At 59.7% G+C, this 57061-nt stretch carries 52 protein-coding genes and 1 pseudogene (1 of these 53 cut by a window edge); 22 read left to right on the forward strand and 31 right to left on the reverse strand.

All coding sequences use genetic code 11. The annotated features are described in order from the left end of the window. Positions 1-128: 128 nt before the first annotated feature. Positions 129-317, forward strand: a pseudogene (locus tag ACI3KQ_RS01445) (MBL fold metallo-hydrolase); the annotation flags it as partial. 10 nt (positions 318-327) lie between these two features. On the opposite strand, the gene ACI3KQ_RS01450 reads toward ACI3KQ_RS01445, so the two are convergent. From ACI3KQ_RS01450 to ACI3KQ_RS01465, 4 genes are all read right to left on the reverse strand, one after another. After that, complete coding sequence (locus tag ACI3KQ_RS01450) at positions 328-1161, reverse strand: diguanylate cyclase (RefSeq protein WP_404954083.1); 834 nt, start codon at positions 1159-1161, stop codon at positions 328-330. A gap of 126 nt (positions 1162-1287) precedes the next feature. Beyond that, a complete protein-coding gene (locus tag ACI3KQ_RS01455) occupies positions 1288-1710 on the reverse strand; it encodes a hypothetical protein (protein WP_404954085.1) in 423 nt (140 codons plus the stop codon). Between the two features lie 28 nt (positions 1711-1738). Beyond that, the gene (locus tag ACI3KQ_RS01460) at positions 1739-3232 is read right to left on the reverse strand and encodes a hypothetical protein (protein WP_404954087.1); all 1494 of its coding nucleotides are present in this window, start codon (positions 3230-3232) and stop codon (positions 1739-1741) included. Continuing rightward, entirely contained in the window at positions 3229-3738 is a 510-nt protein-coding gene (locus tag ACI3KQ_RS01465; protein WP_404954089.1) for a hypothetical protein, read from the reverse strand. The genes ACI3KQ_RS01460 and ACI3KQ_RS01465 overlap by 4 nt, the downstream gene beginning before the upstream one ends. A 195-nt stretch (positions 3739-3933) precedes the next feature. Here ACI3KQ_RS01465 and ACI3KQ_RS01470 point away from each other — a divergent pair, with 195 nt between their 5' ends. The 3 genes from ACI3KQ_RS01470 to ACI3KQ_RS01480 are packed head-to-tail and all read left to right on the forward strand — an operon-like array spanning position 3934 to position 6704. Further along, the gene (locus tag ACI3KQ_RS01470) at positions 3934-5967 is read left to right on the forward strand and encodes a TonB-dependent receptor (RefSeq protein ID WP_404954091.1); all 2034 of its coding nucleotides are present in this window, start codon (positions 3934-3936) and stop codon (positions 5965-5967) included. A 17-nt stretch (positions 5968-5984) separates the two neighbouring features. After that, a complete protein-coding gene (locus ACI3KQ_RS01475) occupies positions 5985-6233 on the forward strand; it encodes a hypothetical protein (RefSeq protein ID WP_404954093.1) in 249 nt (82 codons plus the stop codon). A gap of 6 nt (positions 6234-6239) precedes the next feature. Further along, the gene (locus ACI3KQ_RS01480; RefSeq protein ID WP_404954095.1) at positions 6240-6704 is read left to right on the forward strand and encodes a hypothetical protein; all 465 of its coding nucleotides are present in this window, start codon (positions 6240-6242) and stop codon (positions 6702-6704) included. Here ACI3KQ_RS01480 and ACI3KQ_RS01485 read toward each other — a convergent pair whose 3' ends face one another. The 6 genes from ACI3KQ_RS01485 to ACI3KQ_RS01510 all read right to left on the reverse strand — a co-directional run bounded on the left by ACI3KQ_RS01485 (position 6705) and on the right by ACI3KQ_RS01510 (position 11799). Beyond that, positions 6705-7292 carry a recombinase family protein gene (locus ACI3KQ_RS01485; protein WP_404954097.1) on the reverse strand — a complete coding sequence of 196 codons (588 nt, stop codon included), beginning with the start codon at positions 7290-7292 and terminating at the stop codon, positions 6705-6707. Between the two features lie 291 nt (positions 7293-7583). Next, a complete protein-coding gene (locus ACI3KQ_RS01490) occupies positions 7584-8984 on the reverse strand; it encodes an SRPBCC family protein (RefSeq protein WP_404954099.1) in 1401 nt (466 codons plus the stop codon). Between the two features lie 67 nt (positions 8985-9051). Next, positions 9052-9843 carry a glucose 1-dehydrogenase gene (locus tag ACI3KQ_RS01495; RefSeq protein WP_404954101.1) on the reverse strand — a complete coding sequence of 264 codons (792 nt, stop codon included), beginning with the start codon at positions 9841-9843 and terminating at the stop codon, positions 9052-9054. Positions 9844-9929: 86 nt separating this feature from the next. Next, positions 9930-10445, reverse strand: coding sequence for a VOC family protein (locus ACI3KQ_RS01500; protein WP_404954103.1), 516 nt, complete (start codon positions 10443-10445; stop codon positions 9930-9932). A 14-nt stretch (positions 10446-10459) separates the two neighbouring features. Further along, complete coding sequence (locus tag ACI3KQ_RS01505) at positions 10460-10999, reverse strand: VOC family protein (RefSeq protein WP_404954105.1); 540 nt, start codon at positions 10997-10999, stop codon at positions 10460-10462. 20 nt (positions 11000-11019) lie between these two features. Continuing rightward, a complete protein-coding gene (locus ACI3KQ_RS01510; RefSeq protein WP_404954107.1) occupies positions 11020-11799 on the reverse strand; it encodes an SDR family oxidoreductase in 780 nt (259 codons plus the stop codon). Positions 11800-12168: 369 nt separating this feature from the next. On the opposite strand from ACI3KQ_RS01510, the gene ACI3KQ_RS01515 reads away from it, so the two are divergent. The 4 genes from ACI3KQ_RS01515 (at position 12169) to ACI3KQ_RS01530 (ending at position 14744) form a co-directional block, all read left to right on the forward strand. Next, entirely contained in the window at positions 12169-12555 is a 387-nt protein-coding gene (locus tag ACI3KQ_RS01515) for a MarR family winged helix-turn-helix transcriptional regulator (RefSeq protein ID WP_404954504.1), read from the forward strand. Positions 12556-12928: 373 nt separating this feature from the next. Beyond that, positions 12929-13561 carry a tyrosine-type recombinase/integrase gene (locus ACI3KQ_RS01520; RefSeq protein WP_404954109.1) on the forward strand — a complete coding sequence of 211 codons (633 nt, stop codon included), beginning with the start codon at positions 12929-12931 and terminating at the stop codon, positions 13559-13561. 408 nt (positions 13562-13969) lie between these two features. After that, a complete protein-coding gene (locus ACI3KQ_RS01525; RefSeq protein ID WP_404954111.1) occupies positions 13970-14599 on the forward strand; it encodes a hypothetical protein in 630 nt (209 codons plus the stop codon). Beyond that, entirely contained in the window at positions 14574-14744 is a 171-nt protein-coding gene (locus ACI3KQ_RS01530) for a transposase (protein ID WP_404954113.1), read from the forward strand. Before ACI3KQ_RS01525 ends, ACI3KQ_RS01530 begins: the two co-directional genes overlap by 26 nt. A gap of 475 nt (positions 14745-15219) precedes the next feature. On the opposite strand, the gene ACI3KQ_RS01535 is transcribed toward ACI3KQ_RS01530, so the two are convergent. The 8 genes from ACI3KQ_RS01535 to ACI3KQ_RS01570 all read right to left on the reverse strand — a co-directional run bounded on the left by ACI3KQ_RS01535 (position 15220) and on the right by ACI3KQ_RS01570 (position 24256). Next, the gene (locus ACI3KQ_RS01535; RefSeq protein WP_404954115.1) at positions 15220-15696 is read right to left on the reverse strand and encodes a VOC family protein; all 477 of its coding nucleotides are present in this window, start codon (positions 15694-15696) and stop codon (positions 15220-15222) included. Between the two features lie 70 nt (positions 15697-15766). After that, positions 15767-16288 carry a VOC family protein gene (locus ACI3KQ_RS01540; protein ID WP_404954117.1) on the reverse strand — a complete coding sequence of 174 codons (522 nt, stop codon included), beginning with the start codon at positions 16286-16288 and terminating at the stop codon, positions 15767-15769. Positions 16289-16336: 48 nt separating this feature from the next. Next, a complete protein-coding gene (locus tag ACI3KQ_RS01545) occupies positions 16337-17857 on the reverse strand; it encodes an FAD-dependent oxidoreductase (protein WP_404954119.1) in 1521 nt (506 codons plus the stop codon). Beyond that, positions 17823-18182 (reverse strand): EthD domain-containing protein, encoded by a 360-nt coding sequence (locus ACI3KQ_RS01550; protein WP_404954121.1) that lies wholly within the window; start codon positions 18180-18182, stop codon positions 17823-17825. The genes ACI3KQ_RS01545 and ACI3KQ_RS01550 overlap by 35 nt, the downstream gene beginning before the upstream one ends. A gap of 2 nt (positions 18183-18184) precedes the next feature. Then, positions 18185-20542 carry a membrane-bound PQQ-dependent dehydrogenase, glucose/quinate/shikimate family gene (locus ACI3KQ_RS01555; RefSeq protein ID WP_404954123.1) on the reverse strand — a complete coding sequence of 786 codons (2358 nt, stop codon included), beginning with the start codon at positions 20540-20542 and terminating at the stop codon, positions 18185-18187. 39 nt (positions 20543-20581) lie between these two features. Beyond that, positions 20582-22933 (reverse strand): TonB-dependent receptor, encoded by a 2352-nt coding sequence (locus tag ACI3KQ_RS01560; protein ID WP_404954125.1) that lies wholly within the window; start codon positions 22931-22933, stop codon positions 20582-20584. Between the two features lie 207 nt (positions 22934-23140). Next, the gene (locus ACI3KQ_RS01565; RefSeq protein ID WP_404954127.1) at positions 23141-23983 is read right to left on the reverse strand and encodes a TetR/AcrR family transcriptional regulator; all 843 of its coding nucleotides are present in this window, start codon (positions 23981-23983) and stop codon (positions 23141-23143) included. A 123-nt stretch (positions 23984-24106) separates the two neighbouring features. Beyond that, on the reverse strand, positions 24107-24256 hold the full coding sequence (locus tag ACI3KQ_RS01570; protein WP_404954129.1) for a hypothetical protein: 150 nt from the start codon (positions 24254-24256) through the stop codon (positions 24107-24109). Between the two features lie 534 nt (positions 24257-24790). Between ACI3KQ_RS01570 and ACI3KQ_RS01575 the strand changes: the two genes are divergently transcribed. Continuing rightward, entirely contained in the window at positions 24791-25042 is a 252-nt protein-coding gene (locus tag ACI3KQ_RS01575) for a helix-turn-helix domain-containing protein (protein ID WP_404954131.1), read from the forward strand. Further along, positions 25042-26370, forward strand: a complete 1329-nt coding sequence (locus ACI3KQ_RS01580) for a type II toxin-antitoxin system HipA family toxin (protein ID WP_404954133.1) — start codon at positions 25042-25044, stop codon at positions 26368-26370. The genes ACI3KQ_RS01575 and ACI3KQ_RS01580 overlap by 1 nt, the downstream gene beginning before the upstream one ends. A gap of 224 nt (positions 26371-26594) precedes the next feature. Here ACI3KQ_RS01580 and ACI3KQ_RS01585 read toward each other — a convergent pair whose 3' ends face one another. From ACI3KQ_RS01585 to ACI3KQ_RS01610, 6 genes are all read right to left on the reverse strand, one after another. Then, complete coding sequence (locus ACI3KQ_RS01585) at positions 26595-26780, reverse strand: helix-turn-helix domain-containing protein (protein WP_404954135.1); 186 nt, start codon at positions 26778-26780, stop codon at positions 26595-26597. Continuing rightward, positions 26777-27007 carry a DUF2274 domain-containing protein gene (locus ACI3KQ_RS01590; protein WP_404954137.1) on the reverse strand — a complete coding sequence of 77 codons (231 nt, stop codon included), beginning with the start codon at positions 27005-27007 and terminating at the stop codon, positions 26777-26779. Before ACI3KQ_RS01590 ends, ACI3KQ_RS01585 begins: the two co-directional genes overlap by 4 nt. A gap of 1 nt (position 27008) precedes the next feature. Next, on the reverse strand, positions 27009-28193 hold the full coding sequence (locus ACI3KQ_RS01595) for a TrbI/VirB10 family protein (RefSeq protein ID WP_404954139.1): 1185 nt from the start codon (positions 28191-28193) through the stop codon (positions 27009-27011). Then, positions 28190-29029, reverse strand: a complete 840-nt coding sequence (gene trbG / locus ACI3KQ_RS01600; RefSeq protein WP_404954141.1) for a P-type conjugative transfer protein TrbG — start codon at positions 29027-29029, stop codon at positions 28190-28192. The genes ACI3KQ_RS01595 and trbG overlap by 4 nt, the downstream gene beginning before the upstream one ends. Further along, positions 29026-29676, reverse strand: coding sequence for a hypothetical protein (locus ACI3KQ_RS01605; RefSeq protein WP_404954143.1), 651 nt, complete (start codon positions 29674-29676; stop codon positions 29026-29028). The genes trbG and ACI3KQ_RS01605 overlap by 4 nt, the downstream gene beginning before the upstream one ends. Before the next feature lie 92 nt (positions 29677-29768). Further along, entirely contained in the window at positions 29769-30431 is a 663-nt protein-coding gene (locus ACI3KQ_RS01610; protein WP_404954145.1) for an SOS response-associated peptidase family protein, read from the reverse strand. Between the two features lie 213 nt (positions 30432-30644). Here ACI3KQ_RS01610 and ACI3KQ_RS01615 point away from each other — a divergent pair, with 213 nt between their 5' ends. The 7 genes from ACI3KQ_RS01615 (at position 30645) to ACI3KQ_RS01645 (ending at position 39471) form a co-directional block, all read left to right on the forward strand. Further along, positions 30645-31013 carry an SOS response-associated peptidase family protein gene (locus ACI3KQ_RS01615; RefSeq protein ID WP_404954147.1) on the forward strand — a complete coding sequence of 123 codons (369 nt, stop codon included), beginning with the start codon at positions 30645-30647 and terminating at the stop codon, positions 31011-31013. Positions 31014-31168: 155 nt separating this feature from the next. Beyond that, entirely contained in the window at positions 31169-32233 is a 1065-nt protein-coding gene (locus tag ACI3KQ_RS01620) for a hypothetical protein (protein WP_217673792.1), read from the forward strand. Then, complete coding sequence (locus ACI3KQ_RS01625) at positions 32233-34860, forward strand: sigma factor-like helix-turn-helix DNA-binding protein (protein WP_404954150.1); 2628 nt, start codon at positions 32233-32235, stop codon at positions 34858-34860. Before ACI3KQ_RS01620 ends, ACI3KQ_RS01625 begins: the two co-directional genes overlap by 1 nt. A 19-nt stretch (positions 34861-34879) precedes the next feature. Continuing rightward, positions 34880-36838, forward strand: coding sequence for a DEAD/DEAH box helicase family protein (locus tag ACI3KQ_RS01630; RefSeq protein WP_404954152.1), 1959 nt, complete (start codon positions 34880-34882; stop codon positions 36836-36838). Then, positions 36828-37025 carry a CxC ATPase DNA modification system associated small protein gene (locus ACI3KQ_RS01635; protein ID WP_217673794.1) on the forward strand — a complete coding sequence of 66 codons (198 nt, stop codon included), beginning with the start codon at positions 36828-36830 and terminating at the stop codon, positions 37023-37025. Before ACI3KQ_RS01630 ends, ACI3KQ_RS01635 begins: the two co-directional genes overlap by 11 nt. Further along, complete coding sequence (locus ACI3KQ_RS01640) at positions 37015-38991, forward strand: hypothetical protein (protein ID WP_404954154.1); 1977 nt, start codon at positions 37015-37017, stop codon at positions 38989-38991. The genes ACI3KQ_RS01635 and ACI3KQ_RS01640 overlap by 11 nt, the downstream gene beginning before the upstream one ends. Positions 38992-38994: 3 nt before the next feature. Continuing rightward, positions 38995-39471: a hypothetical protein gene (locus tag ACI3KQ_RS01645; RefSeq protein WP_404954156.1), complete on the forward strand. Its 477-nt coding sequence runs from the start codon at positions 38995-38997 to the stop codon at positions 39469-39471. Here the strand turns inward: ACI3KQ_RS01645 and ACI3KQ_RS01650 are convergent. The 5 genes from ACI3KQ_RS01650 to dndB are packed head-to-tail and all read right to left on the reverse strand — an operon-like array spanning position 39432 to position 45852. Continuing rightward, positions 39432-40910 carry a DNA phosphorothioation-associated putative methyltransferase gene (locus ACI3KQ_RS01650; RefSeq protein ID WP_404954158.1) on the reverse strand — a complete coding sequence of 493 codons (1479 nt, stop codon included), beginning with the start codon at positions 40908-40910 and terminating at the stop codon, positions 39432-39434. The two genes, ACI3KQ_RS01645 and ACI3KQ_RS01650, sit on opposite strands and share 40 nt — an antisense overlap. A 3-nt stretch (positions 40911-40913) precedes the next feature. Further along, positions 40914-41297, reverse strand: a complete 384-nt coding sequence (gene dndE / locus ACI3KQ_RS01655) for a DNA sulfur modification protein DndE (protein WP_217673798.1) — start codon at positions 41295-41297, stop codon at positions 40914-40916. Further along, on the reverse strand, positions 41287-43293 hold the full coding sequence (gene dndD / locus ACI3KQ_RS01660; RefSeq protein WP_404954160.1) for a DNA sulfur modification protein DndD: 2007 nt from the start codon (positions 43291-43293) through the stop codon (positions 41287-41289). Before dndD ends, dndE begins: the two co-directional genes overlap by 11 nt. After that, positions 43290-44759, reverse strand: a complete 1470-nt coding sequence (gene dndC / locus ACI3KQ_RS01665) for a DNA phosphorothioation system sulfurtransferase DndC (RefSeq protein ID WP_404954163.1) — start codon at positions 44757-44759, stop codon at positions 43290-43292. Before dndC ends, dndD begins: the two co-directional genes overlap by 4 nt. After that, on the reverse strand, positions 44752-45852 hold the full coding sequence (dndB, locus tag ACI3KQ_RS01670; RefSeq protein ID WP_404954165.1) for a DNA sulfur modification protein DndB: 1101 nt from the start codon (positions 45850-45852) through the stop codon (positions 44752-44754). The genes dndC and dndB overlap by 8 nt, the downstream gene beginning before the upstream one ends. Positions 45853-45895: 43 nt before the next feature. Between dndB and ACI3KQ_RS01675 the strand changes: the two genes are divergently transcribed. From ACI3KQ_RS01675 to ACI3KQ_RS01690, 4 genes are all read left to right on the forward strand, one after another. After that, positions 45896-47065 (forward strand): aminotransferase class V-fold PLP-dependent enzyme, encoded by a 1170-nt coding sequence (locus ACI3KQ_RS01675; RefSeq protein WP_404954167.1) that lies wholly within the window; start codon positions 45896-45898, stop codon positions 47063-47065. Positions 47066-47306: 241 nt separating this feature from the next. Continuing rightward, entirely contained in the window at positions 47307-47840 is a 534-nt protein-coding gene (locus tag ACI3KQ_RS01680) for a hypothetical protein (RefSeq protein WP_404954168.1), read from the forward strand. Continuing rightward, the gene (locus ACI3KQ_RS01685) at positions 47840-49180 is read left to right on the forward strand and encodes a DGQHR domain-containing protein (protein WP_404954170.1); all 1341 of its coding nucleotides are present in this window, start codon (positions 47840-47842) and stop codon (positions 49178-49180) included. Before ACI3KQ_RS01680 ends, ACI3KQ_RS01685 begins: the two co-directional genes overlap by 1 nt. Before the next feature lie 656 nt (positions 49181-49836). After that, entirely contained in the window at positions 49837-52317 is a 2481-nt protein-coding gene (locus ACI3KQ_RS01690) for a glycoside hydrolase family 2 TIM barrel-domain containing protein (protein ID WP_404954172.1), read from the forward strand. Positions 52318-52592: 275 nt separating this feature from the next. On the opposite strand, the gene ACI3KQ_RS01695 is transcribed toward ACI3KQ_RS01690, so the two are convergent. After that, entirely contained in the window at positions 52593-53897 is a 1305-nt protein-coding gene (locus tag ACI3KQ_RS01695) for an NtaA/DmoA family FMN-dependent monooxygenase (protein ID WP_404954174.1), read from the reverse strand. Between the two features lie 185 nt (positions 53898-54082). Continuing rightward, positions 54083-56545 carry a TonB-dependent receptor gene (locus ACI3KQ_RS01700; RefSeq protein WP_404954176.1) on the reverse strand — a complete coding sequence of 821 codons (2463 nt, stop codon included), beginning with the start codon at positions 56543-56545 and terminating at the stop codon, positions 54083-54085. 468 nt (positions 56546-57013) lie between these two features. On the opposite strand from ACI3KQ_RS01700, the gene ACI3KQ_RS01705 reads away from it, so the two are divergent. Continuing rightward, positions 57014-57061, forward strand: the start of a protein-coding gene (locus tag ACI3KQ_RS01705; protein WP_404954178.1) for a TetR/AcrR family transcriptional regulator. It continues 636 nt past the right edge of the window; only the first 48 of its 684 coding nucleotides appear in the window; it begins with the start codon at positions 57014-57016; the stop codon falls past the right edge of the window.

The following is a 57061-nucleotide window of genomic DNA, read 5'->3' on the forward strand; positions in this document are numbered from 1 at the left end:
CCTCCTGCCTTTCGAAACCTGTTTCGAATGTTCTTACATCATCGGCCACTACGATACCCCTCAGACGAGGGGCGAAACATAGACAAATCAGCGCTTACGAAAATGTGGGGAGGTTTTTGCGCTTACGGATCACCGAGGACGAGTTCGTGGCGATGCGCGACGCGCGGGACGCGACACTGACCGCGCCCCGGCTCCTGTTGCCGTCGATCCAGGTCAATGTGCGGGCCGGTCGATTTCCTCGGGCCGAGCCGAACGGCATCCGCTACCTGCGTATTCCAGTGACGGATATCAGCGGCACGCTGGACATACCGCAATAGCAGCGGCCCTTTACACCGCGACTGCAAGTTGTCGGGGCAAGGCCATGTGAAGCCGGTTTCGTCCACCGCGCTTGGCCTCGTAAAGAGCGCCGTCCGCCCTGGCGAGGAAATCGAGGCAGGTTTCGCCCGGCTCATACTGCGCCGCGCCGATGCTCGCCGTGACAGACAGGCTTGTTCCGTCCGGCAAAGTGAGGATGCGTTCGTTGAGGGAACCGATCATCCGGTTGCCAAGCGCCGCTGCTGCTTCGACCGTGCTATCGGGGGCGACCACCACGAATTCTTCGCCGCCATAACGCACGACAGTGTCCACCGTTCGGATCTGTCCGGCGATCAATGCGCAGACATGGCGGATCACCTGATCGCCGATCGGGTGTCCGTAGGTGTCGTTGATGTGCTTGAAATGGTCGAGGTCGATGACGAGTGTCGAGAGGGGCTGGCCCGAGCGCCGCGATCGGCTCGTCTCCTCGTCGAGCTTGGCATCGAGATAGCGGCGGTTGAACACGCCGGTCAGCGGATCGCGCATGACGTCGCGCTCGAGCGCGGCGATGCGGACGATATCGTTGGTGGTGAGGTGAGACAGGCGCGCCACGATCAAAACGAAGGCGCCGCCAGCCATGAGAATAGCCGAAACGATGAGTTCGGCCGCCGTCACAGGCGCGCCGAGCAGAAGAAACGCGAAGCCGGCATATCCCGCCAGGAAAAGCATTATCATAGCGCGAAGGTAGCGCCACGCCGTTCGCAGGCTGCCCTCTCCCAGCTTGCCAAGGATCGCCGAAATCGACGGCAGCGCGGCAGCGAGAAGCGCCATACCTATCAATATCATAAAGGGGGAAAGCCAGGCCATCAATGGCACCTAGCGCAATAAGGTAAATTGATTCCTCTAACGGGTCATTACTCACCCCAAGTCTTTGCCTCTTTCGGAAAGCACATGAATCCTGACGGGGCTGCGCGTCAGGGCAACGCAGCCGCGTCAAAAGAGGATTTCTGATGTGTGGCACGCTTCCTTGAGATCAAGCAGCCCATCGCGGAGGATTGTGCCGTTGCGCTTGGCGCGCAGTATCAGCCCCTTTGACCGGTCGCCCTTGTCGATGACCTGAACCTCATTACCGCTGGCCATGACAATCGTCAGATCGCGCCTAAAATCCGCGATCTGCGCGCGGAAGCCGGTGCTGGAGGTGGCGGTCTTGAAGGCGACGCTGCAACCGGCGGCATCGACATCGAGAACAGCCCTCGGCGTGCGGCCTTCCTCAGTCGTGCCTGCAACCGTAAGATCGCCAGAGCGTGCGATCCGGGCAATAGCTGCGATACGATCACCGTTGCTTGCGACCGCCGATGCCGGAGGCTCACCATGTGCAGCGCCAGCCAGAAGGGAGGCGACGAGGCTGGCGATCATCACAACGGGCTTCCCTGGTGTGTGCCGGTCATGGCCTGGCCGCCGCTTCCGCCTGTATGCGGGCCAGCAACGCCTGCGCGCGCTCGGTATTGCCGCCGTGCGGGTTGGCAGCGATGGGGAGAATTGCGGCAGCAGCCTCCGCATAGCGATGGCGGGATGCCAGCGCTGTCGCCGCGTCAATCGCTATATCGCCCACCAGCGGCGCAAGCTCGTGCGCGGTCTTCAGCTGCTCGACCACCGCATCCGATTGTCCTGTGGCTGTGTTGGGGGTGGTGAGTGCGAGCCTGTAGAGCGCCGTGTAATAGCTGGGATCGGCCGCGACGGCCTTTGCGAACCATCCGTGCGCGGCCGCATAGAGTTCGATGCGCTTGGCATCATCCCAGCGGCCTGTGAAAAAGTCGGCCTGGCCGCGATAATAGAATAGTTCCGCATCGGATGCCCCTGCGGCGATCAGACGATCCAGGATCGCAACACCGGCGGAGCGGTCACCAGAACCGACCTCGGCGCGCGCCAATATGCGCTGGGCATAGCTATCGCCGGGATAGTGCGCCGCAACCGACCGGATCGCTGCCAGCGTCTGGGCCTCAACTGCCGGATCGGGAATGCCAAGGTTGAGGGCAAGCTGGCGCAGCAGTAGGTCATCGGCGGATGCGGGCAACGCGCTGACCGTGATGGTGGAAGCTGGCCCCTGATCGCGTCCCATTGCGCCGAACCCAATTCCGCCGTCCCTGTAGCGCTTGAGATCGGCATCGAACGCGGCGTGATCCTTACCAAAGGCGCTTTGGAATGCTGCCGGTTCGGCGATGCCTCGATGCAGATCGGCAAGGTATCGGGTCAGCGCCTCGCGCCGCTCGGGTGCAGAGAAGAGATAATGCACGATCAGCCAACTCTCCGCGTAAAATTGCGGAACCTGCGCGGCAGACAATCCAGCGCGACCCGACGTGAAGATACGCTTGACGGGCAGCCACGTGCCTTGGAGCAGACAGGCCGCCCTGCTTGGGTTCGGGCGGCCTATCTCGATCCGATCGCTGAGAAAGCGGACGGTCATCACATATTCGGCGAAGCCCTCGCTATACCAGGTCGGATAAGCCGCCGGATAATAGCGGTTCATGAAGTGATGGGCATATTCGTGCAGCAGCACTTCCTCGCCGCCAAGGCCGGGACGATCGCCCCGGACCGCCAGCGCCGCAGTGCCGCCGACCCGCGCCATATAGACGCCCAGGGCATTTTCGGGGAGGCGCACGACCTGGCGCAGCTTGCCGGCGGAGCCGACCAGATAGACCTTGAGCGGCGCTGGCGACGGCGGCGCTGTGGTCCCCGTCAGCGTCCTGAGCAGCCGATCATAGTTTTCGAGCAGCTCCGTGGATTCACGTAGGCCAGCCTCGCTGCCGTCGCTGGTGACCATGAAATTGGCCGATCGCGCTTCCATCCAGCGAGCTTGGGCAATGGATGGAGCGAGCGTCCCAAGAACCAGACACAGCAGTCCGCACCGGCGGATCATCGCCTTGATCGCCCTGTTCATGCCAACGGCGCCTTCGCCGCCCAGCAGCCCGCCATGTCGGATCGCAGACGCTCGGCCCAGTCGGCGAGCGGGGTCCGGACATTTGCCTTGATCCGAATAGTGCCGGCATGGCCGCTCTCATAACGCCCAGGCGCTTCGAGCGTGTACATTGTGCCATCCATCGTGACGATAATGTTGTCGGCGCCTCCTGGAGGGGCGAACTGCATCGTCCCCATATCCCGCATCGCCTCGATCACCGGGCGCATTGCCGGACAACTCCGGCTGTCTGCCCAACTGACTTTGAGGCTGTCGCCTTGCCGATCGCGTTCCTCACGACGCATCCAGTAATCGAGTTGTTTCCTGCCGCGATCGTCGCGAATGGTGCCGATGGCGATTTCCGTGTGGGTTTCGCCAAGCGCCGGTTCGATACGCACCGTCGCCCATTTGCCGAACGGCGTGCCAGTGGCAGGCGCCGGTTGACCGATTGCGGTCGATGCCGCCTGCGCCAATAGAAAAAGCGCCGTCATCCCCATCACCCCCATTCCTTCCATGTCACTGATCTCCGGCCAGGAGATATTACAACATCGGCTTTGACACACCTCATTCTTGTTTATGAGAATCATTCGCACTACTGACCGGATTAACACAGGTTGGTCAGGTCCGGGGGAAATATGAGGTTTCAAAGTGGTTTACGCATTTCGTGCGCGCTTGTGGCGTTGACGTTGGGCACGGCCGCCAGAGCGGATGAGTCCGGGGAAGACCAACAGCGTACCGACATTATCGTGACAGGCATGCGCGATGGATATGTGCCGCAGGACAGCTCCGCCGCGAAGGTGGCGCTGCCGCTCCGGGATATCCCCCAGTCGATCGCGGTGGTGCCCGCCGAGGTGCTGCGCGACCAGCGCGCCCTGTCGCTCCAGGATGCCGTCCGAAACGTACCCGGCGTCACCCTCGCGTCGGGCGACGGACAGCGCGACGAATTCCGGATACGCGGCTTCACCGCCATCGCCGACCAGTTCGTGGACGGCTTCCGGGATGACGCCCTCTATTATCGCGACCTGTCGAACGTCGATCGGGTCGAAGTCATCAAGGGACCGGCGGCGGTGCTTTATGGCCGGGGATCATCGGGCGGCCTCGTCAATCGCGTGACCAAGAAACCCGATGGCGACATCACCGCCTTCGTCCTCTCGGCAGGCTCCTTCGACAGTTACCGGGGCGAGCTGGATATCGGTCGGCTCGATCAGAGGTCGCATGTCGGGTTCCGGCTGACCGGCGCCATCGAGGACAATGGCAGCTTTCGCGAGCAACAGTTCCTCAAGCGCTTTGCGCTGGCCCCGTCGCTGCTGATCGGCAGCGGACAGGATACGACGATCCTGCTCCAGGCCGATTACATCAATGACCGGCGCTTGATGGATCTCGGCATACCGGCCCTGAATGGCCGCCCGGTCGATGTGCCGCGTTCCACCTACTATGGTGCTGCCAACGCCCGTGACGCCGACCTGGCGCATTCGGAGGTGCTGTCGCAGCGGGTGGCCGTGACCCACCGCTTTTCCGACACGCTCAGCCTGCGCAACGGGTTCAACCACTATCGCTACACGCTGGACCGGCAGAGCACGATCCCTTCGGCGGTGAATGCGGCCGCGCAGACGGTCACGCTGGCACACAGCCGCTTCGATCGCGACGAGGAAGGCTGGTCGAACCAGACTGAACTTACCCAGAAGCTCAACCTGCTCGGGACCGCGCACACCATCCTCTATGGCTTCGAGATCGCGCATCAAAGCAAGGGGAGCAAGCGCTTCGCAGGCCGGACCGTCGCGGTGACGTCGATCTTCGATCCTGTCCTGCCGGTGGTCGATAATGACAGCTTCAACACATTCACCGATAATAGCGTCACCCGCCTCGATACGCGCGGCCTCTATGCGCAGGATCTGATCGACTTCGGGCATGGCATCAAGGCGATGCTGGGCCTGCGGCATGACTGGTTCATCCAGAAGACCGACCGGCGTCTGCCCGGCCAGACCGATCTGGCCCGAACAGACCGCAACTGGAGCCCGCGCGCGGGTTTGCTGTTCCAGCCCGACGCGGCACAATCCTACTATGTGTCATGGAGCCGCAGTTTCCAGCCTTCGGCCGAGACCTTCGCGCTGGCGGCCACCAACACCGATATCGAGCCGGAACAGACCACCAACAAGGAAGTCGGCGCGAAATACGTGCTGTTCGGGGGCCAGCTGTCGGTGCAGGCGGCCGCCTTCATCCTCCGGCGCACGGGGATCAAAGGCACCGATCCCGTCACGCAGCGCATCGTGCCGATCGGCACGCAGCGCACGCGGGGCGTCGAGCTGTCCGCCGCGCTGGACCTGCCGGAAAATGTCCGCGTCATCGCGGGCTATACCCACCTCGATACGCGCGTCACGGACTCGGCGACCCCAAGCCTGATCGGCAAGCGCGCCACGCTCACACCGCTTAATTCGGCGAGCCTCTTCTTCACCAAGACGATCGCCACGCGCTACGGCCTGGGCGGCGGCGTCAACTATGTCGGCGATCGCTGGGCCGATCCCGTCAATACCACGGTGCTGCCATCCTATGTGACGTTCGACGCGCTGGCCTGGGCGCAGTTCGGTCCTGTCCGCCTTCAGCTCAACGCCTATAATCTGACCAACAAGCGCTACATCATCGCAGGCCACGGCACCTCGCCAATCCTGAACCTCCCGGGAGCGCCGCGCTCGGTTATCGGCACGGCCCGCTTCAGCTTCTGACAGATTGCAGAGAGAGCATGGCCTTTTCCAATGATCGCCGCTTCAACTGGGGGTGCCTCGTCTCCGCGATCCTCGGTGTCATCGTGCTTCCCACGCTGTTCGGCGGACTGATGATCGGCGGAGGCGGATGCGAAGGCAGGCCGTCTCCCTGCGAAGGCGATTTCACGCATGTCTGGATCATCATGGGCCTGGCGATAGCCGGATTGGCCATAGTGGTCTGGCTCCTTAACAAGCTGATCGCATTGATTTCTCGGGCGAGGCGCTAAGCGGTTATGATGATAGCGACACTGCTAATGCTGGCCCAGGCCACTTCCCTGCCGCCCGAAACATGGAAAGAGCGTAACCATCCCGACATGCCTTCGCTTCCGGCATGTGCCCTCGGCGCTGGTGTGCCAGTGATCGAAAGGATGGCCGACCTTCCGCCGACTGTGGCGGCCGAGCTGGTCCGCTTCTTTGCACCCGATATTATCTCCGAGGCCGATGGCCCGTTCAACAGCACCGACGTTATCGGTGGGAATGTTCCGACCCGGAGATTCATCCGCGCCTATCATGTCGGTAGCGACTGGATCGTCTGGTATGAGCTTGGCGGCGGTCGGGTAGCTGGCCCGCGCACGATCGCGCTGCACGATCGGAACGCGCGGAAGACGATGATGGTCGCGCCGGGAACAACGTTCGCCGGCGATCTCTGTGCAGCGTCCAAGGCAATCGTGAGCGGGGTGAGAACGGCTGCTCCGTAATCAGATGCCGGTCTTGGGTGCTGACCAACCAGCGCGGTTCAGCGTGTCCGCTAGGGTCGACCGGGGCACGTTGAACGTGCGGCTGATTGACGATTTGCTGGCACCGCCAGCAAGGGCGGCGGTAATCTGCTCAAGCTTCTCCGCATCGATCGTCGGCGGGCGGCCACCGTATCGGCCGCGTCGTCTGGCCGCCGCGAGACCCGCCATGATGCGTTCGCGCGTCAGCGCCCGCTCATACTGGGCCAGCGCGCCGAACAGCGAAAACAGCAGCTCGCCATGTGGCGTCCCGGTATCCATCTGTTCGGTAAGAGACCGGAACGAGACGCCACGCGCCCTGAGATCGGTCAGGATCGAAAGCAAATGCGGCAGGGATCGGCCGAGCCGATCCAGCTTCCAGACGACGAGCGTATCGCCGGCTGCAAGATATTCGAGGCAGGCCCGCAAGCTCGCCCGGTCCTCGCGAGCGCCGGATGCCTTGTCGGAATAGAGATGCCGGCTATCGACGCCGGCTGCAACCAGCGCGTCGCGCTGGAGATCGACCGATTGCCGGTCGTCGGTGGAAGATACGCGCATGTAGCCAATGAGCATGTCGGAAAACCCCTGATAGCTTGTTGTCGGACAGCCCTCCTTTCCGGCAGAGTTTGTCGGACGCTATGGGATTTAGGATGCGCAGCGGATCGCTGGGTTTTCCGGGGGCCGCCTGTTCGCGGCCGAATCTGTCGTCGGTCGCATCAGGGGGTGGCGCTTATCGTGTGATTTCCGACATCCAGCGCGGTAGTGTCGGCGCGCCTCGCCAAATAACTTGCGCTTGTTCAGTTGATTACTGGCTTCCCACCGCATCATATATCTCAAATGATGCGGTAGTGTAACACTATCACCTCAATTCATCGGTTTCATCTCAAGATAAGTCATCAGCGTCTGATGAAGAAAACGTAGCCGTACTTCCTGATAACGACTGAACATTACATTCTTTACGCCGCCAGCCTTGAGGCCTTCTTGTTGAAGGCCAAGGTTCTGACAATCCTGATCGTAGATAAGTCCATGCCAAGGCTGAAACGCTCCGCTGTCCGCATAGGTGTCGTTAGGACCAAGATCGATCTGATCTACGTATGGGAAATCAGACCCGTCCTTGGGCTTCGGCCGGAAGATCATGAAATCGAAGCGGGTATGATCGGGGCTGTCGCCGACCGGCACGAAGCGGTAAGCGAATGGATAGGGTAGCCCTTTGAACAGAATGAAGTTCGGAAACACGGAATATTGAATTGGGTCACAGGCCTCTGCATCGGTCAGATGGCTGAAATCCTCACCGAAAATCCTGCCCAATTCCGTACGGTTCATGTCAGCAAGGAAGCCGCGCGCCGTTTTGCCCTCGGGTAGTGGCGGGACGTTATTGGTATCGCCGGTCACTGCACCGAACGTGGCTTTCCAAATTTCGGCCTCGGTGATCGGGGTGGGGTACTGATCGCTCGGGATGCCCGTCGGCTCGCAGAAGCGACTGACATTTCCGTTTTCGCCCCACACGTCATATTGCGTGCTGGCATCGCCGCCAAAGGGCAAAGCCTGTGAATGGAGTTCGGCGACATGGAAAGCTTCAATGAAGGCCTCCATGCAACATTTCCAGTTGGCATTCAGCACCTTGGTAACGCGGGTCGCCAGATAAACATCATCGCGCGACCAATCGGCGAACTCATCGATCAATGGGCCGAGATACTCTTCCAGCGAGGGCGCGTCAGGATCGCGATTGACAAACACGAAGCCGCCCCAAATGCCTACACGCGCCTCGGGCAAGGCGAGCTCAGAATCCGCGACCGGATCAAAATCCCACCGAGCCGGCAAATTTTGCAAGGAACCGTCAAGGTTCCAGGTCATGCCATGATAGGGGCAACGAATTCGGTTCAGACTGGTGTCGGACGCGCACAGCTTCATGCCACGGTGGAGGCAGCCGTTATAGAAGGCTTTGATGACATCAGGCGCGCTGCGCATGATGATCAGGGCCGCGCCGGGCGAATCATAGAGTACGCAATCGCCAACCTCCCCGACTTCCTCGACACGGCAGGCGACCTGCCATGTGCGCGACCACATCCGTTCTTTTTCGCGATCGAAGAAGTCTTGGCTTGTGTAACGCTCACGAGGAACGCGCGGAATCTCGATATGCGCGGGATGCGTTTGGCGAAGTCTCGCCGGCGCCGCAACCGGGTCTGACGCTATCACCTCCTGATAGGTAGGGGCAGGGCTGTCTCGATATGTGGGAGTGCCATTCGAGTCGAAGTAATCAGCCATAGTTTAATCTCCTGTACCCAACTCACCCAGACCCGTCCGCCTGATCAGCAAATCTGCGGGATCTCAATCAGCCGTTGGGGATCGCACCAGTCAGCAGATAGCCGCCCTCGACTGGGAGCGCATGGCCGGTGACCAGCGAAGCCGCATCCGAACTCAGCCACAGGATGGCGGCCGCCAATTCTTCGGGTCGTCCAAGACGTTTTTCCAGATTGGCGACCTGCTCAATCATCGAGCGTTCAGCTCCGACCATACTCATCTTCAACGCCAGCATGGGTGTATCTGTCACACCGGGACAAACGGCATTGATACGGATATTGCGGGCGGTATACCCTAGGGCGGCACTGCGCGTCATAGCTAGGACAGCCGCTTTCGTGCCATCATAAACGGCACTATCCGCTCGTGAGCGGAGCGCGTTCATCGATGCAACATTCACGATCGATCCGCCACCCTGGCCCAGCATCGCTGAAATCTCGCGCTTCATGCACAGAAATACACCCATGAAGTTGATGTCCATCACGCGCCGGGCCGTCTCGTCCTTCACATCGGCGAGCGCGGTATCTTCCAGTTCCACTGCTGCATTGTTACAGGCGAAATCAATGCGTCCATATGCAGACATGCAAGTATCGATCAGTGCATCTACATCGTCTGGCGACGTGACGTCTGAGCGCACGAAAATGGCTTCGCCGCCTGCCGTCTTAATAGCGTGCGTCGTCTCTTCGCCACCCTCGGTTTGAATGTCGGTGACGATTACGTTCGCACCGGAGGAAGCATAGGCCAAGGCGGTTGCGCGGCCAATGCCGCCTGCTGCCCCTGTCACCAAGGCTGTCTTGCCCGCGAAATTATATGTCAGGTCGGTCATATTCTGAAACCCTGCACATTTGCGGCAATGACCTAAAGAGTCAGGCCGGACTGAATTATCACGTTGTCGTTAGAGGCGGCCGGCGATCACGCGTGGTGGAAAATGCGCTGTTTGCCGTCCCACTGCGCTGCGGCTTTCTTTACCGCGTCGAACATGCTGCTGACGCCTTCTGAGAGGCAGGCGACTTCCATGACGACGTCCTGCTCACCTTCAAACAGGAAATACGCCAGTTTGTCCTCGCCGATTTGCCCACCCTGAATGCGCTTGCCACCGCGTCCGACAAGATCGTCGGCAGTCTGGTTGAAATCGGAACTGAACACGCAAAGATGCTGTACACCTGAGCGTCCCTGCTCCAGCCAATCGGAAAAGATAGACGGGCCGTTTGGCTCGATGAGTTCGATACAGGTGTCGCCCGAATAGGACACCGCTGCGGAATAGGTAACGACCCGGTCCTCACCGAGATAGTCCGAGGAGTCGAAAGTGATGTCACGCAGCAGCATGAACGGGCCGACACCCAGCGTTTCCGTCCACCAGGAAATTGAGGCTTCCAAATCGCGGGTGACATAGGCCACCTGATTAATGCCCGTTGCAGCGGTAAACATAATCGGAGCCCTGCTTATACCAGAGAGAAATCCCGTACGGGATCGGTGCCATCGAAATTCACCGACGCGCTCTTAACCCGATGATAGACGGACAGGAGCGGTAGGGACGGTTCGTACAACTCAACAAAATGCCCAAATTGCTTGGTCGCATCCATCATCGCAAATCCTGCCCCTGGCTGAACTTCTCCATAGAAGCCCTCGGAAAACCCAGCTGCCTCGAACTCCTTCATTGCGGTGGGCAGATCATCCACGATCAGCGCTATGTGATGAAAGCCGGGACCGCCATCGGGGTAGAGATCGGAGAAGACCGACGGTTCGGAGCTATGGACCTGCACCATTTCGATCATGACGTCGCCCCATTGGCCATAGGCGGAGGTATGATCGAAGACGCCGGGCTTGCCGCGATAGCGCGCCAAACTCATCGGGATATGCTCCATCACGAAATAGGGGCCAGAGCCGAAAGCCTCGGCATGTTGCCGGGCAGCCTCGCGAGCGTCCGGTACATAGAAAGCGACCTGCCGGATCGGGTAGCGCATGAAAGTCTTGGTCGACATAAAAGGCTCCCGCAAGTTATTCAGGCTGTCAGATGGGCAATGGCCTCGGGAGGCATCACCGCGAACAGCTCACTTTCGGACGGATTGCGGCGCAGGGTCAGACCGCCATTCACCTGCAGATTCTGGCCCGTCATGAAACATTCGTCGCTCGCGAGCCAAACTGCAGCATTCGCGATGTCGTCAGCAGTGCCAATCCTGCCCAGCGGATATTCCTTGAGAAATGCTTCCAGCACCGGGCCATGCATGAGAGAATCGCCAGCCATGGGGGTTGCTGTAACACCGGGAGAAATCGAATTGGCGCGGATACCTTGCTTGCCAAACTCATTGGCGACGGTGCGCAAGACATGGTCGATTCCCGCCTTGGTACCCATATAGGCCGCGTGGTGATCCAGCATGATTGTCGCCGTGGCAGACGAAATCTGAATGATCGATCCGCCATTCTTCATGGCGCGAACAAGTGACTGGAAGAAAAAGAAAGGTCCCTTGAACTGGATCGCCGTGATCTTGTCGAGGTCATCTTCCGAATTATCGAGAAACGGCCGCAAAAGACCCCATCCGGTCGCATTTACACCAATATCGACCTTACCGAACTTTTCGATCGTAAAGTCTGCGATGCCCTCGACCTGTTCCTTGCTGGTAATATCGCATTCAAACGCGACGCCGCCGATTTCGTCGGCAAAACCCTTGAACCTATCGATGTTGCGGCCTCCGACAACAACCGTCGCGCCCTGCTGGGCAAAGACGCGGGCTATCACCTGCCCCATGTTGCCGTCAGCGGCGCCGCCCAGCACGATCGCCACTTTTCCTTCCAGACGCATCGCGTTCCTCTCCATTTTCTCTCTCCGATGAGTATAGCAGCATTGCGTGCGCGGTCAATATATTAAGTAGGCATAATAAATGGCTGCGTGGAATATGTGCACGCTGATGAAGCGTCGGCGGCGCTGACCGGGTGGCTCCGTAGGAAAGAAGATTGCCTTTCCCAGCGGGTAGCGTCATTTCGGGGCAAGGTCCGAACGGCGCTTTGCTATCGACCTTGCGACAAAGACAGTGGGATTATGGACGTACCGAAAAGAAGCAGATCTCGCCCACCGGAGCGTAGTGATTTCGAGCACTCGCGGTCGAATCCAGTCACGTTCGATTCGAAGGAGACGACGCCATATCTGATTGCAATGGTCGCGAGATTTCAGACGCATCTTTACAGCGTTCGGACGGCAGGCACCGGAGTGAGTCTGGCGGGAGCATTTCTGTTACTGGAATTGAGCCAGGAAGAACCTCTTTCGCACTCCGATTTGAGTTCGAGGTTGTCGATCGCGCATGCGACCGTCGGCCAGACGTTGAAACGTCTCGAGCATGGAGGCTTCGTTGAACGAAGCATCAGTAGCGGTGACAGGCGCAAGGTAAAAGTCAGACTCACGGATAAGGGACGAGAAGTCTGCGGATCACTCCGCACGGAAGGCGAAGTCCTCGCCGAAAGTATCCGCGTTGTACTCGGCGACAGAAAAGAAAGAGAACTCCGGGACTCTTTGCTGAAACTCGCATCCTATTTTAAGGTATAACGCAGGCGGCATAAGCGATGTGCCGTCTATCTGACGCATTCGGAAGCGTGGAGCCGCAATCAGGCAAAAGCGGCCCAAGTGCCGTGTTCCGGGCAACCGGTGTAGCTTGCCGGACGGATCGGCGTCCCCCGCATCGGCGTCGTGGTCGCGATTAAAGTGATAGGCGACGCCTCACTCCGATCCACGGAAGACTGACCGCTCCGTCGAGCACGACAATCAGGTGAAATCCGCTAGGTCTGCTTCCGACGTAACCTGTCGTTCGCCCGTCAGTGTGGAATGACGTATAGTGGTCGGCAGGAGCCCCAAGGCCACTCCGCCACTCCTCGTCGGCAAGCGTTCGTCAGTTGGCCAATATGGCCATTGGAGAACGATCATGGAGATGCCTGAAACAGAAGTCACCGCCACCAAGCGCCAAGTCTGGAATGCCGGAAGAACCGTGGGCGCAAAGCGCGCCCTGAAACCAAAGCAAATCTGGGAGATTCGATTCTACCTCAATCAGCGACGCCGCTTGCGGGATCGCGCGCTGTTCGACCTTGCGATCGACAGCAAGCTCCGTGGCTGTGATCTTGTGCGAATGAAAATCGGCGACCTAGTCAGCGGCGGACAAATCAGGACGCGCGCGATCGTGATGCAACAGAAAACAGGTCGGCCTGTTCAGTTCGAACTGCTGCCGGACGCCCGGAACAGCCTACTGGTATGGCTCGAAGGCCGGGGCGGCACGGTGGACGATTATGTCTTTCCGAGCCGGGTGGACCACAATGGGCATCTCAGCACTCGCCAGTATGCCCGGCTCGTCGATGAATGGGTGACGGGGGTCGGCTTGATGCGAAGCGACTATGGCACCCACTCACTTCGCCGGACGAAGGCATCAATCATCTATAGGGCGACCGGCAATCTGCGTGCCGTCCAGATTCTTCTCGGTCATAGCAAGATCGAGAATACGGTGCGCTATCTCGGGATCGACGTGGAAGACGCGCTCACCCTTGCGGAGAACACTGAAATTTGAACTCATCGGCTCCTCGTCGTCGGCGAGGAGCCGAAATCGGACCGTGGGACTTACCTGCCGCTCATCAGCAATGTGCCGAACGGCATGTTATGCCAACAGCTGACATTCGGCGATCACCAAGGCGACCTACGGGAAAAGGCAAAAACTGACCGATTGCACAATGTCCGATCACTGGCAAGTAGGTGCTGGGCTGCCCGTCAGCTGACGGGCGCCACGGTGACTTGCAGAACGCTAAGCCGCCGCTCCGCAGTCGACCAATTGCAGACGAGATGATAACGTTGGGACTGGCTCGAAAGCTGACATCTCCGATGATGACAAATAATATCAGGGAGACCGAGAGATCGCAGCGATGTCTTTACTACGCTGCAATGACTACCCCGTCGTCCCGTGAAACCGTTTGGAGATGAAATGACCGGTGTCGATGGGCCTTGGGGTAAACGAAAAGGAGATGATGGGAATCGCCAGCATCTGACTCAAGCGGGAGTCGCCTTGGACGGTAGCTTGATTGCCACTGGAACCATGCATCATCCGATTGACGAGAATGGCTATTTCCCATCACCTGACGCGCACCTGTTAAGGATTTCTCGCGTGAGAGGATGCCGAATAGTGCGATGTGCAGCGTCGCGCGAACCATCTGGCTTCCACACTGTCAAAGAATTGGGATCGGAACTCCACCTACCCCGTTGGCTTGCAGACCTTATCAACCGCGCTCTCAATCACGGTGTTAAACAGCCGATCCATGTCAGTGCAATGCATCAGGACGGGGGGCTTTCCGACTCAACGAGCACGATTAAGACCCGCATACAGCCATTGACGCATTGGGTAGTACACATCGACGAAGATAAGGGTGTCATCAATGTCACTCTTGCCGCGACGCTGCATGCTACGTTACTTGAAGAATGGAATACGTCTACGGCTAACTACTGGTCGCCAAAACAGCAGGAGAAACTGGAAGTTAATTTCAGCGCTGATGCCATTGACCGCTCTGGCAGTCGAAGCTTTTGCCTCCCCGATGGAGAACTTGAAATGCGGCCGTGACTTTGCCGCTTGGCTCGGCCTTGTCCCACGCCAATTCTCCTCGGCGGCAAAGAGTGGCTTGGGCGCATATCGAGGGCTGGGCAGGCCGATATCGCAAGCTGCTGATTATCGGTGCCAAGTCGCGCTTGAACTGGCTCGGTCGTAGATCGACTCCGGAAGGCGCGTGGGTGGCGCGCATGATATCGCGCAAACCGAGGATGCTCGTGGCGATCGCTTTGGCCAACAAGATGGTGCGGACAATTTGGGCGTCGATGACCCGCCATGGGGATTATCGAGATTCGGCGCTGGTGCCAGCAGCATGATCGACACGCTGCATAATCTACCTGATGTCGGATAAAGGGGGTGCGAGAAGGCGATGACCCGAATGGGCAAAATAATCGAACAGATCTGGATCAGGAAAACCAGGTGAGTGACGAGAGCATTACAGCTCGACGGTTAGATTTAGACTTGATCCGCAGATCACCATACCCGCCAGCGGCTTCTGGAAAATGCCGCAGATACAGGTCTCACAGAAGACCGCACTCGATCACACGCTCCGAGGATATGAAACCTCTTGCATCACGGGCGGCAACCACAGAAGTCGTTCAGCCCAGGTTCGTTGACTGACGATGGTCGCTCGCTCACTTTAATGCTTTCAGTTCCATCGGATGATCCTCTCCCATCAGTTCCATCACCTCGATAAGGTTGCCATCCGGGTCTCTGCCATAAACGGCCTTCAGACTGCCGAGATTTTGCGGCGGTGCATGGAATGTACCGCCCGCCGCGCACATCCTTCCATAGACGTCGTCTATATCGGCGACATCGAGACAGATATGGCGCCATCCGGGCATGTTGGCCTCAGAACGTGGCATCGTGTCCTGGGGTAGCGGACTGCTGTATTGGAACAGTTCCAGAATCAGGTTGCCCGCGCTCAGCATGATCGCTTCGGCGCCGCTGGCCGAAAGGCCCACGACATTGTCGAAAAGGTCGGACCCCTCCTGGCCCGGTCGCCATCCGCCCTGAAGCACTTCGGTAAAGCCAAGGCCATCGCGGTAGAAGCGGATCGCACGTTCAAGGTCCGGGGTGACAAGTGCGACGTGATGAACTCCGCGGATCATATTAAGCCTCCTGCCTTATCATCGGCGATCAGGTTGTAGATGCAATTGAGCCACGTCGTCCCGGCCGATCTCATAGCGCCAAGTGGCGGATCGGATCGTCACCGCGCCAACCCTTTGCGGCATCGGCCACCATCGCGAACAGGTCGATCAACGAACGGACGGGCGGAAGCAGTTCCAGCATGCATCCTATCTCATCCCGCAAATCCATGTAGTAAACATCGGAGCCCTCGAAGGACCTGAACTGGCTGGCGGCACTCACTCCGCGCAAATTCAGTGATGCCACATCCTCTTCCAGCGTATCGGTCATCCGCAACACATGATGGAAACCCATGTTTCCGCGCGGCACGCTGTCCGTATATGCCGAAGGCCCTTCGCTGGTCTGCTCGATCAGTTCGATCTGCATCGGCCCGGCCTGCGCGATTGCGCCTCTGAACGAGAGAGGGACCGGCCGACCGCGATAGATTGCTTCGGGATGGTCGCTATCAGCCCAGAAGAAAGGACCGACGCCCATTCCGATCCAGTGCCGCATCGCCTTGTCCAGATCGGGGACCACCCAGCAGTTCTGGATGAGGTCGAAATTTCCTGAAGTCATGAGTGATGCTCCCAGTCCGTCTGTGTCCTGTCGGTCCAGTCGCTGCCGCTAAAGCCGACTGGTTTGCCGCGCGACGGCAGCGCCCGCCCGTCGGCCGAAGAAGGTGGCGGTGCCGACGAGCAATCCGCTAGCGTAGGCCGCGCCCTCGATAGCGATCGATGGCGCCATCTGCCCTGCGGCGAAAAGCCCCGGAACCGCGCTGCCGTCCGGGCGCAGCACCTGGCCGTCCACGTCCGTGTCCAGTCCGCCCAGGCTCAGCCCCGCATAATAAGCGGAATCGACGGAACAATCGATCGCCCCAAACGGCACTTCAAGGATCGGGTCCAGCCATTTCGGCTGTTTGTGGAACTCCTCGTCCTTACCATTCGCCGCATAGTGGTTATAGTCGGTGATCGTCTTTTCCAGCACATCAGCAGACATGCCGAGGTCCATCGCCATCTCTGGAATGTTGTCCCAGGCGCCGACCACTTCATGCTTTACCTCCGCGTGCAGTTCGCCAAGCAGCGGACGGCCGAAATTGCGGTTGTCGCAGATGAGGTAAGCCTTGCCGCCGGGCTGATCGAGTACCGCGTGCGACGAGCGCGAATGATAGACGTCTTCGGCGACGAAGCGCTTACCTTCCACATTCACCAATATGCCCTTGATCAGGCTTTCAGGCGGATAGAAAGGAGAGGTGACGATACACTGATCGAGATTGACCACCGCGGCGCCGACGCTTTCGCCAAGCGCGATGCCAGAGCCGTCAGCGGTCGGCACGCCGAGCGGCACCACGCCTTCGCGGGACAGAAGCGAGGCCGCGGCGATATCCGGGTTCCACTCCGCGCCGCCGGTGGACAACAGGACGGCCTTGCGCGCGCCGATCACGGCGTTGCGGCCCTCGCTGCGATATTGAACACCGACCACGGCGCCCGACTCATTGCGGACCAGCGCGTTCACCGTCGCATCCGGAATGATCCGCACGCCGAGGGCATTGACGCGGGCGAGCAGATGATCAAACACGATATGCCCGGCATAGCCCGCCCCCGGCTTGTGCCCGCGCGGCATTGGATTCGCGACGTCCGGAAAGGGATATGCCGCTTCATTGCCGGATTCGAGCAAGGTGTCGTCTGTCATCGGCTGAAAATGCTTCTCGGGATAGAAGCGGTCGTTGAACGGCATCCCGAGCGAAATCAACCAGTCGTAATGCGCAAGACTATCCTGGCAATAAAGATCGATCTTGTCGGCGTTGGCGCGGGGCTGCGCCGCTTTCAAATATCGAGCCATGTTGTTCGGTGTGTCGGAAAAGCCGTTCGCCACCTGAGGCGACGTCCCACCGCCCAGGTAGATGATACCGCCCGAAACGGCGGTGGATCCGCCGCCGCCGGTCGTTCTTTCAATGACCACGACGTCGGCTCCCGCTTCAGCAGCAGCGATCGCGGCCGAGGCGCCTGCACCGCCAAGACCCACAATAATTACATCCGCGATTTCGGACAGTTCGGCTTTCCCGGCGTCCATTGCGGCTTCTATCTTTGCCATGTCTTTGTTCCAATCTTCATTATTCGTCGATCTGGCTTTCGCACTCTTCCACATAGAAAAGCTTCGTCTTTGACTGATCGACGAATTTGCGCTCGTCCTCGACAATGACCGCCATCGTTTCCGGTTTCATGAGATTTGTCAGCATAGCTTCGTACGTCGCTCGGTCATCGCACCAGACCTCGGTAATCACGTCGAAATCTGCCTCCGATGCTTCGCCAGTCGTCGGGTAGGGCGCCGGTGTGACATAGCGTCGTACGTAATGCCGAGCCTGCGGCATTAAGCGCCTGCCGAGCGGCGCGTGCTTTTCTTCATAATATCGCTGGAAATCTTCAGCAGACATGCCTGCTCGACGCTTCAGGAACGTCATTGTCTTGAACATCCTTACCTCCTTATCGATTTTTTCAATGTCGTTGGATCAATGGGGGCCGCCGCTTTCGCGCCTGTGCGGCCGGGCAAGGCAAAGCCCATCACGTAATCGCCCGAGCCGGACTGCAAAGACGCGTTGCCGCCGACCGCAATCACGATGAACTGTCGCCCCGATTTCGGGCTGACATAGGTCATCGGCGTCGCGTGGCCGCCGACGGGCAAGCGGGCTTCCCACAGTTTTCGGCCCGTCGTCAGTTCAAACGCCCAGATAGCGCGGTTCTGGCTCGCGGCGATGAAGATCAGGCCTGACCGGGTGACGAGAGAGCCCCCTTGATTGGGAACGCCCATCCACAGCGGCAATCGACTGCGAGAGCCGAAGGGGCCACTGTCGGCCGCGCTGCCCAATGGCTGCTGCCAGAGCATTTTGCGTCCAGTCAGGTCGATGGCCCCGATCATGCCGAACGGCGGTTCGGTACAGGGTATGCCAAGGGGTGACAGGAATGCTTCCGTCAGCAGCGCGAACGGCGTGCCGATCTGCGGCACGGGATCACCCGCATGGGCGCCCCCGCTGATTGACGGCTTGATCGCCGCCGCGTCGGCACGCGGCACGAGCCGGGTATAATTGGCGACGCGGTTCCAGTTCACCACGGCAATGTGCCGTTGCGGGTCCACCGAAGCGCCGCCCCAGTTCATCCCACCCAGATAGCCCGGATAGGTGATCGTTGGCTTCAGGCCCGGCGGCGTCATCGGACCATCGTAGCGGGCCTGCCGGAATTTGATGCGGCACCAGAGCTGGTCCAGTGGGGTAGCGCCCCACATCGTCCGCTCGTTCAACGCGATATCGCCAAGAGCGGGCATGCCCGTCGAAAATGGCTGGGTGGGCGAAGTCCAGTCCCCCGACGCGGCGCCCTGCGCGACTTTCCGCTCCTCCACGGGCGCCAGCGGCTTGCCGGTGCGGCGATCGAGCAGGAACAGCTCACCACGCTTGGTCGGCTGGAGCAGTGCTGGCACGATGCGTCCCGCAACCGGCAGGTCCAGCAGAGTCGGTTGCGCAGGCACATCATAATCCCACAGGTCGTGATGCACCGTCTGGAAGGACCAGCGTACCGTCCCGATCCGCGCATCCAGCGCGACGACCGACGACGCATAACGTTCGGACGCCGCCGATCGATGCGCGCCCCAATAATCGGGCGTAGAATTTCCCATGGGCAGATAGATCAGGCCAAGTTCCTCGTCCCCGCTGATCGGCGCCCAACTGTTGGGCGTGCCGCGCGAATAGGTTTGCCCCGGCGGAGGAAGGCCGCGCTCGTCCGGCCGTCCCATGTCCCAGGCCCAGGCCAGTTTGCCGGTGCGCGCGTCGTAGGCGCGCACCACGCCCGATGGTTCGCCGACATATTGGCCGTCCAGCACCCAGCCGCCGACGATGATGTTGCCGGCGATCACCTCCGGTGCGGAACTGACATAATAATAGCCGTTGCGAACATCCCCCATGCCCGGCTTCAGATCGACCGCGCCTTTGTCCCCAAAGGCAGCGCAGGGCCGCCCACTCCGCGCATCGAGGGCCAGTAGCCTAGCGTCGCCCGACGTGCTCAATATCCGCCGGGCGCACGGACCCGTCGCGTCCGGCACCTGATAATAGCCGACGCCGCGACAATGGGTGGTCGGTGGCACCACTCCGCCCGGATCGAACTGCCACAGCCGCCGTCCGGTATCGGGATCGAGGGAAACGACGACATGGTCTGGCGTGCAGACGTAGAGGCTTCCGCCCACCATCAGTGGCGTCGCTTCGAACCCCAATCCCGGGTTCTTCGCCCCCGTACGGTATGTCCAGACCCGTTCCAGTCGGCTGGCGTTGGCGGGCGTGATCGCCGCTGCCCGGCTGAATCGCGTGCCTGCCAGGCTGTTGCCGTAATGCCGCCAATCCGCGCCTCCGCTGGCGATCGCGCGATCACTCGCAGCCGGCGTTTCGATCCGTGTGCCAAGGTAAAGGAGCGTCCCGGCGGCGACCGCGATCAGGACAGCGCCCGTGATCGGCAGCCATTTCGACAAGCGCATCAGGATAGGCCAGAAAACCCACACGCCCAGAACCAGCGGTGCGAGCAAGCGAGCCTGCAGCCCCCATGGGTCGAGGCCAGCCTCCGCCAGCGACCAGAGCGCCGTCGCGAGGACCATTGCGCCGTAAAGCCACGGTCCCCGCCAGTCGCCTCTCACAACCAGCCAGGCCGATCCAGCCACGGCCAGCCCGGCAGCGAAATAATAGGCGCTGCCGCCAAGAAGGATGAGCCAGCAGCCTCCTCCGGCAAGCACCAGAGCGATCAGCATAAGGACCAGCGCGAGTATCGGTCGCCTGTTCCGCAAGGCAATATTGGTCAAGGGGCGCCTCCGGCTATTCCGGACGTCTTTTGCGGAAGGTCAGAATTTAAAGCCGATCTCTCCACCGAAGGTGCGCGGCGCGCCTGGCGCGGACAGATAGCCGCCATTATTGGCGATCGCGAAATAGGCGATATTGTTGTGCACGCCGGTGATGTTCTTCATCCAGAATCGGAAGGAGAAGTTGGGCAGGTCTGCCGGGCTGACGGAGACGGCCGCATCGACGAAGGTGTGCGCGGGTTCCTTGATGACATTGTCGGAATCCCAGTTGAACCTGCTCGCATAATTCAACGATCCATCGAAACTGGCCGTACCGAACCCGCCCAGATCGATCGTGTAGGATGCGCCGGCGCTCAGCTTGAGCTTCGAGGCATAGGGCATCCGGTTGCCGCTGGCGTCGATGAAGATCTGGTTCAGGTTGAAGTTGCCGACCGACGCGACCAATTCCGGACTAGCTCCATTCGCCGTCAGGATCGCGCGGCACTGGTCGTTCGATATGACCGGCGACGGGCAATAGGATGGCGCACCCCGGAAGTCGCGGAACCTGGCGTCGAGATAGGTCGCGCCAAGGGTCAGGGTAAGGCCGCGCGCCACAACTGCTGTCGCGTTGATCTCCGCCCCACGGGTACGCGCCGAACCGGCATTGACCAGTGCGACCAGCCCATTGCGTTGCGCCTGAACCTGCGGGTTTGATATGTCGTTCCAGAACAGCGCACCGTTCAGCCGCAACCGGCGATCGAACAATTCCGTCTTCAGGCCGATCTCATAAGCATCGACCACTTCCGGCTCGAGCGGCGCCGTATCGAGGGGAAGGGTGTTGAAGGTCCCGGCTTTGTAGCCGCGGCTGTACGAGGCGTACATCATCACGTCCGGGCTGAAATGATGATCGATCGATCCCTTGTACGTCCATTTCTTGAAGGTCTTGCTCGCCCTGAAGTCGGGTGAAGTCAGATCGACTGGGTCCGGCCCCGCAGCGCCCGCCGACAGGGTGGTCGTTGTCCTTCCGAGGCCAGCAATTTTATCGACCGTGTAGCGCAGCCCGCCGGTCAAATTCGTATCCGGGGAAAGCGGATAGGTAATCTGGCCAAACCCGGCATAGGATTTGATCCGCTGCCTTCCGAGCAGCGCGACATTGTCCACGCCCAACAGCTTGGGACCCAATCCGTTGATGTCGGTCGGATTGTAACCTTGCAGAGCATTCAAATAGAATGCGCCCAAAACCCATTTAACCTTCGATCGTGCGTTGGATTTGAGTTGGAATTCTTGCGAGAATTGCCGATCAAGCGTGTTCAGTTGATAGCGGAGCTGATCGACCGGCGAATAGTCGCCTTCGGAATAATATAGCTCCTTGTTGCGTCGGATCGCCGTGATGCTGACGAAATCAGCAAAGCCCATTTCCTGGTCAATGCGAACCGATCCCCCGTAACCGCGTGACCGATCATACAGGTTGAAGTTGGTGTTCGTGTCGTAAAAACCCAGCGTCGGTTGCGGGTTAGCCGGAGATGGCTGGCCCGGAATCATCGGGAACCCGTTATGCAGGCCGTCCGGGTAACCCGCCCGGGTGCCGGGAAACGCGCGATTATAGGCACCCTGTTCGTTATAGGATTTCTGGTAATAGCCGATCAGCTTGATGGTCGTGCCTTCCGCCACGTCGAACAACAGTTTGCCACGCAGGCTGACATGGCGCTCGCGATAGGTGTCGAGGCCCGTATTGATGTCCCGGCCCCAACCGTCGTTCTGCCGGTTAACGTCTACCGCGAGATTGGCCGCGATGCCCTCGGCCAACGGCTGATTGACGTAAAGCTGGGCAGAAACGGTATCATAGTTGCCGTAGCCGACCTTCCCTGACATCTCGCGGTCCATTGTGTCCGGATCGCGCGTATAGATAGAAATGACGCCGCCTGAGGCATTTCTCCCAAACAAGGTTCCCTGTGGTCCCTTCAGCACTTCCACCCGCTCGACGCTGCCGAGCGAGAAAAACGGATAGGACGCCCGCACGAAATACACGTCGTCAATATAGACGGGAACGCTCGCTTCGTTACCGGCCGTCGTGACCGGATTGCCGACACCGCGGATAAATGTGGTGACGACACCGGAGGCATGGCCGATCTGAAGCGCCGGATCGATTCGGTTGAGTTCCTGCACCGTCGTGATGCTGTTGGCCGCCAGACTTTCTCCTGCAAGCGCGGTGACGGAGAGCGGGGTATCCTGAACATTCTGAGAGCGCTTCTGCGCCGTGACGACGATGTCCTGAAGCCCGCTCTGGTCGCTCGACGCCGCCGCCGATGGAGAGGCCGGCGTAGCCTGTGCAAGAACGGCGCCACCGGCAAACATGGCGCCCGTTGCCAACGCTACACCACTGACACGCGCATAAAGATTCGACAAATGTCGCATTTCTGCCCCTCTCCCGCTTCGCCCGTTTCATAGGCGATTATCGGGTTATGATAGCGGGACGGATCGGCCTGTAAACAAAAAAACGACAGATGTCTGTTCTTTTGTTTAAGAGCTTGGAATGTTACCTCGCGCTCCGAGGTTCAACGGAAAACCACATTTTCATTGCATTTACTGCGGGCCTGGAAGCCGCAAAACGAGCACGGTTCGTCAGAATTTTCCAGCCTTTCGAGCCAATAACTCGATGATTTCGACACATGTCTCAATCTGCTCGGGCCGACCGGCTGACAGGATGTTCTGGAGTGCGGCGGCGATCCGTTGTTCGGATGAACCCCGCTCGGGATCCTGCCACGAGCCGAAGCGACGCTCCACATCTTTGACATAACTCAGGGCTACGTGACGGACTTCCCTGGCATAGGCATCTGTTATGCGCCCATGTTGACGAAGGCTCACTTCGAAAACGGCGGTGATCAGCATTGCCAGGACACGGAAGGGGTGCAGTTCGCTTTCTGGGTCAATCGGCCAATCGACTTGCCATAAGGCTTCGAACAGTGTCACCGTTTCGCCATGATAGCCCGTGACGAAGGATGTCACGTTCAGTTGCAGGAGAATTGCCACCGTTCTGTCGAGGCTGTGCGAATTGTTGAAAAAATCGATCGCCGCATCGATCACATAAACGACCACTTCCTCGAAACTGTTCGGCTTCCTTTTTCTGACGTAATCCAGCACGAACGGTCGGATTTCTCCGAGATAAACGGCCGATAGGTGATGATATAATTCATCCATGCCGTTGAAATAACGATAGATGGAACTGCGCTTTGTGTTGGTATGGGCAGCAATCATGGTGATCGTGATGTCTTCGCGGCTGTGATGCCGCAGAAGCTCAAGCGTTGCCTTGACTATATCGTCGATGTTGACCCGGCCATATGTCTTGGGCTGCTTGCTGGGCGATCGCGTCGGCGCATCTGTAACAGCAGAAGCATTCGACTGCCGCTTGGACACTCGCAGCTTTCGGGTCTCGCGTTCGGAGACTGGCTCTTTCTCAACCTTCATGCTCAAGGTTACTATAAGCCCGACTCATCTCCTGCAAGCAAGGCATCACCCCTGAACGGGCGCGCTACATCGCACGCGCCGCTTTCCATCATCCTTCGCCTCACCTTGTCCCGCCACCAGCATTCATCTTGGGCATGACTCTTGGGTGCAGCTGATACCGGCCATCCTGCCAAGCAGGGCGGTGTCGATATCAAGCGGCGGCTGGTGCGCAACCAGCACCACTTGACGCCGGATGAGCAGGCCCAGCATCTCGGTCAGCGTATCAACCTTCACTCGGGCCTTGGGGCCGTTGGATTCTGTCGATCAACGCGCGGCCCGAGCCCCCGTCTAGCTCCTGGGCGTCCTTGCGGTCGATCCATGTGTTATCTTGGCGTGGATGTTGATGTTGAGGACGCACTCACGTTGGCTGCAGGATTCGAATCTAATCCGAAGGGCTTGGCTCGCCGGTCGCGCGATGCGAGCCCCAATCGCTACGTCCAAGAACCCGTCATTCAGGAGGCCACCGATGAATGGCGGGGTTTGGTCGCCTTCTGCCGCACGCTCCTGAGACATTCGTGCCCGTCTCCACTTCGATTGAGAACGATGGGTTCCGGAGAGCAGCGGAAATTTGTGAAGACCCTTACGCACCCTTGCCGTAGCGCGCGCTTGCGCGAACGTATTGATCGATGGCGGTAACACTGGTCATTTCATGCTTTAAATAGCATAACTTTATTTTATGCCTTTTAGCACATAATGTCTTTTTATGCCATACATCGCATATTGTGAATTTATGTGATTTACGGCATAGGACGATCAAGGAGATCGACCATGGCCCCCATCGCACGTTCGCCGAAGCAGCTCGGGGCCGTTGTCCAGCGGGTGCGCAAGCAGCGTGGCCTCAGCCAGACTGAACTCGCTCATCTTGCGGGCCTTCGGCAGGAGTTGATCTCCAAGATCGAAACCGGACAGGAAGGCACCAGATTGTCTTCGATCTATGCGCTCTTCGCCGCTCTCGACCTGGAAATGGTTATCGATCAGCGCTCCAACAAGCCGGCACCGGATATTGAGGATATCTTTTGATGAGCCGACGCAGAACACACCCTCCGCTCAATGTGCTCATCAACAATCGCCTGGCAGGACGGCTCCTTAAACAGGCGAGCGGCGCCATCGCCTTCCATTACGATGAGAGTTGGCTCGGCTGGGAGCATGGTTTCCCGATCTCTCTATCCCTCCCCTTGCGCGAGACACCCTACACCGGCGAAGCCGTGATGGCGGTCTTCGATAACCTGCTGCCCGACAATGTGGCAGTGCGGCGCCGCGTGGCCGAGCGCACTGGCGCGCAAGGCGTCGATGCATATAGTTTGCTGGAGCGCATCGGCCGCGACTGTGTCGGCGCGATGCAGTTCCTGCCCGACGACGTTGCCGTCAATGCGATCCTGCCCATCAATGGAGAGCCCATCAGCGAGGCTGAGATCGAGCAGATGCTCGCCAATCTTGCGCAGGCGCCACTAGGCATCGATATGGAGCATGAGTTCCGGATTTCCGTGGCAGGGGCGCAGGAGAAGACGGCGCTCCTCTTTCACGAAGGCCAGTGGCTCCGACCGCTTGGAACGACGCCGACGACCCATATCCTCAAGCCGCAACTGGGCCAGATCCCGACAGCCTTTGGCATGATCGACATGGCTGACAGCGTCGAAAACGAGCATTATTGCCTCAAGCTGATGGAAGCCTTCGGATTGCCGGTCGCGCAGACCCAGATAGCAACATTCGGATCCCGCAAAGTCCTGGTCGTCGAGCGATTCGATCGTCGCTGGAGAACCGCGACCGAACTGCTTCGATTACCCCAGGAGGATTGCTGTCAGGCCTTGGGCATTCCTTCTGCCCAAAAATATCAAAGCCATGGTGGTCCGAGTGCGGTCGCGATCCTGAAACTGTTGGGCAGTGGCGACAAACCGCTGGAGGATCAGGCAGCCTTCTTCAAAAGCCAGGTCATATTCTGGCTGATCGGCGCGACCGACGGACATGCCAAGAATTTCAGTATCTTCCTGCGCCCCGGGGGGCGTTTTGGGCTTACACCATTCTACGACGTACTCACGGCCCAACCCGCGTTCGATGCGCGGCAGATACCGAACAACAAATACAAGACCGCCATGTCCGCCGGTAAGAGCCGCAAATACCAGATTCTCAACATTTCCGGGCGACACTTCGTGGAGAGTGCAAAGGAAGCAGGCCTCGGACCCACCATCATCGGCAAGGTGCTCAACGAAATCATGCGCGATGCGGAAACTGCCACCCAGCGAGCCCTATCGGCGATGCCGGATGCGGCTGCTCTCCCTGCACATAACAGCATCGTGAATGCTATGGCTAGTCGGCTACGTTCGCTGGAACTTGGCCTTGCGGAAATTTGACGCGGGGTCCCAGGAAAACAGTGGCGCGGGCGGCTTAAGGCCAATTTGGCCTTCGAATGGCCCGCCCAGTCAGCAAGCTGATTTGCTTCAGCTATAGCGCCGAAAACAAAAGACCCGCCACGTGTGCATGTCCTCTCGGGCAGTGGCCTGGCGGGTTCGATTGCCCGTAAGATGGAAGGCAAAATCCTGCACCTCAACTAAAAGTTCACGTATGAAAGGAGGCGTCAACTTGCGGTCAGCCGCCGCAGACTCTCATACCGCACCAAGGTCGCTCGCCCCACCTTCACGATCTCGATGTCACCAGCCTGGATCAACTCGTAGATGCGAGATCGGCTGAGTCCAGTAATGCGTACAGCGGTGGCCACGCGAACCGTAAGGGGGCTCAGGGCCTCATCCGACCCTTCGCTCATGCTCTGTTCTTCTGGACAGCCTCACGCGCCCGGACAAAGTTTCGATCCGTCTCAAGGAAAGCCGCCAGCATCGCGGGAACCAGTTCCGCGATGGGTTCCTCGGTTCCGTAGGTCTGCGCATAGATGGCGGCATAGTCACGAAGGGCATTCTGCAAGTCCGGGGTGATCGTTATCGCCAGCTTGACCGGCGTCCTGTCCGGCAGCTTGCCCAGTTTCAATTCTGCCATGTCATTCTCCTTTCGATCCCCGCCAGGGCGCGAGAATGAGGTCGCGGGTCACCAGCACGCGAACGGGCGCACCGGGCCGGATCGTGACTGTCGGCTGGATGTCGAGATTGCGCTGCGTGATCTGGTCGCCAGCGCGCGCGGTGTTCGACTGGGCCGATGCCCGGATCGCCTGCACGAGGTCGCTCTCGCCTGAAATCGACAGTTCCGAGCCGACGCCGAGCATGGTGGCCACGCCCACGCCCTTGAGCAGCGTCCAAGTGTGGAAGTCGACCTTGTCGGCCAGCCCGGCATAACCCGATGTGTCGGTCGCCGGCATATTGTCGAGCCTGAGCGAGCTGCCATCAGGCAGGATGAGCCTTTGCCAAATCACCAGGGCCCGCCGCTGCCCAAATGCGACCACACTGTCATATTTGCCGATGAGGCGGGCGCCCTGCGGTATGAGCAGGCTGTTGCCCGCCACCGTGTCGTAGACGTTTTGCGTCACCTGCGCCGTCACCATCCCCGGCAGGTCGGAGTTGAGCCCAGTGATGAGGCTCGCTGCGATCACGCTGCCCGCCAGCACGCTGTGGGGCGATATTGGCACGACCAGCCCGCCGGAATTCACGTCGCCATCTGCATCCCGCGTCGAGGCGAATTGCTCCTTGCGCGTGCCGGCGGCAATGGGATTGGTGGCTGGGGCACCGGACATGGCTACGGTCGCGTCAGGCGAGGCCGGCATCGCGGCACTGCGGCCGGTCGTGGTCTGCGCCATGAGACCAGACTCCCGCGCCGCCTTGATGTCGGCGAGCCGCTGTTGTCGCGCCGCCGTCGTATCGACCTGTGTGGGCGCGATGACCGCTTCGGTCCGTTCCTGGGCGCGCAGGATCGGACGCCCCAGATCGCCAGGCAGGGGCGGGCCGAGCTTCGGCGCATCTCCGTAGGTTGACGGCAGCCCCGACAGCGCGTCGGAGGCGGGCTTCGCCATCGGCTGCGACAGCTCGCTTTCCTGTGCGACCTGTCGGAACACCTGTGGCTTCAATGCCATCCAGGCGATACCCACCAGGCTGGCCGAGCCGACGGCGGCTATGCCGATGATTGCGCCGCGTCGGAAGCGGATCGCCCGTGCGGGACTGGCGCGAAGATTCAGCGTCTCTGGATCGACCTTGGGTATGGGAGCCGGCCGACCGGTGGCAGCCGCCTCGGTCATGCGCCCCTCCGCTTGGTTGTGGGCGCGACCCGGTCGATGCGAACCACCTGCTGTTTCTTCAGCCCGAGCCGCAGTTCGGCCGCATCGAAGATCCGATCGACGACATAGAAGCGGTCGCGCAGCCGATAATTGACCAACTCGGCCTTGCCATCGGCCCCGATCAGGAAGAGCGGTGGTGCCTCGCCAACGCCAAGCGACGCCGGAAACTCGACATAGGTCTTCGACCCGTCGTCGAACGTCCGCAATGGTCGCCATGCCGGCTTGTCACCGCTGATCGTATAGTTGAAATGCAACTGCTCGATCGAAAGGCCGGTGGCGACCGGTGCGGCGGCCTGCGCCACGTCGGCCTTGTGCCTGAGGGCCAACAGTTCGTCCTGCGGATAGGTCCAGCGAATTGCCGACAGTGCGGTGCTGGCGGTGCTGACCAGCCTGACATGATAGGCGCGGCGGTCGGTCGTGATGACGAGGTTGGTCAGCAGGCCTGCCGAGAAGGGCTTCACCAGCACATGCGTCTGCTTGCGCTCGCCCAGGCCGCTCATCGTATCGCCGATCACCCATCGGGCCGTATCCCCGCTCGCAACGGCGACCAGGGTTTCTCCTGGCTGGAGCACGATGTCGGTGACCAGTCCGGGTGCAGCAAACCCCAGGAAGATCGTGCCCTCGTTATAAGGATAGACCTGCGTCCCGTTCACGAAGCCGGTCGCAGACGGCGCGACCGTTGCGTTTCGCGTGGCGGACTGCACGGTCTTGAGCGAGGGATGGGAGGATTGGCCGTGCGCGACTGTAGCGCACGCCAGGCCCCAGCCGGCAATTGCCGGCAGCATGACCAGTTTCATGGATTGGTCTCCTGGAGGTTGGACGGTTGCGCACCAAGACTGGGATCAAGCGGCACTCTGACGGTCGGCGCTCGGGCGGCTGTTGACGTTGGCGCCGTGTCCAGTTCGCGGCTCCAGTCGATCGCATCGACATAGATGCCGAGCGGGTTTCTGCGGAGCACATCCGATGCCGCAAGCTGAAGCCGCCGGGTAGCGGTCATGTCCGCCGCCTTAACCTCGGCGATTACACAGGCGAGCGAGCCGTCGCGAAGGCCATCTTCCGCCATCGCCAGTACCTGGGAGTCCTTGCTGCCGTGCGCGTACAGGATGCAGTTGGGGCCAAGCCCGACCTGCTCAATCCCCGGCGCATAAAGGTCGAACTGAGAGAGAGCCCAGAGCACTGTCCGGCCATGACTGTTCGCAAACCGGGCAGCTATGCCCGCAGCGAACAGCGTAGCGGCTGCGTCGTCGTTGAGGCTGGCGGTCGCCGCCGCGATTTCGTGCAGCCCAGTTCCATCAAGACCATGGTCGGCGAGCCGATCGTCCATCGCCCCGATACCGAACGGCAAGGCAGGCCCACGCGTCTCGTTGGCGCGTGAAAGCTCGGCGCGAAGTGACGCCAGTTGCTCGGCCGAGGGCCGATCGGGCAAGGACAAAGGTAGAGACATGGATCAGCATACGACTCAGATGTTCGCTTTATGTTCCTCTGAGTCATGCTCGCCGTCAAGTTGGTTGCGGTAGTCGGCATTAGGGGCGGCGATCAGAGCGCGAACGTCGCCTGATCAGGCCCCGGCGTCAGCGGCGGATACACCTGCGTCACCTGGAGCATCCCGGCGGGAAGATATATGAGGTTGCCCTCGGCAGGCACGTCGGGATTGAGCCAGTCCGCCCATTGATCGCGTGCGAGCGGAATTATCTGGCGATGATGGTAGGGCTTGATGTCGTCGCCGGTGTCCATGGTTAAGAGCGAGAAGGCTTCCCCGACCTTTGCGTCGTGCTGCCAGATTCCAGTCATGCAGAACCAGCGATGATCCTTCATTTCGAACAGCCATTTGTCGAGCCATTTGTCCTTCGGGCGCGGCGCAGGGGGATCAGTGAACTCGTAGAAGCCATCGCATAGCACGAGGCAGCGGTTGATGCTGAGATTGGGCGGCTTCCCGCCGAACCCCTCGCTGCGCAGATTATAGATCGGACCCTTCTTGCCCGGCCGACTCCAGCGGCGGTTCACGAGTTCGCCTACGGCACGGTAGTTACCCGGTGGTCGCTCGACTGCACGCACTATCGGTGCCGTTTCGGTAATCCGGATGTCAGCGCGCGGATTGTCGTCGAGCGCGCCTTCAGGCGTCTCGATGTTGATCTCGAGATCGTCGAAATCCTCCATTATGGAGGCGAACTCCACTTCAAGCCGATAATCGTTGCACATCGGCGGGGTCTCGATCCTGAACTTGCGCCTCGATTATGTTCTATTTATGTTCTCATAATGAGCGCCACCGCAACCCCGTTCGACTCGGATGCGGCGGAGGGCACCCTTCGCTAGATCATTCGATACAAACCCGATGGCTCGGGCAAGAAGGAACTCGTCAACGCGCACTGGGGGACTAACCCCAGGTTTAGCAACGGGATCGAGTATCGCTTTGTGCGATCAGAAGGAAAAACTTTCCCTTCGCACCGATGCCTGATCCCGGCCTCAGAATTTCGAATGAAGGTTACGTCGAAGAACTATCGCGTCACGCTGAATGATGGCAATTTCTTCTATCTGGCCGGTGTTTGGGAGCCTGCGCTGGGCGCATGGCCGCTTGCATTCAGAATTATCACCGTCGGTGCCAACCCCGAGATATCTCGCTACCAAGAGCGACACGGTGCGGTCATCCTGCGCCGCCAAGTAATGGACTGGCTCGATTGCAACAAATTGGAAGCGGATTTGCTTGTGACACCTCCGGCGCATTGCTTCCTGATCGAGGAAATCAGCTCAACCGAGCGCCACAAGCGCGCACTGGCTCGATAGATCGGTCCAAAGCGCGCGCGCGCATATTAAAAGAGCCTCACGCTGCTAACCTTTTCCCATTGGTCTTTGAGATAGAAGGACAACGGTGTCGACATGTCCGCGAAGAATCGGCACTTTATCGATCCAGGGGGACGAGTGTGCCAATTAGCGAATCCGTGATTGTCGAAGCCGTTGCGCGATATGATCGTGAACGCGACCGCTATATCAAACTCGCGAGCCGCGTGGCCGACCTTTGCCGCGGCGCAGTAGTTGAAGATAATGCTATCCGAGCGCAGGTCACCTCTCGCACGAAGACCGTTAAAAGCTTTGAGGGCAAGCTTCGCCGATTCTCCCGCCGGCTCGACAAAAATTTCGCTTCGGTGGACGACGTGTTTGCGCAGATAGGGGACTTCGCTGGAGTGCGTATCGCAACCTACCGTCCAGAGGACGAGGCGCGGGTCGCGGAAGCCGTTGCTCTCCTATTTTGCGGAGCAGATGGTGGCGCGATCGAGATCGATCCCAAGGATAAGCTCAAGCCGGCGGCCGGACAATTTTACCGTGCGACGCACTGCCAGGTGCATCTGCCGGAGAATGACCTGGTCGGAAATTACGAGAATCTGCGCGGTGCAAGCTGCGAGATACAGATCTGCTCAATGATGGCGCATGTTTGGAACGAGATCGAACACGACATCGGCTACAAGCCTGAGGGCGAAGGGCCGAGCGACGCTGAACGTGGGCTGCTCGAGGCGCTAGGGCATCTGACCCGCGCGGGCGACGCCGCCATTACCCGGTTGCTTGCGGCGAATATTGCTCGGATGGCGGTGCAAACCGGTGACTTTGCCGACGTGCATGATTTCGTCGCGCGGATGCGGCCTTATTTCCCGGACGCCGACTTGTCGGTGAACGCTGGGCTGGCATTTGACGAGGCGATTGCGCTCGATCTCGTATCGATCGACAGGATCCGTGCGCGACTGGGCGATGATGCCCTGAGCCCAGCGATCGCCGCACCGAAAATCCAGGCGTTCAACGCCTATCTCGAAGAGCAAGGCCATTCCGATTTGGCGCTCAATCCCGCCTCTGCTGATTTGTTCACGATCGCGATGCTCGAAGCGGACGTCGATGCGATCGTCGTCAATCATGCCGGTGGGCGCGGCAAAGGACGTCCTCCGCGCATCTTCTATCTCGCGCGCGCTTACAAGGAGTTCGCAGGAAAACAGCTGGCAACGGATCAAGCGGCCTAATGGAGCAGCGCGCAGCCGAAATTGACCATATCGACCTTGCTGACTCGGCGGCCAATGCCGAAGCGGTCGCGGCGGCTCGCGCCATGTCAATCGAACAACTAGTCGCGCAACACGACGTCTCAGTGCGACTGCGCAATACGATCGAGCGCGGTGTGCTCGAAGGTGTGATGCCGTGCATTACGGTCGGCGATTATATCGACGCCGGACCCAGCGCCCGAGCGACGTTCATGACGGCACTGTGGGCGTTCGGTAAAGGGACCGCCACTGAACTTGAAGCGCTTATCTCCTCCTTTCTCGCCGACGCTTCGCTCGCACCGCGCGACTGCCGACAAGAGTCTGGATTTGTGTGCGGCCACGGCGAGGATCCGATGCGCCTCGACACGCTGCTCGGAAAACTGGCTGGCCTTACCTATGCTGATGCGATGCGCGGTCAGGTCGTCTCGGTGCGATTAGGCAATGCACTCAATGGCACGATCCTCGTCGACAATCCGCTCACTGAACTGCTCGTCGGTGGCGCAGCATCCCGCGCAGAGCTGCTGCAGAAGCAAAATTTCGGACGCAAGTCACTAGTTGAGCTCGAAGCGCTTGTCCAAGGCGAGGTCGTGCGCACTTTGGTCAAGAGTTGCTCAGACCCGGCGATCCTGCTTGACGATTGCGCCTATCTATTTGGAACCCCTGAGGCTCGGCGCCTTGAACTGGCAAATCGCATCCTCGATGTGATTGCCGCCTGTCCACCACGCGACACCGATCTCGCCGGACTCCTTGATTGGGCCATGCCGGTGCTAGAGGCGCGCGAAGTCTCGGTTCTGCACCGCCGCTATGGTTTCGATGGTGCTGACGTCGAGACGCTCGAGGAAATCAGCGCGACTTATTCGGTCACGCGTGAGCGCATCCGGCAAATTGAGGCCAAAGCGCTGCGCAAGCTCTCGGCCAAGCTCGACGGCACGCCGCTCCGGGCCCTGCTCGCCAAGGCTTCCGAACATTTTTGGGACGAGCGTGCCGTGCCGTTCCTGCCGGCGCATGACAGCTATCAAATCCGTCGCGAGCTGCCGGCGCAATTGTCGCTTGCGCTCGATATTGCTGGATTGAGTCTCGGCGAATGGCTTTCCCAGACTAGCGTCGCGATGCGGTTCGGCTTCGTCGCCAATTGTTGTGATGCCGAAGCAGTGTCGGCTCTCGGCGCCGAACTACGCCGGATTGCCGCTGAACGCCCACTGCCAATCGCTCTCGACGATCTTGCGCTTGACCACGGCGCGACGGTGATTGCGGCCGCGGTTTGTGTCGAGACCGAACTCGCGGTGGCGGACGGCTATCTACTCCTCCAGCGTCCTCGTGCTCGCTTGCGCAGGATGACCCGGCTCCACCGCCTGCTGTGCGCGCATGGCGGGTCGATGTCGCTATACGAACTGGAAGACGCCTATACCGCGGCCTTCGACGATGATCCGTGCTCGCTGCGCGACTTCGACATCGTCATGGACATCGCGCCGCATCTCTTCTTGGAGGTCGAGGACGGCCTTTGGCTGGCCGTGGGCAACGGCCCGAAAGATCACCCGTTGCCCCAGGCGCTGGCTGTGCCGCGGCCTGCCGAACCAATCGACCCGCTTACGATCGCTGGATCTTTGCTGGATGCACTTCACAGCCGGGGCCCGACGCCAGTTGTCGAGCTTTACCGAGACGCAGATTCCATTCTCGAGCCCGGCCGGTCGCGGAACAGTGTCGCCCCAGTGATGGTCAGCCGACCCGACCTGTTCCTCCGCGTTCTCCCCGGCGTGTTCGCGCTTCACGACCATCGGCTGGACGAGGCGTCGCTGTTGGCAGCAGACTTGCCTTATCTACTCAATGAGCCGCAGGCGCGAGCATATGCTTTCGCCCGCAAGGCTGGCGAGCCATGGGGGACCTATCGTCTGTGGACGCCGGCTGCCGAATATCGCTTGTGCACCTGGGCACGGTTCGATGCGCCCGCACAACTCTATCACTCGCTATTGGCGATTGCGTCGATCGATCTCTGGCCAGTGGCCGAGACGGTCCGAGCTGACTGGCGCCGCCTTCGCGCGCTCCAAGGTCGTTTCGAGATTATTGTGTCCGGCAAGATTCCGGACCCCGAGCCGCGACCAGGCTTGGACCGGCTTTTGGCCGCATGTCGAATCGCCCGCGAGCGCGGTGATCTCAATTGGCTCGCGATCAATCGCATGATGGGTCGCCGGCTCGATGCGGCCGGCGGGCAAGGGCTGCTGGCGCTTATGCTCGCGCTGGATTGCGTCACCCTGCCGGAGGGGCAGGAGGGTGAACTGCCGCTCTTAGCCCACCCGGCGACCGACCGTGCCCAAGTTCTGGCTGACGACCTTGCGCAGCTGCGCATGCAAACCGGCAACCTGGATTGGGAGAGTGCGCTGGGCCAGACATTGCGGTCCGAGGCTATGGCAGCAGGACTGTCCGTGCTTGGCTGGGCAACTCCGGATCGCATCGCCGCTCTGTTTGGCGAAGCCTCCGCTCATACCATTGAGACGGTGAGCGCTGCTGAAGACGAGGAGGACGACGATTTGTTCGCCCGCCTGATGCGCGAACATCGCCGCACCGCAGAAGTTGCCCGCCGGGACGCGACCGCCGAATGGCTGCTCGACGAATGAGCGAGGCTTACCGGGCATCATGAGCACAATCGACCAGCTCAAGGGCCACTATCGCAGTGGCCGTGACGATCTGTCCGCGGCATTCTTTCAACCGTGCATGCGCGAGGCGAGCCGCTATCGGCGTGCGGTCGGCTATTTCTCGACATCAGCATTGCTGAGCTGGACCGACGCATTGCCCCGGCTTGCGCTCGAGGATGGCCTCAAGATTCAGCTGATCGCGTCGCCAGAACTGTCCGAACAGGACCGCGATACGCTGCGCGGTCTAGGGTCTGCAGCACAGCGCGACGCCTATCGCGCCATGGTCGTCGAGAAAGTGCTCGAAGCAATTGTCGCGCTGATCGAAACTCCTTCGGATATCGGCCTACGTGCCCAGATTTTCGCCTGGCTGGTCGCCAACGAGCGGCTTGAGCTGCGCTTCGCGTTTGCCGAACACGTCGACGATCCCGGCATCTTTCATGAGAAGATCGGCATTTTCGACTTTCCTGAGAACCGAACGGTCGCCTTTACCGGATCGGCCAATGAAACACTCGGTGGGCATCGCCGCAACTATGAGTCGATCGATGTCTATCGAAGCTGGCTTGCGGGAGAGACAGAGCGTGTGGCAGTCAAATGCGAGCAGTTTGAGGAAGCCTGGGACGGACTCGCGGAAGGCCTAAGTGTGCTCGCGCCCAAAGGTGAGGTGTTGGACAGGTTGCGTGCACGAGCGCCGCGGCGTCTGCGCGATCAACCGTCGCCGACCGACAAAGCGGCACCGAGCGCGCCGGATCCACGTTGGCGGCACCAGGATGACGCGGTGGCAGCTTTCATGGCAGCGCGCGCCGGGATTCTCGAAATGGCGACCGGCACGGGCAAAACCCGCACCGCGATCAAGATCCTCGACCGGCTCATTGCCGAGGGACAGATCGACAGCGCGATTGTCACCATGGATGGTACCGACCTGCTAGACCAATGGGCCGCCGAGCTCGATGGCTGGGCTCTGCGGCAAAAGCCGTCCTGGCTGGTCTACAAGCATTTCGAGCGCCATCATGAACTCGGCGAATTCGCGCTCGACCCGGATAATGCGCTTCTCGTCGTCTCACGCGAGCAGCTCCACAAGATCCTCTCGCGGCTGCCTGACAAGGCAAAGGCGAAAATGCTCATCGTTCATGACGAAGTGCATGGCCTTGGCACGCCGTCGCTCGTGCGCAATCTCGCCACCGCGCATGACGCGTTCACCTGGAAACTGGGCCTTAGCGCCACGCCGGACCGCGCCTATGACGCCGTTGGCAACGCCTTCATCCAGTCCGCGCTGGGACGGACCCTGTTTGAGTTTCCGCTCGAGGCGGCGATCCGGCGCGGGGTCTTAAGCGAATTCGACTATCTACCGCTGCCCTACGACCTGACCGACGGCGACCGCGATCGTTTGTCGGCCGTCTATGCCAAAAAGGCTGCGCGCGCGCATGAGGGTAATCCCATGCGCGACGAGGAATTGTGGACTGAAATCGCCAAGATCTACAAAACCGCCGAGATGAAGCCGTCGGTGTTCGCCGATCATCTCCGCGATCATCCGGAATGGCTGAACCGCGCGATCTTGTTCGTCGAAACCAAGGAATATGGCGCGCAAATTCTAACCATTATCGATCGCTACACGCATCGTTACCGGACTTATTATGCCGATGATGACCGTGCTCATCTGGTTAGCTTCGCCGATGGCGAGATTGACAGTCTGATCACCTGCCACCGCATCAGCCAGGGTATCGACATCCGCTCACTGTCGACCGTCGTTCTCTTTGCTTCGGCGCGCGCCAAGCTTGAGACGATCCAGCGGATTGGCCGGGTGCTGCGGACCGATCCGGACGATCCCGGCAAGCGGGCGCTTGTGATCGACTTTGTCCGCCCAGCCGCGCCCGGCGACACCTTTCTCAATGCCGACCAAGAGCGTAGCACTTGGCTGACCGACCTTGCCATGACCAGAAGGGAACCTAACGATGGCGCTTGACCCCGCGCTTGCCGGCGCGCTCAAAGCTGCGGCCAATGAGGCCGGGCAACCCGACGCGGTCGCCAATCGCCTGCTTGCCTGGCTGACCCATATGAGCGACAGCGAACTGAGCCGGGACGCGCGCGGCCAATTCTATGACGCTGTGCGCCAAGCGGTCTTGCTGCCGGGGGCCGGCAATGCGGATTGATCTTGCCGGCTGGTCCAGCCGCGGCCTGCGCACCCCCGACATCGAAATCGATTTGCTCGACGGTAATGGCGAGCCCGCCAAGGTCGCGCTCATCCAGATGCCCAACGGCACCGGCAAGACGACCACCCTTGAGCTGATCAAGGCGACGCTCAGCAATGAAGCCGCCAGCTGGACGCCAGACCAGGTTCGGCGCCTTCGGCGCCGGCTCGACACGCGAGCCGAAGGCCAGTTCATCGTCAAGCTGCTCGTCAACGGCAGGCCGCTGACCTTCGAGCTCACACTCGACTTCGAGAATGGGACCGCGCGCTACCGCACCACCAATGTCGGCAGCGGCGGCATCGTCACAGGCTGGGCACCCTCGCCCGAAGTTCACCAGTTTCTCTCTCCCGAATTCCTGCGCCTTTTCATCTTCGATGGCGAGTTTGCGGATGAGCTGTTCGATCCCAAAAAGGCCGAGGCGGACCGCGCAATTGATGCGCTCTGCCAGCTTTATCTTTTGGGTGAAGTGTCGCAGTTCGCCGAGGACGAATGGGACCGGCGCTCGAAAGACAGCGGGCCAAAGACCGACAGCGGCCTGCAGCGCTATCTCAACGAGCAAATGACGCTAACCAAGCGTCGCGACGAACTGCAGAAGATGGACTCGCATGCTTCGCGCGAGATCGGCATCCACGCGAAGGAGATTGCCGACCTAGAAGCGAAGATCAACCAGCGCCTCGCTAGCATGAAATCCACACAGGCCGAGCACGCGTCTGCGCTCACTGCGTTGGGCGAAGCGGAGCGCGATCTGTTGGCTGCCACCAGTGCCGCGATGACTGCAATCCGCATGCCGCTGGCGATGAATGCCGCGTTCGGCTCTTCGCTCGTTGAGCTGAAGGAAAATCTCGACCTGCTGCGGCTACCGGAGAATACATCGGCGCAGTTCTTCGAAGAGCTGATCAACGAATCAGAATGCATTTGCGGGCGCGACATGACGCCGGGGGCGCGGCACGAAATCATCATCCGCTCCAAGCGCTATCTTGATGCCGATGAGTCCGGCACGATCAATGCGCTCAAATCAGATATCGACAAGTTCACCGCAAGCCAGGGCGAGGACGCGCCCAACGAAAAGCTTGCGGTGCAGCTACGTGCCCTCGGTGTCGCTCGCCGTGCCCAGCACAAGTCTGAACAGCTTGTCCGTACCTTGAAACAGCAGCTCATCGATGAAGGCGACGAGCAGCTGAAGGCTTGGGAAGCTGCGCTCGACGAGCACAAGGGCAAGCATGCGGAATTTCGGGCGGTGATCGATTCAATCGCAAGTGAAGGTCATCCCGACGACAAGACGATCTTCTCGCTCAAGCTCATCGAGCGCAAGCTCAAGGAAGTGAGCGCGAAGATCGCCGAGATTACCGAGACCGTCACGCTGCGGAAGCAGACCGACATTCTAAAGGACATCCTGGCCCGCGCCGCCGCCATTGCGCGCGGCCAAATTCGCGACGAGCTCGTGGTCGAGGCCAATCAGCGCATCAAGGGCATTCTGATCAACGATCCGCTCGAAATCTCGAAGATCGATCGCTCCCTGAGACTGGCCGACCAGGAGGGCGCGAGCGTCGGGCAAACCTTGTCGGTCGGCTACACTTTCCTGATGAGCGTGCTCAACCGCGGCAACAACAACTTCCCCTTGGTCGTCGATAGCCCGGCCAACCCGATCGATGGCGACGTCCGCGAGAATATCGCAGCACTTATCCCCTCGCTGTGCACGCAATTTGTGGGCTTCACGATCAATACCGAGCGGCCGGGCTTCGTCTTGCCGCTAGAAAAGGCTGCCGGGACGGTCAAATATCTGACGATGTTCCGCAAGACCGAGGGCACCGCGCGGTTGCTTCCCGGCTTGCCTGCCACCGGCGTCGTCCAGACTGACAGCGCGGTCTTGGTCGAGGACCGCGACTATTTCATGAGCTTCGGCCTCAAAGACGAGCAGGAGGCCTGATCAATGGCGATGTTCCGACTACGCACTGACGCTGAAGCCTGGCTCTCGGAGATCGAGAAAACCCAGCACATCCGCTCGAAATTCGATCTCTACTATTTCTGCTTGATGGCAGGCTTCGCCAGCGGTCGGTCTAGCGAAACTCACATCACCGGAGCGGGTTCGAAGGAGTTTATCGACTATTTCATCGACGATTATAAGTCGGCGAGCACTCTGTTGATCGGCCTGCTGGTGATAGCAGAAATGAAATATAAGGGCATCGACGTCACCGAAAAATCCTCGGTCCGCGGGCTGTTCAAAGACATTGTCGATGCAAGCAACGGCAACAACCATCTGACAGAGCACGGCATGAAGCGGATGAACGCCTATGCCAGTGGCGGCTTTGAATATCTTTCGCAAAAGCGCGACACCAAACCCTATTCGATCGAAGAGTTTCTACGCGATTATGTCGCCTTAGTCGGCGACGCACTCACCCCGGCTTGAGGAACGCGAATCAGCCGGTGGCCTGCGAGCGTGAAACCGTTCTCGTTGAGCACGGCCTCCCATCCACGCCGCAGCCCGATCCGGTCGGTAGCCTCGAGTAATCCCGCTGCTTCCTCAGCCTTGGTTAGCCGGGCGAACGTGGCGCGGCGCGGATAGCCTTCCGCCACAAAACACTCTTTGCGGTGAAGCACAGGCGGATTCGGTTGGCCTTTGAACCAGCGCCGCTTGAGGCGCAGCTCGCGCAGGTCGATGTTAAATGAGAAGTCGAGTGCGGGGTGCGGGTCGCGGTCGAAATCGGGATAGGCGAGGTAAGATAATTTCGGCTCACGCCGGTAGAGTTTGATCAGCGTCGCGCCTTCGACCGCCCCTAAATAGCCATGCCCGCAGCCGGCAAAGGCGCGCAGCAAGAGCGGCAATTGTTCGAGCGCCGAGAGGTGGACATAAATCGCTGTCGGCGTCGTCTTGCCGACCGTGGCCGCGCTGACCGCTGCATCGACCGCGCCGGGCTGGCCGAGCTGCAACAGCAGCGCCTCGGCCTGACGCTGTGCGGCGGCATAGGTGCCAAACAATGCACGTACATCGCGCTGGAGCGGTTCGCTTAGTTTGGACCAGCGCATCCCGCGCTCAAATCGACTGAGCGCCAGATAAAGGAGCAGATCCTCGCGCCGGGCTGCGATGATCGGACCCCAATCGACCTCCGCATTGGTCCGCAGGATTGCCTGAAAGGCGCGTTTGATGCTTCCGAACACGCTGGCGATCACTTCGCTTTCGGCGAGCTCGTCGGGCTCGGGCAGCCGCGCGCGCTCGGTATAGAAGCGGATCAGCCCATCGACCAAGGCGGGATGCTCGCGGCAGCGCTGTTCCGACAGAGTGAGCGATGGCGCCGCAATCCGTCGGCGCGTCTTAGCGCTGCGATAGGCTTCACCAGCATCAGCATCGCGAAAGACATAGAAAATTCCGGGACCTGCAGCGATTGCCTCAGCGCCCAGCACCTTCTCAATCCAGTGTTTGAGCTCCTGCTGCTCATAGAATTTCTGGAAGGTGTTCCGGCTGGTTAGGATGCCGTCGGCGAGCGGCGTGCGCTGCGCGAGGTCACGCTCTTCCCCGGTCATCCGCGCCGCAACGATCAGCAGTCGGCCGGCAAGTTTCCAGGCGGATTGCAGCGTCTCCGCACGCTCGGCCGGGGCTTCGATGACATTAATGACATAGCCGAGATTTACTACCGCGGAAGGGCGTAGCTCAGTGTCGGGCCGGTGATTGGGATCCCAGCCATTGACGACCAGGCCTTGTGCCGTGAGCAACCGAAGATCATCACCTTTTCCACAACCATAATCGAAAAGGCTTGCGTCCTCCCGGACGAGGCCATCTGCAATCGCCAAACGCCACGGACGTGAAAGCGCTTGACGGCTGAGGGCAGTGCGGTCGCGGGCGACCTCCATCGCTCAGGCTGCGCGGTCAGCCCGGTGGATCAGGTCGGCAATGCTGCGAAGCTTGCGATCACCGGCGAGGTAGGACAGCCCGCGATGGACATGAAGGCGCAGCTGCTGGCCGATCAGCTCATCATCATCGCCCAGACCGTCTTCGAAGCAACGCTGCTTGACCAGGGCAAGCAGGATATCGGCGTAGCGGCCCCCGAACACATCCCAGGTCATTTCGAGATTGCTATCGGCCGGGATCTTCGCAGGCGGGGGAGGGATCGCCTCGGCGAGCGAAGTGCAAAGCGCCCAGCGCGCCAGAACATTCATATGTTCGATCCCGGTATGTCGCTTCAGACGAGCGAGTTGATCTCGTGCTGTCTGTGAAAAGCGGATCGACCTAACTGACATGTATAGACTCGCTAGTGGCGTTCACTTCGCTGAAATAGCCGGGCTCAACACTGGTCGTCCCGCGTTCTTCATCGAACTGTAGATGGTATGCGCGGCCGACGAATGGCTTAAGCGCTTCGAAATAACCGCCGGCGATTTCCTCGTCGGTCGACAGCAAGATCACCTGATGGCTGGCCAGCGGAAAATAATGGGTGACCAGGCGTCGGCGATGCGAGCTGTCTAGCCGGCCAAGCGGCGTGTCGATCACCGTGGGCAGCGGCCGGCCCGATGCGCGCGCCAGGCCCCAAAGAACCGAAGTCGCGAGTAGCTGACGTTCGCCTGCCGATAAGCGATCGGGCGGCAAGGGGTTACCGTCGCGGCCCGTCAGCGCTAAATGGAAAGTTTCCGGGTCGATCCGCAGGTTGGCGACTAGCGTCTTTTTACGCAGCAGTTGCTGGAAGCTGTCAAGAACGAGCGCCTCGATACGCGCCAGATGGCGGCGGATTACCGCATCGCGAAACTTGTCGAGCGTCTCGCGCACCTTGCTCACATGCAACAGCACGCGGGCGCGGTCGTCCTGCGCGAGCTGAGCTTCCTTGTCATCGGCGGTGAAGCGCGAAATTTCGGCTTGGGCGCGCTCAAGGTCGCGTCGCAACCGGTCGAGCTGCTCGCCTTCGGCCTTTTGCTCCGTCTGCAGAACCGCCGCGCGGGTGATCAAATCATCGCGCTCAGATGACAATGCAGTCAACGCTTCGGCGGTCGGCACCGCTGCGACCTGGTTGCGCGCATCCTCGAGCGCGATCCACGCCCTGTGCTGGTCATCCAGCAGCGACGGGAGCATTGCACGCGCGGTGTTCAGTTCTGCTTCAGTCAGCTCGCGCAGACGATCGCGACCAAGATCGCTCATGCCCAGACGCGGCAATTCGACTGCATTGCGGCGACTGGCACGGTCTTCGCGTAGAAAATCCGACAACGCTTTGAGCACAGATGAGCTCGGTTTCTGTTTAGTAATCGCTTCAATGATCTCGGCGTCACGCTTCGACAGCAATTGATCGGTCGCGAGCGCTTGCGCCGAAGCAGTCTCCACGCGGCTTTGTTGGGCGGTCCGTTGCAGCAATGGCCCCACCAGCAAAAGTGGCGACGCCCCAGCGGCGGCATCGCGCAGCGTACGCTCAGTCGAACGAAAATGCGCTTCGGCGGTCGAGAGTGTCCGTTCGAGTTCGCCTCGCCGTTCATAGAGATGGCCGCCCTCTTTTCGAAAGCGCTCCTCTAGTCGGGCTCGCAAATCTTGCATGCGAGTGAGGTCGGCTTCACGCTTGGCATGCGCAGCATGGACGATGTCGATGCGCTCGCGCAATTCCTCACGCCGTAGCTCGAGCACTTTGAGTTGGTCCTGCTCTTCCTGCGGCCGCACTTCCATACGCCGTCGGCGTTCGATCACCGACAGGTCTGAGCCGAGCTTCTCGACGAGGTCGAGCCCCAGCAAATTGTAGACCGCGGTTTCGATTAGTCCCGCCGAGCTGCGCGGGTCGGCATAGGCCTCGATCTGCTCGCCATCGAACAGGAAGAGGTGGGCTATGCGGGAAGGCAGGAACTCCTCCACCTGTTCAGCCCAATGGTCGGTCGCCATCGCATCGAAGCGATGATTGCGGATCACCTCAAGCTGATCCTTGCAGGTCTTGGGCGTCCGCCGCCAGCTTCGCTTGACGTGATAAATTTGCTCCTCGCCATGCGACATGTGGCGAAAGCGTAGTTCGATCATGGCGCTCGTCGCGCCGTTACCCCGGTGGATCGAGCCCTCGAGATATTGCTCGTAGCTCATGCCCTCGCGCCGGGACGGTCGCGCAAGCTGGCCGTACAGGCACAGCTGAATTGCGTCGAGTAAAGTGGTCTTGCCCGCGCCGTTGAGGCCACCAAACAAGATGATCGGCTGCTCCGGCGAAGGCGGTGTCAGGTCGACAACCACCCGGCCACCATATTGGCCAAAATCATGCAAAGTGAGCTGGTCGATAATCATGCGATGTCCGCCGCCTGATTAGCCGCGTCCTGTTTTGCTTGTTGGCGCGTGCGTGCGCGATCAGTGGCGTCAGCCTCATCCTCATAGAATCCGCGCTCAATGGCACGTTCGAGCTCGCCGAACACGCCAGCGCGGCGGGCCATCACGCGGTGCTTGCGCTCGATTGAGAGCAATTGCCGCGTGAGCTCGAAGTGGAGGGTGTCGCCGCTGATTTCCTTCAGGAGCTCGATATCCTCGGCATTGAAGCTCATGCCGTCGTCGAGCCGCCCACCCGGATACGGTTTGTCCATTACTCGCTCATAGAGCTTGGGAAGACTATCTTCGATTTCATGCTTCTCTACTACCCAGATCCGGCGGATTTCCTCAAGTTCCGGGAGCGTGATTAGTTGGAGACCAGCCATTTCCTCAGGGCCATGGATCTGCACATGCAGCTGTGCGGCGAGTAGGTCCTCAAGCCACTTCTGTCGCGCCGCTTGCGTATAGGGTCCCGGCACCAGCTGGTCGTTAAACAGTTGGACATGCCCGCTCATCCGCCGGAAATCGCGAAGCGGCCGGTCGTCCGGCACATCCAGCGCGTTGCGCAGATCGAGCAGCGGCTGCATCCACTCCTTGTCGGTGTCGTTCTGGATCATGGCCTGCATCGACCGGTCCTGGTCGACCAACGTGCAAACCCAGCAGCCGAAGCGGCTGTCGCCGCAGCTCGGGGTGGTCGAATCGATCACCAACGGACATTCGCCATCGACCGACGCGCCTTGATATAGCGTCAGCAGATCCTTGTTGTTGTGACCCCAGGGGTTGCGACGCTGCATGAGGAAAGTCCACACATCATCATTCGACCAGTCGGCGATCGGGCTATAGACATAGGCGTTGGGCAAGGTGGTGTTGGGCGACAGCTTCGCTCGCACCTGCTTGCCCTCGAGCCGAGTCATCACATGGTTGCGCGCCGCGCTTTCCGCCTTGCGCGTTCCAAGCACGATGATCGCCTCGCCATTGGCGCGCACGACTTCGCCGATAAACTTGTTTGACGGATTGATCTTGAGCCGCTCGGTGCACCATCGAAACCGCGGACGCGGTGCGGGATAGCCGCGGCCGATGAGGTTGACCCAGAAACTGTTACGCACTTCCGGTGTCAGCCGGTGCGGCGTCAGTGGAATACCAGCAGCCTTGGCGGCATCGCCCATCTTGTCGAGAGAGTTCTGCACCCAAGTCGCGACGATCGGATTTTCAACCAGCGTGTCGGTGCTGATCGCATAAACTGGCTTGATACGCTCGTCCGCGGGCAGCGCGACCATCGCCATCCAGATCAGCTGCAGTACCGCAGAGCTGTCCTTGCCGCCGCTGTAGCCGACCACCCAAGGGATGCCGTCGGCGCGGTACATGGTCTGAATTTCATCGATCAGCGCGGCGATCGTCGCCTCGAAACCGAGTTCGTTAAAGGCGCTTTTGCGCCGCGGCTGTTCAGCCATCGCGGCGTTCTCCTAGTTGATGGGCTTCCTCGGCACGGGTTTCTTCTGCAGTGAGATTGATGCCCAAATGGTTCTTGATGGCGTTGGTGGTGAGCAGGACGTTCTGCTGCGCCTTCGATACGCGCCCGCCGATCATTGCGCGGCCCTCCCACAAGCCGGCATTGTTTCGCCGCCAGTCGATTGTCTCAATCTTCTTCAGCTGCTTCTTCCAATCCTTTTGCTGGTGGTGGAGCAGGCTATTCCCGACTCGACCAAGCGCCTGTAGCACGACGCCGTGGCTGTGCAGAAAATCCTCGCGCACATCGCCGGCGGTGATTTTGGCCTGCTGGACCTGCGCCCATTGCGGCAGCTGTGCGCCGACCACTTCCCAGAATTCCGCCGCGAGCTTGGCGCGCTCTTCTGCCTCTTCGAGCTCGACATTCTGCAGCAGCGCGGCGGTAGCAGTGTAGATTGCGCTCAGCGTGAACAGCCGGCGTGATCGTGGTGCGAGCGTGGTGCGCTCCATTTCAACGACGTCGCGGAACACCGGCGCGCGCGCGACAACCAGCTTGGCAAGCAGCGCCTTGTCATCGCGGTGGTCGTATAACACGCCAAGCGATCGCGCCGGTCGGATCGCATAGCGATTGAGGTCAGCGAACATCTGCTGGCAGCGAGCTAAGCCCTGATCGAGGAAGAATACGACCGCGATGCTCTCGTCGCCGATCGACGGGTTCTCGCGCATCGCCATCTCGATCGCTGCGCGACGGTGTTGACCATCATTCAAAACGAATCGCGCTGACATCGGGATCCGCAGCACGCCCATCTTTCGCGATTCCGGATCATCGCCGAACGGCTCAAACTTAACATCGGCGTCGACAGACGCTGTGATCGCGGAAAATACGTAATCGTCGGGGTTTTCGAGAACGTAGCGCGCCATTTCCGGCAGCCGCGCTTTGTTCAACTGGCGTTGAGCGCGCAGCTCAGGTACCATCTCGTCTTCGTTGAAGAGAAACAGTTTCGGCAGCAGCCGGAGCGGGCACATCGACACGTAAAATTCGCGGCTGGCCTGGACGCCTCGTATTGCCGGAAAGGCATATTCGAATCCTGCTACCATGAAAGTATCGACGTGCGCTCCCTCTGGACCGACACTCGCGATTGTGGCACTGTTTGTCAAACAGGAAACATACTTTGTTTGGCAAATGACATCATATTTTGACTGTGCTGCGACCGCGCCGATCATACCCGATGCCCGGGCCGCTTTGCTGCGCTTTACCGATCTTGAATACGGCAATGCCGGCAGCCGTACCCATGAGTTCGGAACGCAGGCGAAGCGCGCAGTGCAAGCCGCGCGTGCGCAAGTCGCCACGCTTGCTGGTGCTCGCGCCGACGAGGTGATCTTTACCAGTGGCGCGACCGAAGCCAATAATCTCGCCATTCTGGGCCTGCGCGCGCACGGCGAGGCCACGGGCAAGCGACACATCGTCACCACCGCTATCGAGCACAAAGCGGTGCTCGAACCCGTGCAGGCCCTGGTTGGCGCCGGGTTCGAGGCGACTATTATCGCGCCCGACAGTCACGGCCGTATCAGCGATGACGCGGTGCTGGCGGCATTGCGACCCGACACGCTGTTGGTCTCGGTCATGCACGCGAACAACGAGACCGGTGCGCTGCAGCCGATTACGACGATTGCCGCCGGTCTGGCTGGAAGCGGTGCGTTCTTTCATGTCGATGCGGCGCAAAGCTTTGGCAAGCTTAGTGCGCCGCTCGCCGATCCAAACATCCACCTGATTAGCGTTTCGGGCCACAAGCTCTACGCTCCCAAAGGGATCGGGGCGTTAATCGTCCGCCGCAAAGAGACCAAGATTCCGATAGCGCCGCTCATCTATGGAGGCGGGCAGGAACGGGGCTTGCGCCCTGGGACGCTGCCGGTTGCGATCATCGCTGCATTCGGCGCCGCCTGTGCAGCGGCATCGCGCGACGTGAACAAGCGTGCGGCGCGTTGTCTAGAGATCCGTCAGCACCTGCTCGACGCACTTCTGCCGCTCGGCGCGGTAATCAACGGCTCGCTAGAAGATGGGCTGGCATCCACCTTAAACCTCAGCTTCCCCGGTCTTGATTCCGAAGCGGTGATGCTGGTGTTGAAAGACTTGGTTGCGCTGTCCAACGGATCGGCTTGCACCTCTGCGAGCTATGAACCAAGCCATGTGCTGCTCGCTATGGGCTTGCCAGGTGATCGCATCGACGGAGCGCTGCGATTTTCCTGGTGCCACATGACCGAGGAACCTGATTGGGTCGACGTGGCAGCGAGGATAAGCAGCTTACGCTGAGGTCATGATCGGCCGCGTGGCTGCGCACATCGCTTGTGGAAGATGCTGCCGAAATGACGAACTTGCTCATTTGGGTCGGTGAGGACCATCTGGTCGCCCATTGTGTCGGCGCGCTCGCTTCCGGATAGCTGCAAGGCGATCTGCAAAATGGATGACAAAGTCGAGTATGCATTGCAGATTGTGGACGATATAACAGTGACATCGCCGGGTGGTGCGCGGTGCGTTGGCGCGGGGGAGGCGGATGAGTTCTAGCGAGGTAGAGGGCAGCGGCGAACACCCGTGGGCGATGATTGGTCGCCGGCTGAAGCATCCGTGTCGCCAATGGACCTTTTACGTCGTGCTCGTGCTCGGGATTCTCATCCTCGGCTATTTCGCTGTGTGGATCGAAGTGGCTAGGGTTTGGGATTTTACGCCGACCACCGAGCAGCCTGAGCTGGAACTACAGGGGCTGCGCCTTGCCTATGCGACCGCCATTCTCGCTGTTGGCGGTCCTTGTGTGATGCAGCTGGGCCTAACGATGAACAAGATGGCGATTCTCGCAAGTTTCGTCCTGATATTTTTTGTGATCTGGCTCGCCTACTGGGTAACGAACGCGCAAGTCGGACAGTGGGGGGTTCACGCTTACGGTGTGGTTGGCCTAATCGTAGCGACCTTCGCTTGGTGGCTGGCAAATGGCGAGGACGAATTGTTTCAAGATAGGGCCAAGCCCGGCGCGCCTTCGGGTGGTGATCCTAGCCGCGGTCTAAAGGGCGGCTCTAGCGGGGTGAAGGTGTGATGGCGACTAATACTCCACCCGGCAAGTTCCCAATGCGGCTCCGAGCGCTGAGGGTGGATCAGCCAATCGGCAGCTTCTTTGCAGTCGTGATGACCGCACGCAGCCTCTTAGAGCTGTGCTATACAAAGGCGGTATCCGCCGATCTTGATCCGGTCACCGGCAGTTATTCGGTGACGGGAACCCAGCGTTTACAAGATCCGAAACGATTGACAGCGATCGCCGAATATATTGAACAGGTCGACGCGAGCTTCCCGAATTCAATTATTATCGCTGCTAACTTCAAACGAGATGAAACAAGGGTTGAAGGCGACGTTGACACCGATCTCGATGGTGAGCCGAGCGAGGAGGAAGCCGAGTCTGAGCAGGCACGGCGCTGGTTTATCGACGCCAAGCCAATCCTCGATGATGTTGGCGAGACGGTGGGCGAGACCTACGAGCTAGTGATTCCTACCGGCGAGCAACTTGCCCGCGTGATCGATGGTCAGCACCGCTTGTTCGCGTTTGCCGAGGCGGATCCAGCGCGACTGGATGACCAGCTTTTGTGCGCTGTTTTCATGGATCTTCCGCCGCCGATGCAAGCGACGATTTTTGCGACGATCAACTCCAATCAAAAGCCGGTGGACAAGAGCCTCACTTATGAGCTGTTCGGCTACAACGTGGCGGACGAAAAAGAGAGCGACTGGTCACCTGACAAGCTCGCGGTGTTCCTAGCGCGTCGGCTAGCAACGGATCCGGATTCGCGCATGGCGGGACGTATTGCGGTGGCACCGACCAATGACTTTGCGTCGGCCAAATTGATGCCGAAAGGCAACATGAAAATCTCGTTCGCCACGATTGTCAGTGGAATAGTCCGCTTGATCAGCTCCAACCCTAAGGCTGATGCCACGAAATTGAGGAAGGCCTTTTTTACCCGGCGCTCGTCGCTTGATTTGGGACGCGCCAACGGTCCGCCGCTGCGCAAGGTTTATATCGATGGAGATGATGCGCTTATTTATGCAGCCACGCGCAACTTTGTGAATGTTGCAGATGAGCTTTTTTGGCGGGACGCCGATCCCAAATCATTCATTCGCAAAACGGTTGGCGTCCAGGCGCTTTTCGATATCTACCGCGAGATTGTGCGACCGATGCTAGAGGCAGGTGATATGACCGAGCAGGCATTTCGGCAGCAGCTTGCCCCAGCCCGCGAGATAAAATTCGAACACGTACGCTTCCAGAACGCGTCCGGCTCCAATCGCACCGCAATCAGGCGGATCATTCGCGTCAATCTAGGGCTAATCCCCAAATCTGAACTCCCGGCCGGGGACGAACAATTCATCATGCCTCAGGCTGTGCTAATTTAGTTGGCATGATTGGCGATGCCCATCGAACGGTCCCGTCCCATTGCGTCCAGCCTTTTCCACGAATCCGGATCGTGCTAAGGATGCTCTTGGCGACCCTTTAAGTCATTGATTTGACTGGAAAATTAGCGGCTTAGTCGCCTGGCTAGAAAGCTCTTCTGGGCTTCGCTCGGCGCTAAAGGGTGGTTGGACCGGGCAGGAAGCAGTTCACCGCAAAATCGCTACAATTTGGCGCGAACAAATGTCGAACCAAAAATGAACGAATTTTGATGGTATTTTTCATGGTATCTTGAGATGCAAACGATCGAAACCTTCTTTGATTTCCTGGGCTTATGATGCCAGTTCGATGCCGTCCCCGACCACTAACTTACTGAAAAATAATAATATTTCTTCATGCAGGTTGGAAGTATTCCGCCCCGTGTGTAATTTTGGTGTAATCGAGTCAGATAGGCAACAGATACGCTTCTCAAGGTTGTCCATGGCAGCATCGATATGTTCGCCATTCGCATGAGCATGCCCCTGGAAAATAATGGCATAAATTCAGGCGGTCCAAAGACGGGGGAAGCAATCAGGTGCGGTATAGCCAGTTTCATATTTCCCGGCGCTCGACGCTACAACTTGCGGTTGCGTCAACAGCCTTGTGCGTCGCGGGCGTGGGTTTGGCTTCGCCAGCAGTGGAGCGGTTGGCCGCGGGACGTCGGGGGCAGTCCTTCGACGCGGGATGGACCTTCTTCCGGGGCGATGCGGTCGATGCCTCGGCGCCTCTCTTCAACGATACCCGCTGGCGTCGGCTTGACCTGCCGCATGACTGGAGCATCGAGGATCTGGAAAGGCAGGAGCCTTCCGTAAATGCCGTGATCCGTGATGTGGATACGGCGCCCATATGGGCACCGGTCAAGAGCGTGCCGGGCATGATTGGCCCCTTTGAAGGCGCGCCGCCACCGCTGCTGATTGCGTCCACGCGCAGCGCGGGTGGGCGGCATACGGGCCATATGGTCGGTGGCGTGGGTTGGTACAGGAAGCGTTTCTCTCTCGCCGGACTGCCCGCAGATGCGCATGTCGAACTGGTGTTCGACGGTGTTTATGGAACATCGGAGTTCTGGCTGAATGGTGAGCAAATCGGCTCCGGCGTTCACGGCTATTCACCCATCGTACTGGATTTGACGCCCTATATCCGTTCGGCAGGGGAAAATGTGCTGGCAGTGCGGGTGGCCAATTTGGGCAGCAACAGTCGCTGGTACTCCGGATCGGGCATCTATCGCGCCGTCCGGCTGAACGTCACGCGCGCCACGCGTTTCAGCCGCTGGGGCGTGCGGGTGACAACGCCTGAAGTGAGCCCCGCCCGCGCATTGGTGCATGTCCGGGCGCGTGTCGAAGGCATAAAGCCCGGCATGACGGTCGCGGTGGCGTTGCGAGACGCGGATGGCCATGTGGTGGCGCGAGCCGAAGCACCGGCATCGGCCGAAACCATGCTGACGCTGGAGATCGCCAAACCCGCAACATGGTCTCCCGACAGCCCGGCGCTATATGAAGCGGAATGCACCCTTCACGATGCAGACGGCGTGGTGGACCGGATGGTCACTCCCTTTGGGGTGCGCCATATCGAAATCAGCGTCGAACGCGGACTTCTGGTCAATGGCAAGCCCACCAAATTGCGCGGCGGCTGCATCCATCATGACAATGGCCTGATCGGCGCGGTGGCCATCGACAGGGCAGAAGAACGCAAGATCGAACTGCTCAAAGCGCGCGGGTTCAATGCCGTAAGGACGTCGCACAACTTTCCGTCGACGAGCTTCCTCGATGCATGCGACCGCCTCGGCATGTTCGTGATCGAGGAAGCTTTCGACAGTTGGAACATTCCCAAGATCCCGGATGATTATCATATCTATTTTCAAGACCATTGGCGGCGCGACCTGAGCGCGGCCATCGAGCGCGACGCCAATCACCCCAGCGTCATCATCTGGAGCATAGGGAACGAGATACCGGAGAAATATCGACCGCTGGGCGTCGATACCGCGCGCCAGCTAGTCGATCAGATCCGCCAGATCGACCCAACCCGCCCAATAACCGCTGGCATCAACGGATGGAATGGCCCTGCGGCAACGCGGAACGACGGAACGCCCGACCAAGCGGCCACCCAGTTTCTGGATATCGCCGGGTATAATTACAATCACGCCGCCTATGAAAAGGAGCATCCCAAATTTCCCCGGCGCATCTTCATGGGCACCGAAAGCTTCCCTAAGGATGCGGCGTCGATCTGGCGCACGGTCAATCGCGCCCCTTACGCCTTGGGTGACTTCGTCTGGACTGCGATGGACTATTATGGCGAGTCCGGCATTGGTTTGTCCGCCCTGGAGGAAACCGATCCTTTCCAGTCAGCCTATCCCTGGGTTAACGCCTTTTGCGGCGACATCGACCTTATCGGCCAGCAAAAGCCGCAATCCCTGCTGAGGGACGTTCTATGGGGTCTTAGCCCGGTCGAAATAAGCGTGGTTCGTCCCTTGCCGGAAGGCAAGACGCCGTTTCATTCGAAATGGGGTTGGGGCGATGAACTTCGCAGCTGGACCTGGCCGGGGCGGGAAGGGAAGCCGATCGACATTCGGGTGTTCAGCAGCGGCGACCGGGTCGAACTGACACTGAACGGGAGAATCGTGGCGCAGCAGTCGCTGACCGATGCCGATAATCTGGAGGCTCGTTTCACGCTGCCCTATGCCCCCGGAAAGCTCATAGCGTCCGCCTATCGAGGCAGGAAACTCATTGGGCTGCGCGTTCTACAGACCGCCGGGCCAGCCGCCGCGCTTCGCCTGGACGTCGATCGGCCACGCATCCGTGCGAGCCGGAACGATCTGGCTTATGCGACGGTCAGCGTGGTCGATGCGCAGGGGTTGGTCCTGCCCGACGAAGTGCGCGTGCTTCAGGCTGCGCTGAACGGACCTGTCGAATTGGCCGGGTTCGGCAACGCCAACCCCCGCGGTGTCGCCAGCCTGCGGCAACCTGTGGCGAAGACTTGGCATGGACATGCGCTGGCGATCCTGCGACCGACCGGATCTGGACCCAGTGCTACGATCGAAGTCAGGTCAGAAGGCCTGGCATCCGCGGTCGCGCGACTGACGCTGTTCCAAGACATTATTAAGGCATAACGGTCATGCCTTCACTCTACCATTCCTTCATGGCGGACAGATGAGCGAGCAAAGCGGAGCGGAACGGCAAATGCCTGTAATCCCGGATTCCGCGCGGAAGCGAGTAAGAGCGGCTACACCTTCGCCAAGCCACGAACACCCGGTTCTTGCGGGTCTCCAGCTCCGAAAATGTGTTTATGCCGCAGAAAGCTTTGAAACGTAGTGAATGGGGCGCCACCATCGTTGATAGCAAATAAAAGAACCGGCCCGACCATGGTGCGGCCGCACGACCTTGGTCAGAACTCGCGCAAGATATCACGCAGGGTGGTGCCGCGATATTCGGTGCGGACCGCACCCGCCTTTTGCAGCGCCGGAATGACCCCATTGACCAAATCAGGAAGCTGGCGATTATAGCCTGATCCTTCGATCAGGAAACCGTCTCCGCCCACTTCGTCCATAACCGCCATCATCTTTTCGGCGACCTGCTCAACGGTGCCGCTAAAGTCCATGCCGCTCGCGCCCTTGCCGGCGGAGAACAGGTCGCGAAGGGATTTGCCCTCTTCGCGACCGGCCTTCTTCATGAACTCAAGGGCGCTGGTGTGGCCGCCTGCCACGATGTCCTGCGGCACGGGTGCGTCCACGTCGTAGAGCGAGAAGTCGACGTCGAGCGACGACGAAGCCATGACGATATTATGCTCGAATGAAGCCTGCTTTTCGGCCTCGGTCATCTCGGGCCGCTCGCCGTCTTCGGGGAAGATTTCCACCGGCGTCAGGAAGAAGACCTTGATGTCGTCGGGATTGCGGCCCTGCGCTTCGGCGCGATCCCGAATGTCCTGGCGATAGGCTTTCATGCCCGGAACACCGCCGGTCATCATGCCCAGCACAACCTCGGCATTCTTGGACGAGAATTGGCGGCCGCGCTCGGATGCGCCCGCCTGCGCCAGAACCGGATAGCCCTGGGGCGACCGCAGCGTGTTCAATGGACCACGTGAGCGGAAATGCTTGCCCTCAAAATTTACGGTGTGCACCTTGGTGTGATCGACATAGACACCAGTTTCAGTGTCCGCGACCAGAGCGCCTTCCTCCCAGGAATCCCACAGCTTTTTGACAAGTTCGACGAACTCGTCGGCGATATCGTACCGCTCATTCGGGGGAAGCAACTTGTCCATGCCAAAGTTCATGGCCGCGTTCCGCTCGCTTGACGTCACCATGTTCCAGCCTGCGCGGCCGTTAGTGAGGGAGTCGATGGTGGAAAGCAGCCTGGCCAGCAGATAGGGCGGATAAAAGGTGGTCGAAGCAGTCGCAACGAGGCCGATGTGCGACGTTTCCTGCGCCATCAACGGCAGGAGCGGCATAGGGTCGAGCTTGGGCGAGAGTGTCGCATTCTTGAGATCGAGTTCCATTGAGTTGGCGTATCGATCACCAACGATCAGGCTGTCTTCGAAAAAGACAAAGTCGAACTTCGCGGCTTCCAGCATCTTGGCCAAATCTTTGTGATAAGACCCGTCCGTCCATCGTGAGCCGAACTCCTGCCCGTCGCCTGGCCATGAAGTAGCTCCAAACTTGGTGAAGTAGCCTAGGTGAAATTTCGTGCGTGCCATTGCTTGGACCTCTTTAACGTCCATCCACTTAACCAAGCGGTAAGACCGGAACTCTCTTCACAAATTCGTGCTCAATGCGACATGTAGCAGTAGCGACTGAATACATATCCTACCCAGATGCCAGCGGACCGACGGGGGAAGGTAAGCGCAATCGCCTGTTTGGAAGGCGATTGCGCTGCGCTTGCTCAGGTGCCGAAGTGATACCGAAGCGACATGCCGTACATTCTGGGCTCGCCATAAATGTAGGAGTTGAAGCCGCTCTGATAGGATACACCCTGACTGCTGATGATATATTTCTCATTGGTCAGGTTCGTGGCGAAAGCGCCAAGATCGAAGTTCGATCCAGCGACATTTTGCCACTGTATGTTCAGTCCCAGCAAGCCATAGCCATCTCCCGGTCCGCACCGGACCGACCCGGCATAGGTTCCGCTATTCACGCGGGGACAGTTGCCGCCAATATAAGCGAACGGCTCGTCAATGGGCGCCTTGGACGGTGACGTATATTGAGCATCGATATAGGAATAGGTTGCCGAAATGCTGACCTTCCCAATCGATTCATCAAGCGGCAAATCGACCCTGCCGGTGATGCTGAACTGGTTTTTCGGCGTGAACTGAAAAGGGATGTCGGTCAGGACGCACTGACCCGTTGCGCCATTGAACGGAACACCCACGCCGCAATCGAAGCCGGGCGGCAGGCCAAAGGCAGGAATGCCAGCGGGAAACAGGGATGGCGCGGTATATTCATCATATTTTGCAGCGGTGTGGGAATAGGTGCCCGACAGCGTGAGCCAGCGTGTGGGCCGCACCTCGCCCTCGAACTCCACCCCCTGGATGTGCGCCTTGCCCGCGTTGCTGGTTTGCGCGCCAAAGACCTGCTGCCCATTGTAGAAATAGGCGGTTCCCCCGGTCCTCTGCAAATCCTTATAGCTTGTGTAATAATAGTTGATGTTCGTGCGGATCGGAATGCTGCCGACATGCCAGTCGGCTTTTATGCCGCCCTCGTAAGCGGTTACGAATTCCGGCTGGAAGGAACGAAGATCAGGTGCAGGGGTCGAAGTGCCGACGCCGCCCGTCTTGTATCCCCGGCTGACCTTTGCGTAGAGCAACACGTTCCGGTTCACATTATAATCAAGGCCTACTGTCCAGTTCGGCGCCTTGAACTTGGCACTGGACCTCGTGACGGGCGCATCGGGCAACCCGAAGTTCGAGAAGGCCGTCAGCTTGTCCCATGTATAGCGATAGCCCGCGGTCAGCCGCAGCCCATCAAGGCTTTCTGACAAGCTGCCGAAGGATAGCGTTCCTTGTGCATACAGGGCTTGGCTGATCGTCCTCTGGCCGCGACGGGTCGGATTGAAAGCTGAAACCAACTGCGCGCCCAGCGGCTTCACGCTCTCATAATAGGCGCCCACGGTGAAGTTGAGCGCTTCCCCCGCGAGCTTGCCCTGAAACTGGGGCTCAAACGAATATTGCCGTGCATCGGTGTAGTAGTTGTACTTTGAAAGTCCACCGGGACTGATCTCATCGGCGCCGATCAAAGTACCGCCCTGTGTGGATGGAGGCCTGTGATCGTCAGGATAGCCATCGCCATCGAAAGGCGCGCTGTTCTTCAGATGCTGATAGTTGGCGATGTTACGGAACGTCAAAGTATCGGTAAGTTCTGCCGAGAAGATGTCGGTGATGGAAAAATAGCGTGTCCGTTCGCTCCAAAGCAACGGGCTGAGTGCGACCGACCGGATACCGCGACCGTTCTGTTGCTGGAGATAGGTGCTGAATGGCAGCCCCGTTTGAGGATCAAGGCCGCCCGGGACGGCATTAAGCACCGTTCCCGTGCCATGTTCCTGGACGCGGCCCACGGTCGCGAGGAGATAATTTTCGATGCCGGGCGCCATGCGCCAGGTCAAACCTGCACGGAAGGAATAGCGATTGCGATTATCCAGGTCCGTGTCCGTGGTGATTTCGTGCGTGAAACCGTCGCGCTTCTGATAGATGCCGGCGACGCGCAGCAGGAGCGTATCTTCGACAATCGGCAAGTTCAGCGCGCCGCGCAACTCGATCGAATCATAATTGCCATATTGGATCTGGCCATAGCCTTCGAGTCGTTCGGTTGGACGCTGCGGTTCGAACAGGACCGCGCCGCCAGTCGTGTTACGGCCAAACAGCGTGCCTTGCGGCCCGCGCAGGACCTGCAGGCTGGCGAGGTCGTAATAGTTGAGGCCGCCGCCATTCTGGGCGTTGTTGCGCTGATCCGCGATCAGCGGGACTTCAGCCGAATAGAGGACCACGCCCGGCGCCGCGTTGAAGGTCGCGCCTTGACCACGGATCGTGATATTCTCGGTATTGCGCTGCTGTCCCGATCCGCCGACCACGAGCGAGGGCACTTGCCCCAGCAGGTCCTGCGTATTCGAGATGTTACGTTGCGTCAGTGAGTTGGCGTCGAACGCGGTCGCGGAGATCGGGACATTCTGTAGCCGTTCTTCCCGCCTGCGTGCTGTAACGATGATTTCCGAAAGGCCCGATCCGCCGGCCGAGGCGGTGGGAGCAGGCTCATCCTGTCGCGCCGATGTCTGGGAAAAGGCCGTTCCAGCGCAACCGACGAGGACGGCTGTTCCCATCAGCGCCCGGATCAAAGTCAAATGTCGCATAGTCATGATTCTTCCCCTTTATTGATTATTATTCTCTGTCATTATGCTGGTGTGATCCCAGTTCTTATGGCGTAGCAAAGACAGGCCCATCCGATACGAATGAACATCTCGCCCTTACTTCGATTGACCGCGTCCGGTCTGATCTGCCTCTTTTTCAGAAGCGCTTGTCGACTTAGGAGGCGCCCTCACATTCAGAAAATTGCCCGAAAATTCGGGACCCGCCCGTCATCCTCGTCCAACGACATACCGCCATGCTGGACTGGCTTCGAATACTTGGAGATTGACAAGGTTTTGTCAATCAGGAAAATTCGGGTCTGGGGTGGCGGGGAGGAGAGTGCGCTTGAGAAATGCAGCTGAATTGCCGATGAGCGCCTTAACAGCCCGCATTTTCCGGGATTATATAATAGCTCTCCCGCGTTGCCTCGCGTCGGTTTCGCTTGCTGATCGCTGCTTAGCGACAGATATAGGCGACCGATGAGCGATGACCTGAAAACAGCCAGACGTCGGAAGCCTGGCGTCTAT

It is taken from the genome of Sphingobium sp. ZW T5_29 (genome assembly GCF_044987515.1).
Classification (GTDB): domain Bacteria; phylum Pseudomonadota; class Alphaproteobacteria; order Sphingomonadales; family Sphingomonadaceae; genus Sphingobium.

Excerpts from the sequence above, each read along its gene's own strand:
- ACI3KQ_RS01585 (WP_404954135.1), bottom strand. The coding sequence starts at position 26,780 with ATGAGCGAAGGGTCGGATGAGGCCCTGAGCCCCCTTACGGTTCGCGTG.
- ACI3KQ_RS01455 (WP_404954085.1), bottom strand. The coding sequence starts at position 1,710 with ATGATCGCCAGCCTCGTCGCCTCCCTTCTGGCTGGCGCTGCACATGGT.
- ACI3KQ_RS01530 (WP_404954113.1), top strand. The coding sequence starts at position 14,574 with ATGGAGAACTTGAAATGCGGCCGTGACTTTGCCGCTTGGCTCGGCCTT.
- ACI3KQ_RS01480 (WP_404954095.1), top strand. The coding sequence starts at position 6,240 with ATGATGATAGCGACACTGCTAATGCTGGCCCAGGCCACTTCCCTGCCG.
- ACI3KQ_RS01610 (WP_404954145.1), bottom strand. The coding sequence starts at position 30,431 with ATGTGCAACGATTATCGGCTTGAAGTGGAGTTCGCCTCCATAATGGAG.
- ACI3KQ_RS01500 (WP_404954103.1), bottom strand. The coding sequence starts at position 10,445 with ATGTTTACCGCTGCAACGGGCATTAATCAGGTGGCCTATGTCACCCGC.
- ACI3KQ_RS01460 (WP_404954087.1), bottom strand. The coding sequence starts at position 3,232 with ATGAACAGGGCGATCAAGGCGATGATCCGCCGGTGCGGACTGCTGTGT.
- dndB (WP_404954165.1), bottom strand. The coding sequence starts at position 45,852 with ATGGTAGCAGGATTCGAATATGCCTTTCCGGCAATACGAGGCGTCCAG.
- dndC (WP_404954163.1), bottom strand. The coding sequence starts at position 44,759 with ATGGCTGAACAGCCGCGGCGCAAAAGCGCCTTTAACGAACTCGGTTTC.
- ACI3KQ_RS01625 (WP_404954150.1), top strand. The coding sequence starts at position 32,233 with ATGGAGCAGCGCGCAGCCGAAATTGACCATATCGACCTTGCTGACTCG.
- dndE (WP_217673798.1), bottom strand. The coding sequence starts at position 41,297 with ATGTCAGTTAGGTCGATCCGCTTTTCACAGACAGCACGAGATCAACTC.
- ACI3KQ_RS01650 (WP_404954158.1), bottom strand. The coding sequence starts at position 40,910 with ATGGAGGTCGCCCGCGACCGCACTGCCCTCAGCCGTCAAGCGCTTTCA.
- ACI3KQ_RS01490 (WP_404954099.1), bottom strand. The coding sequence starts at position 8,984 with ATGGCTGATTACTTCGACTCGAATGGCACTCCCACATATCGAGACAGC.
- ACI3KQ_RS01450 (WP_404954083.1), bottom strand. The coding sequence starts at position 1,161 with ATGGCCTGGCTTTCCCCCTTTATGATATTGATAGGTATGGCGCTTCTC.
- trbG (WP_404954141.1), bottom strand. The coding sequence starts at position 29,029 with ATGAAACTGGTCATGCTGCCGGCAATTGCCGGCTGGGGCCTGGCGTGC.
- ACI3KQ_RS01640 (WP_404954154.1), top strand. The coding sequence starts at position 37,015 with ATGCGGATTGATCTTGCCGGCTGGTCCAGCCGCGGCCTGCGCACCCCC.
- ACI3KQ_RS01685 (WP_404954170.1), top strand. The coding sequence starts at position 47,840 with ATGGCGACTAATACTCCACCCGGCAAGTTCCCAATGCGGCTCCGAGCG.
- ACI3KQ_RS01695 (WP_404954174.1), bottom strand. The coding sequence starts at position 53,897 with ATGGCACGCACGAAATTTCACCTAGGCTACTTCACCAAGTTTGGAGCT.
- ACI3KQ_RS01630 (WP_404954152.1), top strand. The coding sequence starts at position 34,880 with ATGAGCACAATCGACCAGCTCAAGGGCCACTATCGCAGTGGCCGTGAC.
- ACI3KQ_RS01520 (WP_404954109.1), top strand. The coding sequence starts at position 12,929 with ATGGAGATGCCTGAAACAGAAGTCACCGCCACCAAGCGCCAAGTCTGG.
- ACI3KQ_RS01645 (WP_404954156.1), top strand. The coding sequence starts at position 38,995 with ATGGCGATGTTCCGACTACGCACTGACGCTGAAGCCTGGCTCTCGGAG.
- ACI3KQ_RS01485 (WP_404954097.1), bottom strand. The coding sequence starts at position 7,292 with ATGCTCATTGGCTACATGCGCGTATCTTCCACCGACGACCGGCAATCG.
- ACI3KQ_RS01590 (WP_404954137.1), bottom strand. The coding sequence starts at position 27,007 with ATGGCAGAATTGAAACTGGGCAAGCTGCCGGACAGGACGCCGGTCAAG.
- ACI3KQ_RS01545 (WP_404954119.1), bottom strand. The coding sequence starts at position 17,857 with ATGTGGAAGAGTGCGAAAGCCAGATCGACGAATAATGAAGATTGGAAC.
- ACI3KQ_RS01475 (WP_404954093.1), top strand. The coding sequence starts at position 5,985 with ATGGCCTTTTCCAATGATCGCCGCTTCAACTGGGGGTGCCTCGTCTCC.
- ACI3KQ_RS01465 (WP_404954089.1), bottom strand. The coding sequence starts at position 3,738 with ATGACGGCGCTTTTTCTATTGGCGCAGGCGGCATCGACCGCAATCGGT.
- ACI3KQ_RS01540 (WP_404954117.1), bottom strand. The coding sequence starts at position 16,288 with ATGACTTCAGGAAATTTCGACCTCATCCAGAACTGCTGGGTGGTCCCC.
- ACI3KQ_RS01635 (WP_217673794.1), top strand. The coding sequence starts at position 36,828 with ATGGCGCTTGACCCCGCGCTTGCCGGCGCGCTCAAAGCTGCGGCCAAT.
- ACI3KQ_RS01680 (WP_404954168.1), top strand. The coding sequence starts at position 47,307 with ATGAGTTCTAGCGAGGTAGAGGGCAGCGGCGAACACCCGTGGGCGATG.
- ACI3KQ_RS01560 (WP_404954125.1), bottom strand. The coding sequence starts at position 22,933 with ATGCGACATTTGTCGAATCTTTATGCGCGTGTCAGTGGTGTAGCGTTG.
- ACI3KQ_RS01580 (WP_404954133.1), top strand. The coding sequence starts at position 25,042 with ATGAGCCGACGCAGAACACACCCTCCGCTCAATGTGCTCATCAACAAT.
- ACI3KQ_RS01525 (WP_404954111.1), top strand. The coding sequence starts at position 13,970 with ATGACCGGTGTCGATGGGCCTTGGGGTAAACGAAAAGGAGATGATGGG.
- ACI3KQ_RS01535 (WP_404954115.1), bottom strand. The coding sequence starts at position 15,696 with ATGATCCGCGGAGTTCATCACGTCGCACTTGTCACCCCGGACCTTGAA.
- ACI3KQ_RS01605 (WP_404954143.1), bottom strand. The coding sequence starts at position 29,676 with ATGTCTCTACCTTTGTCCTTGCCCGATCGGCCCTCGGCCGAGCAACTG.
- dndD (WP_404954160.1), bottom strand. The coding sequence starts at position 43,293 with ATGATTATCGACCAGCTCACTTTGCATGATTTTGGCCAATATGGTGGC.
- ACI3KQ_RS01550 (WP_404954121.1), bottom strand. The coding sequence starts at position 18,182 with ATGTTCAAGACAATGACGTTCCTGAAGCGTCGAGCAGGCATGTCTGCT.
- ACI3KQ_RS01595 (WP_404954139.1), bottom strand. The coding sequence starts at position 28,193 with ATGACCGAGGCGGCTGCCACCGGTCGGCCGGCTCCCATACCCAAGGTC.
- ACI3KQ_RS01700 (WP_404954176.1), bottom strand. The coding sequence starts at position 56,545 with ATGACTATGCGACATTTGACTTTGATCCGGGCGCTGATGGGAACAGCC.
- ACI3KQ_RS01515 (WP_404954504.1), top strand. The coding sequence starts at position 12,169 with ATGGTCGCGAGATTTCAGACGCATCTTTACAGCGTTCGGACGGCAGGC.
- ACI3KQ_RS01565 (WP_404954127.1), bottom strand. The coding sequence starts at position 23,983 with ATGAAGGTTGAGAAAGAGCCAGTCTCCGAACGCGAGACCCGAAAGCTG.
- ACI3KQ_RS01575 (WP_404954131.1), top strand. The coding sequence starts at position 24,791 with ATGGCCCCCATCGCACGTTCGCCGAAGCAGCTCGGGGCCGTTGTCCAG.
- ACI3KQ_RS01495 (WP_404954101.1), bottom strand. The coding sequence starts at position 9,843 with ATGACCGACCTGACATATAATTTCGCGGGCAAGACAGCCTTGGTGACA.
- ACI3KQ_RS01505 (WP_404954105.1), bottom strand. The coding sequence starts at position 10,999 with ATGTCGACCAAGACTTTCATGCGCTACCCGATCCGGCAGGTCGCTTTC.